This window comes from Aeromonas simiae (assembly GCF_000820125.1).
Taxonomy (GTDB): domain Bacteria; phylum Pseudomonadota; class Gammaproteobacteria; order Enterobacterales; family Aeromonadaceae; genus Aeromonas; species Aeromonas simiae.
The window spans coordinates 1-51529 of record NZ_CDBY01000038.1; the positions used below are offsets into that span (position 1 = coordinate 1).

General features: G+C 60.9%; 39 protein-coding genes, 1 other RNA gene and 1 pseudogene. 22 read left to right on the top strand and 19 right to left on the bottom strand.

Annotated elements, in window-relative coordinates; genetic code table 11:
* From BN1134_RS06495 to BN1134_RS06510, 4 genes and pseudogenes are all read left to right on the top strand, one after another.
* Positions 1-1476 (top strand): beta-N-acetylhexosaminidase (locus BN1134_RS06495; RefSeq protein WP_042046076.1); only part of this gene is annotated, 1476 nt, incomplete at its 5' end.
* Positions 1477-1631: 155 nt separating this feature from the next.
* Positions 1632-3179 carry a methyl-accepting chemotaxis protein gene (locus tag BN1134_RS06500; protein ID WP_042046077.1) on the top strand — a complete coding sequence of 516 codons (1548 nt, stop codon included), beginning with the start codon at positions 1632-1634 and terminating at the stop codon, positions 3177-3179.
* 121 nt (positions 3180-3300) lie between these two features.
* Positions 3301-4853 (top strand): annotated as a pseudogene (locus tag BN1134_RS06505) (methyl-accepting chemotaxis protein).
* A 55-nt stretch (positions 4854-4908) separates the two neighbouring features.
* On the top strand, positions 4909-5238 hold the full coding sequence (locus BN1134_RS06510) for an MGMT family protein (RefSeq protein WP_042046078.1): 330 nt from the start codon (positions 4909-4911) through the stop codon (positions 5236-5238).
* Here BN1134_RS06510 and BN1134_RS06515 read toward each other — a convergent pair.
* On the bottom strand, positions 5235-5681 hold the full coding sequence (locus tag BN1134_RS06515; protein WP_042046079.1) for a methyltransferase family protein: 447 nt from the start codon (positions 5679-5681) through the stop codon (positions 5235-5237). The genes BN1134_RS06510 and BN1134_RS06515 overlap by 4 nt on opposite strands.
* Before the next feature lie 141 nt (positions 5682-5822).
* Here BN1134_RS06515 and alr point away from each other — a divergent pair, with 141 nt between their 5' ends.
* Positions 5823-7049, top strand: coding sequence for an alanine racemase (gene alr / locus BN1134_RS06520; RefSeq protein WP_042046081.1), 1227 nt, complete (start codon positions 5823-5825; stop codon positions 7047-7049).
* Positions 7050-7082: 33 nt separating this feature from the next.
* Here the strand turns inward: alr and BN1134_RS06525 are convergent, their stop codons facing one another.
* The 7 genes from BN1134_RS06525 to BN1134_RS06555 all read right to left on the bottom strand — a co-directional run bounded on the left by BN1134_RS06525 (position 7083) and on the right by BN1134_RS06555 (position 14766).
* Positions 7083-8042 (bottom strand): TerC family protein, encoded by a 960-nt coding sequence (locus tag BN1134_RS06525; protein ID WP_042046083.1) that lies wholly within the window; start codon positions 8040-8042, stop codon positions 7083-7085.
* A 287-nt stretch (positions 8043-8329) separates the two neighbouring features.
* On the bottom strand, positions 8330-9325 hold the full coding sequence (gene oppF, locus BN1134_RS06530) for a murein tripeptide/oligopeptide ABC transporter ATP binding protein OppF (protein WP_042046084.1): 996 nt from the start codon (positions 9323-9325) through the stop codon (positions 8330-8332).
* Positions 9322-10302, bottom strand: coding sequence for an ABC transporter ATP-binding protein (oppD, locus tag BN1134_RS06535; protein WP_042046085.1), 981 nt, complete (start codon positions 10300-10302; stop codon positions 9322-9324). Before oppD ends, oppF begins: the two co-directional genes overlap by 4 nt.
* 9 nt (positions 10303-10311) lie before the next feature.
* Positions 10312-11220: an oligopeptide ABC transporter permease OppC gene (gene oppC, locus BN1134_RS06540; RefSeq protein ID WP_042046087.1), complete on the bottom strand. Its 909-nt coding sequence runs from the start codon at positions 11218-11220 to the stop codon at positions 10312-10314.
* Between the two features lie 11 nt (positions 11221-11231).
* On the bottom strand, positions 11232-12152 hold the full coding sequence (oppB, locus tag BN1134_RS06545) for an oligopeptide ABC transporter permease OppB (protein ID WP_042046088.1): 921 nt from the start codon (positions 12150-12152) through the stop codon (positions 11232-11234).
* Between the two features lie 86 nt (positions 12153-12238).
* Entirely contained in the window at positions 12239-13852 is a 1614-nt protein-coding gene (locus BN1134_RS06550) for an ABC transporter substrate-binding protein (RefSeq protein ID WP_042046090.1), read from the bottom strand.
* A 278-nt stretch (positions 13853-14130) separates the two neighbouring features.
* Positions 14131-14766: a YchE family NAAT transporter gene (locus BN1134_RS06555; RefSeq protein ID WP_042046091.1), complete on the bottom strand. Its 636-nt coding sequence runs from the start codon at positions 14764-14766 to the stop codon at positions 14131-14133.
* Between the two features lie 662 nt (positions 14767-15428).
* On the opposite strand from BN1134_RS06555, the gene adhE reads away from it, so the two are divergent.
* Together adhE and BN1134_RS06565 are read left to right on the top strand one after the other, a co-directional pair.
* Positions 15429-18104, top strand: coding sequence for a bifunctional acetaldehyde-CoA/alcohol dehydrogenase (gene adhE, locus BN1134_RS06560; RefSeq protein ID WP_084214732.1), 2676 nt, complete (start codon positions 15429-15431; stop codon positions 18102-18104).
* Positions 18105-18215: 111 nt separating this feature from the next.
* On the top strand, positions 18216-19451 hold the full coding sequence (locus tag BN1134_RS06565) for a cyclic di-GMP phosphodiesterase (RefSeq protein ID WP_042046094.1): 1236 nt from the start codon (positions 18216-18218) through the stop codon (positions 19449-19451).
* Between the two features lie 193 nt (positions 19452-19644).
* Here BN1134_RS06565 and BN1134_RS06570 read toward each other — a convergent pair whose 3' ends face one another.
* The 3 genes from BN1134_RS06570 to BN1134_RS19170 form a co-directional block, all read right to left on the bottom strand.
* A complete protein-coding gene (locus tag BN1134_RS06570) occupies positions 19645-20385 on the bottom strand; it encodes a YebC/PmpR family DNA-binding transcriptional regulator (RefSeq protein ID WP_042046095.1) in 741 nt (246 codons plus the stop codon).
* A gap of 86 nt (positions 20386-20471) precedes the next feature.
* The gene (gene aspS / locus BN1134_RS06575) at positions 20472-22238 is read right to left on the bottom strand and encodes an aspartate--tRNA ligase (RefSeq protein WP_042046097.1); all 1767 of its coding nucleotides are present in this window, start codon (positions 22236-22238) and stop codon (positions 20472-20474) included.
* 32 nt (positions 22239-22270) lie between these two features.
* Entirely contained in the window at positions 22271-22522 is a 252-nt protein-coding gene (locus BN1134_RS19170; RefSeq protein WP_084214733.1) for an FmdB family zinc ribbon protein, read from the bottom strand.
* 98 nt (positions 22523-22620) lie between these two features.
* On the opposite strand from BN1134_RS19170, the gene BN1134_RS06580 reads away from it, so the two are divergent.
* The 7 genes from BN1134_RS06580 (at position 22621) to BN1134_RS06610 (ending at position 29760) form a co-directional block, all read left to right on the top strand.
* Complete coding sequence (locus BN1134_RS06580; protein ID WP_042046098.1) at positions 22621-23481, top strand: DUF72 domain-containing protein; 861 nt, start codon at positions 22621-22623, stop codon at positions 23479-23481.
* A 184-nt stretch (positions 23482-23665) separates the two neighbouring features.
* On the top strand, positions 23666-24397 hold the full coding sequence (cmoA, locus tag BN1134_RS06585) for a carboxy-S-adenosyl-L-methionine synthase CmoA (RefSeq protein WP_042046099.1): 732 nt from the start codon (positions 23666-23668) through the stop codon (positions 24395-24397).
* A complete protein-coding gene (cmoB, locus tag BN1134_RS06590; protein ID WP_042046100.1) occupies positions 24394-25371 on the top strand; it encodes a tRNA 5-methoxyuridine(34)/uridine 5-oxyacetic acid(34) synthase CmoB in 978 nt (325 codons plus the stop codon). Before cmoA ends, cmoB begins: the two co-directional genes overlap by 4 nt.
* A 52-nt stretch (positions 25372-25423) precedes the next feature.
* On the top strand, positions 25424-26215 hold the full coding sequence (locus tag BN1134_RS06595) for an ATP-dependent zinc protease family protein (protein WP_042046101.1): 792 nt from the start codon (positions 25424-25426) through the stop codon (positions 26213-26215).
* 3 nt (positions 26216-26218) lie between these two features.
* Positions 26219-27745: an inactive transglutaminase family protein gene (locus BN1134_RS06600; RefSeq protein WP_042046103.1), complete on the top strand. Its 1527-nt coding sequence runs from the start codon at positions 26219-26221 to the stop codon at positions 27743-27745.
* 1 nt (position 27746) lies between these two features.
* Complete coding sequence (locus BN1134_RS06605) at positions 27747-28715, top strand: alpha-L-glutamate ligase-like protein (RefSeq protein ID WP_042046104.1); 969 nt, start codon at positions 27747-27749, stop codon at positions 28713-28715.
* Positions 28716-28851: 136 nt separating this feature from the next.
* Positions 28852-29760, top strand: coding sequence for a hydrogen peroxide-inducible genes activator (locus BN1134_RS06610; RefSeq protein WP_042046118.1), 909 nt, complete (start codon positions 28852-28854; stop codon positions 29758-29760).
* A 53-nt stretch (positions 29761-29813) separates the two neighbouring features.
* Here the strand turns inward: BN1134_RS06610 and BN1134_RS06615 are convergent, their stop codons facing one another.
* From BN1134_RS06615 to BN1134_RS06635, 5 genes are all read right to left on the bottom strand, one after another.
* Positions 29814-31052 (bottom strand): uracil-xanthine permease family protein, encoded by a 1239-nt coding sequence (locus tag BN1134_RS06615; protein WP_042046105.1) that lies wholly within the window; start codon positions 31050-31052, stop codon positions 29814-29816.
* A gap of 314 nt (positions 31053-31366) precedes the next feature.
* Positions 31367-33082 (bottom strand): NAD-dependent malic enzyme, encoded by a 1716-nt coding sequence (locus tag BN1134_RS06620; protein ID WP_042046106.1) that lies wholly within the window; start codon positions 33080-33082, stop codon positions 31367-31369.
* Positions 33083-34937: 1855 nt separating this feature from the next.
* Positions 34938-37346, bottom strand: coding sequence for a YgiQ family radical SAM protein (locus tag BN1134_RS06625; RefSeq protein ID WP_042046119.1), 2409 nt, complete (start codon positions 37344-37346; stop codon positions 34938-34940).
* Between the two features lie 134 nt (positions 37347-37480).
* Complete coding sequence (locus BN1134_RS06630) at positions 37481-40579, bottom strand: efflux RND transporter permease subunit (RefSeq protein ID WP_042046107.1); 3099 nt, start codon at positions 40577-40579, stop codon at positions 37481-37483.
* Positions 40579-41634 (bottom strand): efflux RND transporter periplasmic adaptor subunit, encoded by a 1056-nt coding sequence (locus BN1134_RS06635; protein WP_042046108.1) that lies wholly within the window; start codon positions 41632-41634, stop codon positions 40579-40581. Before BN1134_RS06635 ends, BN1134_RS06630 begins: the two co-directional genes overlap by 1 nt.
* 242 nt (positions 41635-41876) lie before the next feature.
* Between BN1134_RS06635 and BN1134_RS06640 the strand changes: the two genes are divergently transcribed.
* The gene (locus BN1134_RS06640; RefSeq protein WP_052449436.1) at positions 41877-43370 is read left to right on the top strand and encodes a sensor domain-containing diguanylate cyclase; all 1494 of its coding nucleotides are present in this window, start codon (positions 41877-41879) and stop codon (positions 43368-43370) included.
* A gap of 53 nt (positions 43371-43423) precedes the next feature.
* Positions 43424-44290: a patatin-like phospholipase RssA gene (gene rssA, locus BN1134_RS06645; protein ID WP_042046120.1), complete on the top strand. Its 867-nt coding sequence runs from the start codon at positions 43424-43426 to the stop codon at positions 44288-44290.
* Between the two features lie 114 nt (positions 44291-44404).
* Here the strand turns inward: rssA and BN1134_RS06650 are convergent, their stop codons facing one another.
* The gene (locus BN1134_RS06650; RefSeq protein ID WP_042046110.1) at positions 44405-44674 is read right to left on the bottom strand and encodes a helix-turn-helix domain-containing protein; all 270 of its coding nucleotides are present in this window, start codon (positions 44672-44674) and stop codon (positions 44405-44407) included.
* A gap of 255 nt (positions 44675-44929) precedes the next feature.
* Between BN1134_RS06650 and BN1134_RS19630 the strand changes: the two genes are divergently transcribed.
* From BN1134_RS19630 to BN1134_RS06670, 4 genes are all read left to right on the top strand, one after another.
* The gene (locus BN1134_RS19630) at positions 44930-45484 is read left to right on the top strand and encodes a hypothetical protein (protein WP_042046111.1); all 555 of its coding nucleotides are present in this window, start codon (positions 44930-44932) and stop codon (positions 45482-45484) included.
* 258 nt (positions 45485-45742) lie between these two features.
* On the top strand, positions 45743-46765 hold the full coding sequence (gene ompA, locus BN1134_RS06660; protein WP_042046112.1) for a porin OmpA: 1023 nt from the start codon (positions 45743-45745) through the stop codon (positions 46763-46765).
* A 325-nt stretch (positions 46766-47090) separates the two neighbouring features.
* Positions 47091-48089, top strand: a complete 999-nt coding sequence (locus BN1134_RS06665) for a porin OmpA (RefSeq protein ID WP_042046114.1) — start codon at positions 47091-47093, stop codon at positions 48087-48089.
* A 148-nt stretch (positions 48090-48237) separates the two neighbouring features.
* Positions 48238-49269 carry an OmpA family protein gene (locus BN1134_RS06670; protein ID WP_042046115.1) on the top strand — a complete coding sequence of 344 codons (1032 nt, stop codon included), beginning with the start codon at positions 48238-48240 and terminating at the stop codon, positions 49267-49269.
* A gap of 175 nt (positions 49270-49444) precedes the next feature.
* Here BN1134_RS06670 and BN1134_RS06675 read toward each other — a convergent pair whose 3' ends face one another.
* Both BN1134_RS06675 and BN1134_RS06680 read right to left on the bottom strand, forming a co-directional pair.
* Complete coding sequence (locus tag BN1134_RS06675; RefSeq protein WP_084214734.1) at positions 49445-49786, bottom strand: RnfH family protein; 342 nt, start codon at positions 49784-49786, stop codon at positions 49445-49447.
* Positions 49779-50213, bottom strand: a complete 435-nt coding sequence (locus BN1134_RS06680; protein WP_042046117.1) for an SRPBCC family protein — start codon at positions 50211-50213, stop codon at positions 49779-49781. Before BN1134_RS06680 ends, BN1134_RS06675 begins: the two co-directional genes overlap by 8 nt.
* 160 nt (positions 50214-50373) lie before the next feature.
* On the opposite strand from BN1134_RS06680, the gene smpB reads away from it, so the two are divergent.
* Both smpB and ssrA read left to right on the top strand, forming a co-directional pair.
* Positions 50374-50862: an SsrA-binding protein SmpB gene (gene smpB / locus BN1134_RS06685; protein WP_042046121.1), complete on the top strand. Its 489-nt coding sequence runs from the start codon at positions 50374-50376 to the stop codon at positions 50860-50862.
* Positions 50863-50966: 104 nt separating this feature from the next.
* Positions 50967-51326: a transfer-messenger RNA gene (gene ssrA / locus BN1134_RS19180) on the top strand.
* Positions 51327-51529: the final 203 nt, after the last annotated feature.

The following is a 51529-nucleotide window of genomic DNA, read 5'->3' on the forward strand; positions in this document are numbered from 1 at the left end:
GAGGCGGGGCTGGTGCCACAACCGGCGCGGTTACACCGGTTGGACGGCGAGTTTCGCCTGCCGGAGCAGGCCCATGTCTGTGCCCCCGCGCTGATCGAGGATCTGCTGGCCCACTTCAACCGGTTGACCGGCCTCTCCTTGCAGCAAGATCACGATGCCCTGCTGCGCCTGGAGCTGGCCCCCCTGCCGCAGGGGGCGTACCGCCTCACCATCGCCCCGAGCGGAATTCGCATCGAAGCCGGCGGCCGTCCTGGCTGGCGTCATGGCCTGATGAGCCTGGCCCAGTGGGTGCTGCAACACGGCGAGTCGCTGCCCTGTATCGCAGTGGAAGATGCCCCGCGCTTTGGCTTTCGTGGCGTCTTTCTCGACTGCGCCCGCCACTTCCACCCGGTCACCACCATCAAACGCCTGCTGGAGCAGATGGCGCTTTACAAGTTCAACCACTTCCACTGGCACCTGACCGATGACGAGGGGTGGCGCCTTGAGATCAAGGCCTTCCCCGCCCTCACCGAGACCGGGGCGTGGCGCGGGCATGGCCTGCCTGTCACGCCGCAACTGAGCGGCGGCGCCGCCCCCTATGGCGGCAACTACAGCCAGAGCGAGGTGCGCGATATCGTGGCCCACGCGGCGGCGCTCGGCATCACGGTGATCCCGGAGATCGACATCCCCGGCCACTGCCATGCGGCGATCCAGGCCCTGCCCGAGCTGCTGGTCGAGCCAGCTGATACCTCCCGCTACCGCTCGGTGCAGTTCTTCGAGGACAACGTACTCAACCCCGCCCTGCCCGGCACCTACACCTTTTTGGAGCGCGTGCTGGACGAGGTGTGTGCGCTGTTTCCCGGCCCGCTCATCCACTTAGGTGGCGACGAGGTGCCGCAAGGCGTGTGGCAGGAGAGCCCCGCCTGCCAGGCGCTGATGCGCCAGCACGGCTATCGGGACGCCAAAGAGCTGCAAGGCCATCTGCTGCGCCACTGCCAGCGCTACCTGGCCGGCAAGGGAAAGCAGATGATCGGCTGGGAGGAGATCCGGCATGGGGACAAGGTGAGCCAGGAGGCCGTCGTGTGCGCATGGACCCGACTGGAGGCCGGGCTTGAAGCGGCGGCAGCGGGGCATCCCGTGGTGATGGCGCCGGCCCAGCACCTCTACCTCGATCTGGCCTGGAGCCGCGACCCCGATGAACCCGGTCTCTACTGGGCCGGCACGCTGGATCTCGCCCAGGTCTATCGCTGCGAACCTGCGCCCGCCGATTTCCCGGCCAAAGAGCAGATTCTCGGCGTGCTGAGCCCGCTCTGGGGCGAGCAGATCACCTCCCGCGAGCGGCTCGACTACATGCTCTTTCCGCGGCTGCTGGCGACGGCAGAGGTGGCCTGGAGCCACCCCGAACACAAGTCATGGGAAGGGTTTTGCGCCCGGTTGCCGGGCCAGTTGCAGATCCTCGGCAAGCTGGGGGTTCGATATCGCCCTCCCAGGCAGTGAATCAAGCAGTGAATGCTGTCATTACAGTTCGGCGACCAGACGGTCGCCTTTTTTATACACAAAAAACCAAATGACAACATTGTGATTACAGTCGAGGTTAATATTTTTAGTTACTGACACAATCTACCTCGTTCGTATTAATTTACAGCGTAGCCATGACAACTTCTAACGAGTCTCCCATTGATGAAGAAGTGATATTTCCTGCCAGCCAACAGCTGGTCTCGACGACCGATCTCGTGGGAACCATCACTTATGCCAATGAGGCGTCCTGCCATATCGCCGGTTATCACCGCGACGAGCTGGTGGGCCGCCCCCACAATCTGGTGCGCCACCCGGACATGCCCAAGGCCGCCTTCGCCGATCTCTGGCTGCACCTCAAGGCGGGACAGGCGTGGCGCGGGGTGGTGAAAAACCGCTGCAAAGATGGCCGTTACTACTGGGTCGATGCCTACGTCACCCCCATTTATGAGCAAGGCAAGATCTGTGGTTACCAGTCGGTGCGCTGCAAGCCGGACGATGCCCTCAAGGCGCGGGCGGCGGCCATCTATCGTCAGCTGCGGGCCGCCGAGCGGGGCAAAGCCCCTCCCTCACTGGCCCGGCTGCGCCGCCCACTGGTGCTGCCCGCCATACTGATCGCGTTGCTCTCTGGCATCGCCATCCATGGGCTTGCCATACTGCCGGCGCTGCTGCTCCCCTTGCTGCTGCTCGGTGGGCTCTGTTACCCCGAGCTCATCACCACCCCACGCTTCCTGCAGCGACTGACCCGTCGCTACGACAGCCTCTCACGCGTGGTCTATGCCGGCACGGCCCCCCACGCCATCGCCGAATTCCACCAGCAACTGCTACAGGCACGGATCAATACCATTCTTGGCCGGGTCGATGACACGACGCTGGGACTGCACCAGATGGCCAATCAGCTGGATCAGGCCAGCGCCGATGCCAATCACGCCATGCAACGTCAAGATGAGCAGACCCACCAGATTGCCGATGCCATGCAGCGCTTTGGCGAGGCGACCGGCTCAGCCAGCGAGCATATCCGTGGCTGTGTACAGCAGATTGATGAGGTGCGCGGTCGCAGCGAACAGGCCGATCACCACCTTGAGCAGACCCGGGATGCGGTCAACAGCCTCGGTGAGCAGGCGCAGCAGGCCTTTGCCACCGCCAAGGCCCTGAGCGAAGAGTCCCGCCGCATCGATGACATCATGGTGGAGATCCGCGGGATCGCCGATCAGACCAACCTGCTGGCCCTCAACGCCGCCATCGAGTCGGCCAGGGCCGGCGAGCACGGACGCGGTTTTGCCGTCGTCGCCGGCGAGGTGCGCAACCTGTCGAGCCGCACCCAGGAGGCCACCGGCCAGATCCAGCAACGCATCGCCGGCATCCAGCAGACGCTCCAGCAATGGCAGGGCATGATGCAGCAGAACCTGCAGCAGACCCGCCACTGTAGCGAGCTGACCGAGCGAGGCAGTGCCGAGGTGCAGCAGATCTTGGGCGCCATGAACCACTTGCAGCGCAATGCCGCAGAGATAGCCGGCACCATGAATGAACAGGAAGTGGTTATCGAGCAGATCTGCCAGTCACTGCAACAGGTGGCCCGCCACGCCGAGGACAACAGCGAAAGGCTCCTACAGGTCAGCAATACCAGCCACGAGTTGCAACAGAAGGCCGCGCAGCTGGCCGGTCTTGGCCACACCTTCGGTTAATAAGATTGTTTTATCTATCAGTAGGAGTGCATCTACACTGGTGTATGTGCCGCATGGGTCGGTTGTCGCGTGTGCGCACCACAACAATATCACGGACGGGATAACAATCAGGGAGCGCCTCATGGTTCAGAATACCTCTGCACTGCTCGATCAGGAGATCGATTTTGCTGACGACGAGCAACTGGTCTCCACCACAGATATGCGCGGTATCATCACCTACGCCAACGATCACTTCTGCCGGGTTGCCGGCTACAGTCGGGAAGAGCTCATCGGTCGCCCTCATAACATGGTGCGCCATCCCGACATGCCCAAGGCCGCCTTTGCCGATCTCTGGCAACACCTCAAGGCCGGTCAGGCTTGGCGGGGCTGGTGAAAAACCGCTGCAAGGATGGCCGCTATTACTGGGTCGATGCCTACGTCACCCCCATCTATGAACAGGGCAAGATGTGTGGCTACCAGTCGGTGCGCTGCCGCACCGACAGTCGTACCAAGGAGATTGCCAGCCGCCTCTATGCCGATCTGCGCAAGCATGAACGCCACTCCACCAAGAGCCGGCGGCTGTTGCCGCTGCTGCGGCCGTGGGCCATCACTGGTCTGCTGCTGCTAGCCCTCGCTGTGCTGCTCTGGCAGGCCGGGCCACTGGGCGCGCTATGGGTGATGTTGCCGCTGCTGGCGGTAGCGGCCCTCACCTACCGCCAACTCTTTCAGACCTCGCGTTTTCTGGGTCAATTGCAGGGCGAGTATGACAGCGTCAGCCGGCTCATCTATTCGGGGGATGCCCCGCACAGCATTGCCGACTTCCACATCAAGCTGTGGCAGGCTCGGATCCGCACCGTGCTTGGTCGGGTCGATGATGCCACCCTTTCCCTCAAGACATTGGCCAACGATCTGAGCCACTCATCGACCATGGCCAGCCGGGATATCGCCACTCAGGACATGCAGATCCAGCAAGTCGCCACGGCCGTGACCCAGATGGCATCGGCTGCCACCGAGATCACCCGCAATATCGAAGAGACCAGCCAGCAGATCAGCGAGGCGCGCCACCACTGCCTGCAAACCGACTCCCAACTGACCGAGGCTGGCAGCGAGATGGATAACTTGGCCAAACAGGCCCAGCAGGCATTCCAGTCAGCGGTCGAGCTGGCCAACGAGTCTGAACGCATTGGCAACATCATGAGTGAAATCCAAGGGATTGCCGATCAGACCAACCTGCTGGCCCTCAACGCCGCGATTGAGGCCGCTCGCGCCGGCGAACAGGGGCGTGGTTTTGCCGTGGTGGCCGACGAGGTGCGCAGCCTATCGACCCGCACCCACAAGGCCACCGAGCAGATCCAGGGGAGTATCGGCCACATCCAGCACACCCTCGGCCAGTGGAAGGAGATGATGCATCACAATCTGGATCAGACCCGCTCCTGCCTGGAGACCACCCGGGCCGGCTCGGAGAACCTGCATCAGGTGCTCGAAGAGATCGACAAGATCACCGAGTTCTCCACCCAGATCTCGTCGGCCACTCACGAGCAGCAGGCGGTGATCGAGGAGATCAGCCGCAACGTGAACCAGATCTCGGCCCTCTCCCACGACAACAGCATCAAGATCGACGGCGTCAGCGCCAGCAGTGAGAGCCTGCTGGTCAAGGCCAATCAGCTCAAGGAGCTCAGCCGCACCTTCGGCTGACCCTTGCGAGCCCACCTTGCCACACGCACAATGGGGCCTCACACAGTGAGGCCCCATGACTTCTCAGGAACGCATCGAAACCCTGCTTGCCCTCGTCCCGCCTGGCCGGGTGGTCACCTATGGTCAGGTGGCCGATCTTGCCGGCCTGCCGGGCCGTGCCCGACTGGTCGGCCGGGTGCTAAAGACTACCAGCAAGAGCCTGCCCTGGCACAGGGTGCTCGGCGCTAACGGCAAGATCTCGCTGCCCGCTGGCTCCAGAGGCCATACAGAGCAGGTAGGGCGATTACAAGAGGAGGGGGTGCCGGTCATCGGCGGGCGGGTGCGGCTGCGTGAATGGCAGTGGCAACCCAATCTAGCCGAGCTGCTGTTTCTGCTGCCCTTCTAGCACCAGCGCCGCACCTGCTGGCAATAGCGCTCATAATCAGCCCCGAAACGCCGCCCGAGCGCCTGCTCCTCACGCGGGATCTGCAATCTATCCATCCAGAGCCAGAACAGCATCGCCCCCCACCAGCCACCGCCCAGCCATAGCGCCCACAGCAGCAGAAGCAACAAGACCCCCAGATACATAGGATTGCGGCTGTAGCGATAGACACCACTGATGACCAGTGCGCTGGAGCGATCGGGGCGGCGCGGGTTCACCGTGGTCCCGGCGTGACGAAATCCCAGCAGGGCACCGACCCCCAAGAGGGCAGCCAGCCCCCACAGCAGCGCCGCGAGCAGCCAGCTCCCCCTCCCCCACTCCCCCCCTTCGAGAGGGAGCCCCCACTGCATCAACCAGGCGCACAGCAGGGCCACCAAGGGAGGAGGAAGCAGTGACATTTTCATCATTATCCCGCCATCCATTCAACATGCATGTTAATCGTTTTCCTGTTTTGTTTTAAGCAGTTAGACTGACCGAGGCCTCGCTTGCGACTCAGCATTATGTCCGGCGCTGGCCACAGACTCAACGACACCATGACAGGGAATATCATGAGCAAGAAGACGTTACTCGCCACCCTCATCATCGGCCTGCTGTCAGGCCAGGCTTATGCCGCCCCCTACCTGCCGCAGGCCAACGATCATCGCAACGGCCAGGAGTTCGCTGCCGCCAACGCCTGGCTCGAAGTGAATGTGACCACCTTCGAGCGCAACATCCAGACCCTCAAGGAGCGCCTCGGCGAAAAAGGCCCGCAGATCTGCGCCATCATGAAGGCCGACGCCTACGGCCATGGCATCGATCTGCTGATCCCCTCCGTGGTCAAAGCCGGCATCCCCTGCATCGGCATCGCCAGCAATGAAGAGGCCCGCGTCGCCCGTGAGAAGGGGTTCGAGGGGCGTCTGATGCGGGTTCGCGCCGCCAGCCCGCAAGAGGTGGAAGCGGCCCTGCCCTACAAGATGGAGGAGCTGGTCGGCAGCCTGGAGAGCGCCCGGCTGATGGCGGAAATTGCGCAGCGCCACCATACCACCATTGCCTATCATCTGGGCCTCAACTCCGCCGGCATGAGCCGCAATGGCCTGGATTTGCGCCAGGATAATGCCAAGCAGGACGCCCTCGACCTGCTCAAACTCAAAGGGCTGCAAGTGGTCGGTATCATGACCCACTTCCCGGTCGAGGAGAAAGAGGACGTCAAACAAGGCTTTGCCCAGTTCCAGCTCGACACCCAGTGGCTCATCGCCGCCGGCAAGCTCGATCGCAGCAAGCTGACCCTGCACTGCGCCAACTCCTTCACCACCCTGGAGGTGCCGCAGGCGCATCTGGACATGGTGCGGCCGGGCGGCATCCTCTATGGCGACACCATCCCCTCCTACACCGAGTACCAGAAGGTGATGACCTTCAAGACCCGGGTCGCCTCGGTCAACCACTATCCGCAAGGAAACACGGTGGGCTATGACCGCACCTACACCCTCAAGCGCGACTCCCTGCTCGCCAACCTACCGCTCGGCTACTCCGACGGCTACCGCCGAGCGCTCAGCAACAAGGCTTATGTGCTGGTGGGGGGGCAGAAGGCGCCTGTGGTCGGCAAGACCTCGATGAACACCATCATGGTGGACGTGACCGACATCAAGGGGGTCAAGCCGGGGGACGAAGTGGTGCTGTTTGGCCGCCAGGGTAACGCCGAGGTGAAGCAGGCGGATCTGGAGGAGTACAACGGCGCCCTGCTGGCCGACATGTACACCATCTGGGGCTACACCAATCCGCGTATCATCACGCGCTGATACAACAAGGGCTCCCGCGGGAGCCCTTCTCGTTTATTCGCTGGCCTTGGCCGGCTTACCGCCACGGGTCAGCCACAGGCTCAGCCCCATGGAGGCCACCAGGATGAGAGCCACCACGCCAAGCGCAATCCCGGTCGGGATCTTGAACAGATCCAACAGCAGCATCTTGACCCCGATAAACATCAGGATCAGCGCCAGCCCGTATTTGAGCAGGGCAAAGCGCTCCGCCACCCCGGCCAGCAGGAAGTACATGGCACGCAGCCCCATGATGGCGAAGATGTTGGAGGTGAGCACGATGAAGGGATCGGTGGTCACCGCGAAGATGGCCGGTATGCTGTCCACCGCGAAGATGAGATCGCTCACCTCCACCAGCACCAGAATGAGCAGCAGCGGCGTGGCATAGCGCACCCCGTCGCGCCAGACGAAGAAGCGCTCCCCCTCCAGGGTCTCGGTCACCTTGAAGCGGCGGCGCATCCAGCCGAGCAGGGCGTTGTTCTCAAGATCCGGCTCCTTGTCGGCCGCCCACAGCATCTTGGCGCCGGTCAGCAGCAGGAAGGCGCCGAAGAAATAGAGGATCCAGTGGAACTGCTCGATGAGCCAGCTGCCGGCGAACACCATGCCGGCGCGCATCACGATGGCGCCCAGCACACCGTAGAGCAGCACCCGGCGCTGTAACTCGGCCGGAATGGCGAAGTAGCCAAACAGCATCAACCAGACGAAGACGTTATCGACCGCCAGCGCCTTCTCGATGAGGTAGCCGGTGAGAAACTCCAACCCCTTCTGATTGGCCAGCTCACGCCCGGCACTGTGATCGAGCCAGAGCCAGATGGCCAGGTTGAACAAGAGCGCCACGCTCACCCAGACCAGCGACCAGATGCCCGCCTCTTTGAGCGATACCTTGTGCGCCTTGCCACCACCGACAAAGCGCAAGTCAATCCATAACAGGGCCAGCACTATGCTGAAAAACCCGGCCCACATCCACCATTCACCCATTTTTCACTTCTCCAAAAACGACAAAACCCACGACCGAGAGGCGTGGGTTTGCGTTTGGAGCAGAGTCACCTTGCCTCTCGGCAAGGTCTCACTTACAGCTGACGGTTAATCAACTGCCCGGCTGCCGGGTGCACTGTAGGACATGGATGCACCGTAATGACGACAAACCGGCGAGAAGTTACTCCCCTTGTGTGGCGCACAATAGCAGGGAGCTGGGTGGCCGCCAAGCGCGAAATGCAGCAGAAATGAAAAAGGGAGGCCAGGCCTCCCTTGGTGACAACACAGATTCAAAGCGGATCGACCTTGAGGCAGGAGACCGCGTGCGTAAAGTCCCCCTCCAGCATGGGGCGGGTCTTAGCGCACTCTGGCCCCGCCTCGGGGCAACGGGTGCGAAACACGCAGCCCGAGGGCGGGTTCATCGGCGAGGGGAGATCCCCCTCCAGGATCTGGATGACCTTGCTGCGCTCCCGCGCCGGATCAGGCACCGGCACCGCCGACATCAGCGCCTTGGTGTAAGGGTGCAGCGGGTTGGCGTAGATCTCCTTGCCCTCCCCCAGCTCCACCGCGTTGCCCAGGTACATCACCAGCACCCGATCCGAGATGTGTTTGACCACCGACAGATCGTGGGCGATGAAGATGAGCGACAGCCCCATCTCCCTTTGCAAGGACTTGAGCAGGTTCACCACCTGGGCCTGGATTGAAACATCAAGCGCCGACACCGGCTCGTCGCAGATGATCATCTTGGGCTCGAGGATCAGCGCCCGGGCGATGCCGATGCGCTGGCACTGGCCGCCGGAAAACTCGTGGGGATAGCGGTTCACCAAGTTCGGCAGCAGCCCCACCTTGCTCATCATGGCGCGCACCTTCTCCTTCACCTCCTCCCTGGAGAGCTTGGGATAGAAGGTGATGAGGGGCTCGGCGATGATGTCGCCTATGGTCATGCGCGGGTTGAGCGAGGCCAGCGGGTCCTGGAAGATCATCTGGATCTCTTTACGCTTCTCGCGCAGCGCCTTCTGCTCGAGCTGGGTCAGATCCTGCCCCAGCCACACCACCTTGCCGTCGGTGGCCGGCACCAGACCGATGATGGCGCGGGCGAAGGTGGACTTGCCGCAACCGGATTCGCCCACCACACCGAGGGTCTCCCCCTCATAGAGGCGCAGGCTCACCCCATCCACCGCCTTGAGGGTGCCGGGCTTGGCCCACGGCCACCCCTTCTCCTGCTTGATGGCGAAATGCACCTTGAGATCGCTCACCTCAAGCAGCAACTTCTTCTCGACCGTCATACCGCCTCCTTGCCGATGACCTCAGACACCCAGTGGCAGGCGCGCTGGCGCCCATCGCCAAACGGCGTCAGCCGTGGGGACTCGCTGCGACAGATGTCGCTCACCCGGTGGCAGCGCTCCTGGAAGGGGCAGCCGGCGGGCAGGCGCAGCAGGTTGGGCGGGTTGCCCGGTATGGTCGGCAGCTCAGCGCCCTGGCTGTCGAGGCGGGGAATGGCCTTGAGCAGCCCCTCGGTGTAGGGGTGGCTCGGGCGATAGAAGATGTCATCCACTCGGCCGTACTCCATGGTTCGGCCGGCATACATCACCAGCACCTTGTCGCAGAGGCCGGCCACCACCCCGAGATCGTGGGTGATCATGATGATGGCGGTGTTGAACTCGTGCTTGAGCTCCCCCATCAGCGCCATGATCTGGGCCTGCACCGTCACATCGAGTGCCGTGGTCGGCTCATCGGCGATGAGCAGCTGCGGTCGGCACAGGAGGGCCATGGCGATCATCACCCGCTGGCGCATACCGCCGGAAAACTCGTGCGGATACATGCCCATGCGCCGGCGCGCCTCGGGGATCTTGACCGCGTCGAGCATGCGTACCGACTCCTCGAACGCCGCCGCCTTGGTCATCCCCTTGTGCAGCATCAGCACCTCCATCAGCTGATCCTTAACCTTCATGTAGGGGTTGAGCGAGGTCATGGGGTCCTGGAAGATCATGGCAATCTTCTCGGCGCGGATACGGTTGAGCTTGGATTCGGGCAGGTTGAGGATCTCTTCGCCCTGAAACTTGGCCGAGCCGGTGATGACGCCGTTCTTGGCCAGCAGCCCCATGATGGCAAAGGCGGTCTGTGACTTGCCGGAGCCGGATTCACCGACGATGCCGAGGGTCTCCCCCGCCGCCAGCGAGAAGTTAAGGTCGTTCACGGCCACCACGTTGCCGTCCGGGGTCTTGAACTCCACCCGCAGATCGTTCACATCAAGCAGTTTCATCGTCTCTCCTTAACGATCCTTCGGGTCGAGGGCGTCGCGCAGACCGTCCCCGAGGAAGTTGAAGCAAAACAGGGTCACCACCATGAAGCCGGCGGGGAACAGCAGCTGCCACGGGGCCACCTCCATCGCCTTGGAGCCCTCATCGAGCAGGGCTCCCCAGCTGGTCATCGGCTCCTGCACCCCGAGGCCGAGAAAGCTCAGGAAGGACTCGAACATGATCATGCCCGGCACCAGCAAGGTGGCGTAGACCGCCACGATGCCGAGCACGTTCGGCACGATATGGCGGGTGATGATCTTCCACTTGGAGACGCCGCAGACATGGGCCGCCTCGATGAACTCCTTGCTCTTGAGGCTCAAGGTCTGGCCGCGGACAATTCGCGCCATGTCGAGCCAGCTCACCGCCCCGATGGCGAGGAAGATGAGCGCCAGATTACGGCCGAAGAAGGTCACCAGCATGATGACGAAGAACATGAAGGGGAAGGCGTTGAGGATCTCCAGCACGCGCATCATCAGGCTGTCGACCCGTCCGCCGATGAAGCCCGAGGCGGCGCCGTAGAGGGTGCCGATAAGCACCGCCACCAGGGCTCCCAGTATGCCGACCATCAGCGAGATGCGCCCGCCAAGCAGGGTGCGCACGAACAGATCGCGCCCCAGGCTGTCGGTGCCGAACCAGTGGCCACTCTCCCGGTCGGGGCCGCTTTGCATGGCGCCCCAGTCCGGATCATCGAAGGTGTACTGGGACAGGTGCGGCCCCACTATCACCGCTAGGGTGATGAGGGTCAGGATAATGAGGCTGGTCAGGGCTGCCTTGTTACGCAAGAAGCGGCGCCGGGCATCCTGCCACAGTGAGCGCCCCTCCACCTCCAGCTGCTGTGCGAAGGCCGTCACCTCCGCCCGCTTTTGTGTGTTGACTACCATGTTGCGCCCCCTCAGTAACGGATCTTCGGGTCGATGAAGGCATAGAGGATATCGACCACGGCGTTGAAGGTGATGGTCAGGGCCCCGACCAGGATGGTCAGGCCGAGCACCATGGAGTAGTCACGGTTGAGCGCCCCGTTGACAAACAGCTGGCCGATCCCCGGTAGGCCGAAGATGGTCTCGATCACCACAGAGCCCGTGATGATGCCGACAAACGCCGGGCCAAGATAGGAGACCACCGGCAGCATGGCCGGACGCAGGGCGTGCCTTAAGATGATGTGGCGCAGCGGCAACCCCTTGGCGCGGGCGGTGCGGATGAAGTTGGCGTTCATGGTCTCGATCATGCTGCCGCGCATGATGCGGGAGATGGCTGAGATGTAATACATCATCATGCCAAGCACCGGCAGCACCATGAACTGGATGCCGCCGCCCTGCCAGCCACCGGCCGGCAGCCAGCCGAGGTGAATACTGAAAAAGAGCACCAGCAGGGGCGCCAGCACGAAGCCGGGGATCACCACCCCGGCCATGGCCGACGACATCAGCAGATAGTCGATGAGGGTGTTCTGCTTGAGCGCCGCTATGGTGCCGAAGGTCACCCCGAGCAGCACGGCCAGCACAAACGCCGTCGAGCCAATCTTGGCCGACACCGGCAACGCCTGGCTCACCAGATCGTTGACGGAGAAGTCCTTGTACTTGAACGAGGGGCCGAGATCCCCCTGCACCAGGTTGCCCAGGTAGGTGAGGTACTGCATCCCGATCGGCTTGTCGAGACCGTACTTGGCCTCGATGTTGGCCATCACCTCGGGGGGCAGGGAGCGCTCGCTGCTAAAAGGGTTGCCGGGGGCAAAGCGCATCATGAAAAACGAAACGGTGATCAGCACCAATAGGGTTGGAATGGCTTCCAACAGGCGCCGCAGAATAAATTTCAACATAGACAATACCAGTCCTGATTTGCTTCCAGAGGGTCGCGTTGTAATGGGGGCTCGCTGGCCCCCGGTTTGTTATGCGACGCGTGACATCAATGGGCGATGATGTACATGTCCTTGCTGTAGAGGTTATCCAGCGGGTTGGCCGGATAACCGCCCACATAGGGCTTGACCATGCGCGGGGTGACGTACTGGTAGATGGGGATGATCGGCATGTCCTTGGCGAGGATCGCCTCGGCCTGAACATAGAGCTGGTTGCGCGCCTCGGCATCCACCTGGTTGCGCGACTCGTTCATCAGCTTGTCGTAGTCGGCGTTGGAGTACTTGCCGTCGTTGTTGCCGTGGGTGGTCTGCATCAGATCCAGCATGGAGGAGGCCTCGTTATAGTCGGCGTTCCAGCCGGCACGGGCCACGTCAAACTGCCCCTGCTTCTTGGTCTCGAGGTAGGTCTTCCACTCCTGGTTCACCAGGCTCACCTGCACGCCGAGCTTCTTCCACATGGAGGCCACCGCCACCGCCACCTTCTTGTGGTTGTCATCGGTGTTGTAGAGCAGCTCGAACTTAAGCGGCTTGCCCGGGCCGAAACCGGCCTCGGTCAGCAGCGCTTTCGCCTTGGCGTCGCGCTCGGCCTGAGTCAGCTTGGACCAGGGCTGGGCCACCGGCTTGAACCCATCCACATAGTCGGGGGTCAGGCCATAGGCGGGCGTCTGCCCCTGCCCCATCACCTTGTCGGCGATGACGTCGCGATCGATGGCATAGGAGAGCGCGGTGCGCACCCGCACGTCATCGAACGGCTTGTGCTTGAAGTTGTAGTTGTAGTAGTAGGTGGAGACCAGACCGGTCACCTGCAGCTCGCTCGGGTAATCCTTCTTGAGCTGCTTGAAACGCTCGATCGGCGTGGTGTAGGTCAGGTCCACCTCACCGGCCAGATAGCGGCTCAGCTCGGCGTTGGTGGACTGGATCGGCAGGTAGGTCACCTGGTTGATGACGGTCTTGCCATCGTTCCAGTACTGCTTGTTGCGCTCGAGGGCGATCCGCTCGTTGACCACCCACGTCTTCAACACATAGGCGCCGTTGGAAACCATGTTACCGGGCTGGGTCCACTTGTCACCGAACTGCTCGATCGCCTTCTTCGGCACCGGATAGGTGGTGGTGTGAGAGAGCATGCTGACAAAATAGGGGATCGCCTTCTCCAGCTGCACCTCAAAGGTGTGATCGTCGCTCGCCTTCACCCCGAGGGTATCCACCGGCTGCTTGCCCGCGATGATGGCGGTGGCATTGACGATGGTGGGCATCTCCAGATACCAGGAGTAGGGAGACGCGGTCTTGGGATCGACGGCGCGCTGGAACGCATAGACAAAGTCGTGAGCGGTGACCGGCTCACCGTTGGACCACTTGGCGTCCTTGCGCAGGTGGAAGACGTAGTGCTTGTTATCCTTGGTCTCCCAGGACTCGGCCACCCCAGGCAACACCTCTCCCTTGGGGCCCGAGTTGACCAACCCCTCGAACAGATCGCGCAGGATATTAGATTCAGGCACGCCCTCCACCTTCTGTGGATCTAATGTGGCAGGCTCGGAGCCGTTGCCTTTGACCAGCACTTGCTCCGGCGCCAGCGTGGTGCCGGCAGGAACATCGGCGGCCTGAACCGAACCACCGAACAGGGCTGCAACCAACAGGGTATTTATCATCGTTTTATGGTGAGTCATTTCCATACTCCAACAAGAACATTCCATGCTTGTATCCATTTGCGAGCAGAGCGCCCCGCCCTCGCATAATTCACTGCACTATGGGCTAATGCAATACGCGGCACTGAGTTCAACGCTGGATCCCTGGCAAGATATTCAGCGAAAAACACAAAAGACGGGATTTTCTCAGGCAAAGGAGTTTGTTTTCTGAACAAACCGACCAATTCTAGAAAATCCGTCTGCGAAAGGAAACCAATAAAAAAGCCGGCTCAATGCCGGCTTTTCACACTCACGTGTGGTCACTGCAACACGGGGAACATCGCTTTAATACCGGCCACCATGATCTCGATACCGAGCGCCATCATGATAAGGCCCATGATACGGGTCACCACGTTGATACCGGTATTGCCCATCAGCTTGAACAGCAGGGGGGCGGCACGAAAGATGAGCCAGGAGCAGAACGAGAAGATCACCACCACGATGGACATGCCGATGAACTGCTGCCAGTGACTCTGGCTGGCATAGACGATCACCGAGGAGATAGCCCCCGGTCCCGCCATCAGTGGCAGCGCCAACGGCACCACGGCGATCGATTCACGGGCCGCCAGCTCGCCCTTTTCCTGCTTGTTGTGACGCACCTCGCCGAGCTTACCTTGCAACATCGACCAAGCGATCAGGGTGATGAGCGAGCCACCGGCAATGCGAAACGAGGCGAGCGAGATCCCGAAAGCATCCAGGATATGCTGGCCAAGAAACATGGAGACCAGCAGGATCACCATCACCGCCAGGTTGGCCGTCGTATTGGTCTTCATCCGCTCCACCGGCGTCTGATGGTTCGTCAGACTGACGAAGACCGGCAGCAACCCCAGCGGATTGATGATGGCGATGAGGCCGATGAAAAATTTCAAATAGAGAGAAAAATCGATTGCTGCCATAGCGTCCCGTTCACAGTCAGTCGGTAATGATCCATAAATCGCGCGTCAATCTACATCAAGCAGGCAGGCGGCACCAATGAGATAAACTGTGTATTCAGCCACCCGTCAGATAAGCCTGGCTAATGACATACAATTCATTAACCATCCACTGAGCCCCTCACTCCGATCAAATCGCTCACCTCGTAAGCAAATGCAACCGTGTATTTACAATCTTGGTGACCGCATCCAGTTGAGTATCACGAACGCTGGCCATCCAGGCCTCTCCATCATGGGTGACACGAGAGAACGTTATTAAATGACCAGTTCTCCTGCATTAGCCCCCGGATCACTGGATCGATTCAAGCTGGGTTCAGCCCGGACATGCTTATGTTACAACCCTATAATTCATTGTTTTAAATTAATTTTTTTTGCATCCACCAAAACCCTATCCCAGGTGGCTCGGTTGCTGAAAAGAAATTTCTTTTGTACTTTTGTTACACTTGACCAGGATCAAATTCTTCTCCCCCGCCCCCCCCTACAATCGATGTCGAAAGCGGTTTAATAAGCTATGCAATACCCCTGCGGGGGAGAATTTGGGTTGACACGGCATCTATACTTGCCGAACCTCGGATGCAGCGTCGTAGCAACGTCTTATTAAACAGTTTTCAAAAAATCATCAGGAGATGACATCTATGGCAGTAACCAATCTGGCAGAACTGGATGCACTGGTCGCCCGTGTGAAGGCAGCTCAACGCGAGTTCGCTACCTTCTCTCAAGAGCAAGTTGACCAGATCTTCCGTGCCGCCGCCCTGGCCGCCAACAACGCCCGTATCCCGCTGGCCCAAATGGCCGTTGAAGAGTCCGGTATGGGTATCATCGAAGACAAGGTGATCAAGAACCACTTCGCCTCCGAGTACATCTACAACAAGTACAAGGACGAGAAGACCTGCGGCATCCTCAGCGAGGATGACGAGTTCGGCACCATCACCATCGCCGAGCCGGTAGGTATCATCTGCGGTATCGTTCCGACCACCAACCCGACCTCCACCGCCATCTTCAAGTCTTTGATCTCTCTGAAGACTCGTAACGCCATCATCTTCTCCCCGCACCCCCGCGCCAAGAACTCCACCAACGCCGCTGCCAAGCTGGTGCTGGATGCAGCCGTTGCCGCCGGTGCCCCGAAAGACATCATCGGCTGGATTGATCAACCCTCTGTTGAGCTCTCCAACGCCCTGATGAAGCACGAAGACATCAACCTGATCCTGGCCACCGGTGGCCCGGGCATGGTGAAGGCTGCTTACTCCTCCGGTAAGCCGGCCATCGGTGTAGGTGCCGGTAACGTACCTGTTGTCATCGACGAAACCGCCGATGTGAAGCGTGCCGTGGCCTCCATCCTGATGTCCAAGACCTTTGACAACGGTGTGGTCTGTGCCTCCGAGCAAGCCGCCATCGTGGTTGACGCCGTCTATGACCAAGTGAAAGAGCGTTTCGCCACTCACAACGGTTATGTGCTGAGCAAGGAAGAAGCGGACAAGGTTCGTAAGGTCATCCTGATCAACGGCGCCATGAACGCCAATATTGTCGGCCAGCCGGCGACCAAGATCGCCGAGATGTCCGGCGTGACCGTGCCCCCCACCACCAAGATCCTCATCGGTGAAGGTCTGGAAGTGTGTGAAGCCGAAGAGTTTGCGCACGAGAAGCTCTCTCCGACCCTGGGTCTGTTCCGTGCCAAGGACTTCGAAGAAGCCGTCGAGATGGCCTGCAAGATGGTCAACCTGGGTGGTATCGGCCACACCTCCGGTCTGTACACCGACCAAGATCGCAACGCCGACCGCATCAAGTACTTCGGCGACAAGATGAAGACCGCCCGTATCCTCATCAACACCCCGACCACTCAGGGTGGTATCGGTGACCTGTATAACTTCGCCATTGCACCGTCCTTGACGCTGGGTTGCGGTTCCTGGGGTGGTAACTCCATCTCCGAAAACGTGGGTCCCAAGCACCTGATCAACAAGAAGACAGTCGCAAAACGGGCAGAAAATATGCTGTGGCACAAACTTCCGAAATCCATCTACTTCCGTCGTGGTTCCCTGCCGATCGCCCTGGGCGACCTGGAAGGTAAGAAGCGCGCCATGGTCGTGACCGACCGCTTCCTGTTCAACAACGGCTATGCCGATGAAGTAGTTCGTCTGCTCAAGGGCCTTTCGATGGAAGTGGAAGTCTTCTACGAAGTGGAAGCCGACCCGACCCTGACCGTCGTCCGTAAGGGCGCCGAGATGGCGAACTCCTTCAAGCCGGATGTGATCGTCGCCCTGGGCGGTGGTTCGCCGATGGATGCCGCCAAGATCATGTGGGTGATGTACGAGCATCCGGATACCGCCTTCGAAGATCTGGCCATGCGCTTCATGGACATCCGTAAGCGTATCTACAAGTTCCCGAAGATGGGCGTGAAGGCCGAACTGGTCTGCATCACCACCACTTCCGGTACCGGCTCCGAAGTCACTCCGTTCGCCGTTGTGACCGACGATGCTACCGGCGTGAAGTACCCGCTGGCTGACTACGAGCTGACCCCGAACATGGCCATCGTTGACGCCAACCTGGTCATGGGTATGCCGAAGTCCCTGTGCGCCTTCGGTGGTATCGACGCCGTGACCCACGCGATGGAAGCGTACGTCTCTGTACTGGCTAACGAATACTCCGACGGTCAAGCCCTGCAAGCCCTGAAGCTGCTGAAGGAGTACCTGCCCTCCAGCTACCTGAACGGCGCCAACGACCCGGTTGCCCGCGAGAAGGTGCACAACGCGGCCACCATCGCCGGTATCGCGTTCGCCAACGCCTTCCTGGGTGTCTGCCACTCCATGGCTCACAAGCTAGGTGCTGAGTTCCACATCCCGCACGGTCTGGCCAACGCCCTGCTGATCAGTAACGTCATCCGCTACAACGCGAACGACAACCCGACCAAGCAGACGGCGTTCTCCCAGTACGACCGTCCGCAGGCTCGCCGTCGTTACGCCGAAGTGGCCGACCACCTGGGTCTGACCGCCGCTGGTGACCGTACCGCCGCTAAGATCGAGAAGCTGCTGGTATGGCTGGACGAGCTGAAAGCCACTCTGGGCATCCCGGCCTCCATCCGCGAAGCCGGTGTGAACGAAGCTGACTTCCTGGCTGCCGTTGACCAGCTCGCCGTAGAAGCCTTCGATGACCAGTGCACTGGCGCCAACCCGCGCTACCCGCTGATCAGCGAGCTCAAGGCCATCCTGCTGGATACCTACTACGGCCGCCCTTTCACCGAAGGTACCGTAGCCGCAGAAGCGCCGAAGGCCGAGAAAGCGGAAGGTAAGAAGAAGAGCAAGGCCTGATAACCTCGCCTGAATAGATGAAAGCCCGCGCACTGCGCGGGCTTTTCTTTTGTGCCATCTCATTAACCTTGCTAGGTTTTATCTAACACGGCACAACAGAAAGGGGGGCGCATGGCGCTCATCCAGGCATCGATAGAGCAACTCAGGGTTGGGCACTACGTTCACCTGCCGGGGGGCTGGCATAACCACCCCTTTCTGTTCAACGCCTTCAAGATCAAGGACGAAGAGCAGCTCAACATCATCCGCCATTTAGACACCACCCTGCTGGTCATGGTGGATGTCGACAAGAGCGACCTTCCCTTGGCTGCGCTCATTGAAACTGAGCGCGAACCCACCCACTCACCCCAGCACGACGACAACCCGTTTACCTCTCCCCTGCCCCTGTTCGATGAGAAGGCATTTCGCCGCTCGATGCGGGTGGCCGAGAAAGCCTTCAGCCAGTCGGTTTCCGATCTGCGCAATGCGCTGGGAGCGCTCAACCTCAAGCCGGATGAGGGGCTCGCCAACACCGCCCAGATAGTGCGCAGCACCGCGGCTCAAATTGCCAACCATGAGGGGCCGCTTGGGTTGCACCTTATCCGTATCCATCAGGGCGATCCCCTGCTGCACCACAGCCTCAACGTCGCCTACCTGGCCATGTTGATGGGGCGTGAGCTAGGAATGGCTCCGATGGACATCGAAGCGGTTGGGCTGGCGGGGCTGATCCATGACATCGGCGAGCTGCGCATCCCCACGCAAATCACTCAAAAGCGAGGTGAACTCAGCAAGGCCGAGATTAACTTCCTGCGCATGCACCCCCAATACGGTTTCGACATGCTCAACCAACTTGATGCCTTTGAGCCCAAGATCCGGCTGGTGGCACTACAGCATCATGAGCGGCTCGATGGCAGCGGTTACCCCAAGGGGCTCAAAGGGGACGAGATTTCACCGCTGGCACGCATCATCGGGCTGACCGACCACTACGACGAGCTGCTGCACCCCAGAGCCAGCGGCCTGCCGGCCCCGCCCAATCTGGTGGTGGCCCAGCTCTACAAGCTCTCGGCAGGGCGCTTCGATCCCCATCACGTCAAGCTGCTCATCAAGCTGCTGGGGATCTACCCTCCCGGTAGCCTGGTGCAGCTCTCCGATGAGAGCCTGGCACTGGTGCTCTCCACCGAGCCGAGCAACACCCTCAAGCCGAAGATCCTCCCCTTTATCAAGGGGCAGAAACCGGAGGGGGTCAGCATGGTGGATCTCAAGGAGGACGAGCGCAGCATACTGCGCGCACTCTCTCCCGATGATCTGGATGACGCCCAGCGCCAGTTCTTCAACCTGACTCGCCGCTTTAGTTATTATTTCGCCTTCTGAGTTATCCCCAAAAGCTGGGGATAACTCATTGGACAAATCTGAATAATCCCCCTCAACCACCCATACCATGCCCTTGCCGGCCATGGGCAAAAAAACATCAGCAGATGAAGGGGTTATCCTCTTCAGAACCGAAACCGTCCGCCGACAATAAAAAAGGCAGCCAGATGGCTGCCTTTTTTGCGTCGCGTGGCCCTTACAGGGTGGCGGCGATCTCGTCGGAGATGGAGCCGTTGTGGTACACCTCCTGCACATCGTCCAGATCTTCGAGCATGTCGATGAGGCGCATCAGCTTGGGCGCGCTGTCGGCATCCAGCTCGGCTTCGGTGGAGGGGATCATGGTCACTTCGGCGTTCTCAGCCTTAAAGCCGGCCGCTTCCAGGGCATCGAGTACCACACCGAAGTCGTTCGGGGTGGTGTACACCTCGATGGTGTCATCCCCTTCACTCAGCACGTCGTCGGCACCGGCTTCCAGCGCCGCTTCCATCAGGGCATCCTCATCGGCACCGACATAGGTCAGCACACCCTTCTTGCTAAACAGGTAAGAGACAGACCCATCGGTACCCAGGTTGCCGCCGCTCTTGCTAAAAGCGTGGCGCACTTCGGATACGGTACGGTTGCGGTTGTCGGTCAAGCACTCGACCATGACGGCGGTACCGGCCGGGCCGTAGCCTTCGTAGATGATGGTTTCGAGCTGATCACCGTCGCCATCGCCGGCGCCACGAGCAATGGCGCGGTTGATGGTGTCGCGGGTCATGTTGTTGGACAGGGCGGCTGCCACCGCGGCACGCAGGCGCGGGTTGTTGGCAGGGTCGACGTCACCGATACGCGCCGAAGTGGTGATTTCACGGATCAGCTTGGTGAAAATTTTGCCGCGCTTGGCGTCCTGAGCCGCCTTACGGTGTTTGATGTTGGCCCATTTACTGTGACCTGCCATAAAAACTCTCCGTTATACTCTTTGAATTTCAATGATTTAACTATTCAGTAAAACTGAACGGGCCGCACTCAGTGCGGCCTCGTGCCTTACTCGTCTGCCGGAACCGTGCTGGCAATCGCCAACTCACCCAGTTGGGCCGGATTGGCAAAACTCGGGGCGTCGGTCATCAGACAGGCCGCCGCCGTGGTTTTCGGGAAGGCAATGACGTCGCGGATGTTCTCGGTGCCGGTCAGCAGCATGCTGAGACGGTCGAGGCCAAACGCCAGCCCCGCGTGAGGCGGAGTACCATACTTGAGCGCATCGAGCAGGAAGCCAAACTTCAGACGCTGCTCTTCCGGGGTGATGCCCAGAATGTCAAACACGGTGGCCTGCATCTCACCGCTGTGGATCCGCACCGAGCCGCCGCCCACTTCGTAGCCGTTGATGACCATATCATACGCGTTGGCATAAGCCGCCAACGGGTTGGCCTTGAGCTCGCTCGGGCTCAGGTTGCTCGGCGCGGTGAAGGGGTGGTGCATCGCAGCCAGACCGCCTTCGCCATCTTCCTCGAACATGGGGAAGTCGATGACCCACAGCGGCTTCCAGCTCTGCTCGAGCAGACCCAGATCGCGGCCCACCTTGAGGCGCAGGGCGCCCATGGCATCGCACACAACCTTCTTGCTGTCGGCGCCAAAGAAGATGATGTCGCCATCCGCGGCGCCGGTGCGGGCCAGGATCTCGCGCACGATGGCGTCGGTGAGGAACTTGGCCACCGGGGACTGTACCCCTTCGATGCCGTTGGCAGCTTCGTTGACCTTCATCCAAGCCAAGCCCTTGGCACCATAGATGCCGACAAACTTGGTGTACTCGTCGATCTGCTTGCGAGACAGCTCGGCGCCGCCCGGTACCTTCAGCGCCGCCACGCGGCCCTTCGCATCATTAGCCGGGCCGGCGAACACGGCAAACTCGACCGCGGTCAGCAGATCTGCCACATCGACCAGCTCCATCGGCAGGCGCAGATCCGGCTTGTCGGAGCCAAAGCGGCGCATCGCCTCGTCAAAGGTCATGATCGGGAAGTCGCCGAGATCCACGTTCAGCACGTGCAGCCACAGCTTGCGGATCATCTCTTCCATGATTTCACGCACCTGAGGCGCGGTCATGAAGGAGGTCTCCACATCGATCTGGGTGAATTCCGGCTGGCGGTCGGCACGCAGGTCTTCGTCACGGAAGCACTTGACGATCTGGTAGTAACGATCGAAGCCAGACATCATCAGCAACTGCTTGAACAGCTGCGGAGACTGCGGCAGGGCGTAGAACTTGCCCTTGTGCACCCGGCTCGGCACCAGGTAGTCGCGCGCCCCTTCCGGCGTGGCCTTGGTCAGCATGGGGGTCTCGATGTCGAGGAAACCGTGCTCGTCCATGAAGCGACGCACGAAGGCGCTGGCCTTGGCACGGGTCTTCAGATACTTGGCCATCTCGGGGCGACGCAAGTCCAAGTAGCGATACTTGAGGCGGGCCTCTTCGCTGTTGACCTGATTGAAGTCGATGGGCAGCGGCTCGGCGCGGTTGATGATGGTCAGGGTGTGGCCAAACACCTCGATGGCACCGGTCGCCATCTCGCCGTTGCGCTGGGACTCCGGACGCAGACGCACCACGCCCTCCACCTGGATGCAGAACTCGCCGCGCAGCTCGGACGCCTGGGCAAATGCCTCCGGCTTGTCCGGATCGAAGAACACCTGGACGATACCCTCGCGGTCGCGCATATCGATGAAGATGAGGCCACCCAGATCGCGGCGACGGTGCACCCAGCCACAAAGAGTAATGGTCTGCCCTTCATGGGCCTCGTTGACCTGTCCGCAATAATGTGTGCGCATGGACTTCTTCCTTCGAAAATGATGAGAGACGGTTAACCCAGAGTCGCCGGGCACGACTGGCAAGCACCGTCTGCATCGCAGCTGGCCAGATTCTTTTTCCTGCCCGGTTTGAAATTGGTCTCGTACCGCCCCGCGCCCTTGGGCCAACAACCGGCCGCAGAGACAATGTTGACCAGGGCGCTCTGATGGCAAGAGGGGCGGCTGGTCAGCGGGACGTCAGATAGCTTTTGCAGTTTCGCAAATTCCCGACCACTGTCATCGCAACGATATGGGTAGATAGGCATGGGTCACAAGAATTTGGTCACAAAAGGGGGCACATTATAGAGGAAAAGCCCACTCCGGGTAAAATGGCCCGATGCACCTCCCAGCGGGAATTCTGTCCATGCCTCTTTATATTGGCCTGCCTCAATGGAGCCACAGCGCCTGGCCCGGTCATCTGCTCGGCCGCGCCACCCGACCGAGCGACCATCTGGCTGACTACGCCAAGGTGTTCAACGCCATCGAAGGCAACACCACCTTCTATGCCAATCCGAGCCCCGATACCGTGCAGCGCTGGCGTGACGCCACCACCGACGCCTTTCGCTTCACCTTTAAATTCCCCAAGACCATCAGCCACCAGAGCGAGCTGCTCGGCATGGAGCGGGAGGTGAGCGCCTTCATCCAACTGCTCGCCCCGTTGCACGAGCGCCTCGGTTTGCTCAAGCTGCAACTGCCAGCCAGCTTCGGCCCGGCCGGCCTGCCCCGTCTCGAGGCGTTCCTCCGGCAGCTGCCAGCAGACTTTGCCTATGCCGTCGAGGTGCGCCACCCCGATTTTTTCGCCAAGGGGGAAGCCGAGCGAGCCCTCAACCGCCTGCTGATCGAGCGTGGCATCAACCGCATCATGCTCGACAGCCGGCCGCTGTTCTCGGTGCCGGCCACTCTCGCGGCAAAGAGTGCAGCCATGATCGAGGCCCAGGGCAAGAAGCCGCAGCTGCCGGTCCATGTGCTGGCGACCGCCGAGGCGCCGGTGGTGCGCTTTATCGGCCTGCCCCAGCCAGAGCAGAACCACCGCTTCCTGCAACCCTGGCTGCCACGCTGGCGAAGCTGGCTTGATGAGGGCAAGACGCTCTACCTCTTCATTCACACCGCCGACAATGCCCACGCCCCCGAACTGGCCCGCCAGGTGGCCACGGCACTCGACCAGCCCCTGCCCCCTTTTGTGGGAGAAACCGATTGCGCCCAACAAGGGATTCTCAACTTTTGACGCAACCGGACGCGCCAGCACTTTTTTTACTGTGAGCCGGGTCACCTCCCAAGACAAACGGGGGACGATCCTCTACACTAGCGCCCCGTTGCCCATTGTGAATCCGGTTCCCACCGGCGATGGGCAGGACCGCGCACATTACCCGAATATCGGTTGCCCGACAGCGGCAATCAGGTTGCACGACATGCACTCCAAAGATCAGATTTTTGCCGCCCCGATCGACCGACTGGGGGACTTCTGCTTCGACGAACAGGTCGCGGAAGTGTTCCCGGACATGATCCAGCGCTCCATTCCGGGCTACAGCAACATCATCTCCGCCATCGGCATGATGGCCGCTCGCTACGCCCGCCCCCATACCCGGCTCTACGATCTCGGCTGCTCCATCGGCGCCGCGACCCAGTCCATGCGCCGCCATGTCACCGCCGAGGGCTGTGCCATCACCGCCGTGGATCTCTCAGCCCCCATGATAGAGCGGGCCCGCAAGCACCTGGCCTCCTTCAAGGGGTTGCCGGTCGAGCTGCGGCAAGGAGACATCTGCGAGACCCCCATCGAGAATGCCTCTGTGGTGGTGCTCAATTTCACCTTGCAATTTCTCGAGCCGGCCGCCCGGCTGGCCCTGCTGCGCCGCATTCATGAAGGGCTGGTGCCGGGGGGCATCCTGGTGCTGAGCGAGAAGTTTCGCTTCGAAGATGAGCCGGTCAACGAGCTGCTCATCGACCTGCATCTCGACTTCAAACGCGCCAATGGCTACAGCGAGCTTGAGATCAGCCAAAAGCGCAACGCCCTCGAAAACGTGATGCGCACCGACTCCATCCCGGTCCACAAGGCCCGCCTCCATGAGGCCGGTTTTGCCCATGTGGATCTCTGGTTCCAATGTTTCAACTTCGGCTCACTGGTGGCCATCAAGCACGCATGATCGACTTTGCCAACTTCTATCAACTGATCGCCAAGACCCGGCTCAGCCACTGGCTGCATACCCTGCCAGCCCAACTGCACGCCTGGCGCCATGACAACCAGCACGGGGACCTGCCGCGCTGGGAGCGCGCCCTGGCCAAGCTGCCGCAGGCAGCGGCTACCCCTCTGGATTTGCAGCACGCGGTCTCCGTTGGCAGTGAGCAGAGCCTGAGCGAAGGGGAGCGCAAGAAGGTCGAGAGCCTGCTGCGCCACCTGATGCCCTGGCGTAAGGGCCCTTTCCATGTGCACGGCATTCATATCGATACCGAGTGGCGCTCTGACTGGAAGTGGGATCGCGTGCTACCGCACCTGTCGCCGCTGGCCGGCCGCTATGTGCTGGACGTGGGCTGCGGCAGCGGCTATCACCTGTGGCGCATGGTGGGAGAAGGCGCCAAAATGGCGGTTGGCATCGACCCGAGCCCGCTGTTTTTGTGCCAGTTCGAGGCGATTCGCCACTTCCTTGGTCACGACCCGCGCGCCCACCTGCTGCCCCTCGGCATTCAGGAGCTGCCCGCCTTACGCGCCTTTGACACCGTCTTCTCCATGGGGGTGCTCTATCACCGCAAGTCCCCCATCGAGCACATCGAGCAGTTGCGCAACCAACTGGTGGATGGCGGCGAGCTGGTGCTCGAGACCCTGGTCATAGACGGCGACGAGAACCAGGTGCTGATGCCCGAAGATCGTTACGGCAAGATGCGCAATGTCTGGTTCATCCCCTCCAGTCGCGCCCTCAAGCGCTGGGTGGAGCGTTGTGGTTTCGAAGATGTCAGGATTGTCGACGAGAATGTGACCAGCACCGACGAACAGCGTCGGACCAGCTGGATGATTAATGAATCCCTGAGCGACTATCTGGATCCTGCCGATCCGTCGCTCACGGTGGAAGGATACCCGGCGCCCAAGCGCGCCGTACTGATTGCCCGCAAGGCCAAGGACTAGCCGTCGTCAGCAAGGATAGTTACACTGACCCCATTCCAGGAAGCCCATCTAAATGAAGCACATGAACAGCACACTGAAAGGTATGACCCTGCTCTCGATGTTCACCCTGGGCGGGTGCGTCGCCATGAACAAACCAGCCACGCCGCCCCCGGCCACCCTGGCCGAGATCAAGAGTGAACTCTCCCTGAGCGAGCAGCGGGTGCACTCCTCGCTGGCGCTGCAACAAAAGCAGCTGATCCAGCAACAGTCTGATCTGATTGCGCGGCTGACCAACGATCTCAAGCAGATGAAAGAGAGTGTGAACAAGGTGGATGACAAACTTGCAAAGCTGCCGGACGCCTCGCCCAAACCGGTCGTGGTCACACCGGCCAAGTGCCCTGCCCCGGCGCAGGGACATACTCTGGATGGCAAGCTGCTGGTGGGCGAAGCCGAATGGATTTGGGTTGATGCCGCCAACGACGCCTTCCAGGCCCGGGTCGACACCGGCGCCACCACCTCCTCCATCAGCGCCCAGGACATCACCATCTTCGAGCGCAACGGCAAAAACTGGGTGCGCTTCTTCCTGAGCCATCAGGATGCCGAGGATCGCATCCAGATCGAGGCCCCGCTGGTGCGCCACGTGCGCGTGCGCCAGGCTTCTGCCGACGATCTCGATCGTCGTCCCGTGGTGCGCCTGGCCGTGCGCCTCGGCGACATGACCGAGAAGGCCGAGTTTACCCTGAAAGATCGCAGCGACATGGCCTTCCCCGTGCTGCTCGGTCGTGAGTTCCTCAAAGACATCGCCGTGGTCGACGTGGCCCGCGAATACATCCAACCCAAACCGCAGCTCAAGGATGTGAAGTAATCCATGGTTTCGCGCAAGCCCTTCTACCTGCTGGTCGCCCTGCTCTATCTGGTCGGCCTTGGCATGACTATCTATCACCACGTCGCTCTGGACGTCCCGCTCACTCCGGGTGAGAAGCGCCAGATCTGGTCTATCGAAGCCAAACTGGAGTTTGACGCCACCGGCGAGCCGGTCATCGCCTCGTTGGCCATTCCCGGTACCCAGGAGGGCTTCACCCTGATGAACGAGAATGCCGCCAGCCCCGGCTACGGTCTTTCGTTTGTCGAGAAGGGGGGCGATGCCCGCGCCGAGTGGTCCATCCGGACCGCCGCCGGCCGCCAGGAGCTCTACTATCGCGTCGACATGATGGCGGACGCCTACGCCAAGCCCGCCTTGTTGCCGCAGCCGCCGGCGATTGAGAAAGAGATCGAGAGCGAGCCGTATGCCACCGCCATGGCCCAGATTCTCGAGCGCGCCCAAGAGCGCTCGGCTGACCCTTATACCCTGACCCGCGAAATCATCAAGGAGATGGACAATCAGAACCAGAACGCCGAGCTGCTGAAAAACCACAAGCGCCGCGCCAACCTGATTGCCCAGCTGCTCAATAACGCCGATGTGCCCGCCCGTGTGGTGCATGCGCTGCAACTCGAGGATGGCCGCCGCCGCCAGGAGCTGGTCGACTACCTGCAAGTGTTCAGGGGCAAGGAGTACCAGCTGTTTAATCCCAAGAGCGGTGAGCAGGGCCAACCGGCCAACCTGCTGCTGTGGGAGTACAACTCGGGCTCGCTGCTGGACGTGACCGGCGGTCACAACTCCCGCGTCACCTTCTCGATGATCGAGCAGGAGCAACCGGTTGGGGTCGCGCTGGCCAAGAAGTACGAATCCTCCGAGTGGCTCAACTTCTCCATCCACAGCCTGCCCCTTGAAGAGCAGACCCTGTTCAAGGGGCTGCTGCTGATCCCCATCGGCGTGCTGATGGTGGTGTTCCTGCGCGTCATCGTGGGGATCAAGACCTCCGGCACCTTCATGCCGGTGCTGATCGCGGTGGCCTTCATCCAGACCCAGCTGATCACCGGTCTGGTGGGCTTCCTGCTCATCGTCGGCACCGGTCTTATCATCCGCTCCTACCTATCGCGGCTCAACTTGCTGCTGGTGGCGCGAATATCGGCGGTCATCATCATGGTGATCTCGATGATCGGTATCTTCTCGGCGCTGGCCTTCAAGCTCGGCCTGACCAACGGCATGAAGATCACCTTCTTCCCGATGATCATCCTCTCTTGGACCATTGAGCGGATGTCGATCCTGTGGGAAGAAGAGGGTCCGAAGGAAGTGGTCAAGCAGGGGGGCGGCTCGCTGCTGGTGGCGGTCATCGCCTATCTGGCCATGGATAACGAGCTGATCCGTCACCTGACCTTCAACTTCCTCGGCCTGCAACTGGTGCTGATGGCGACCGTGCTGCTGCTGGGTAACTACACCGGCTACAAGCTGAGCGAACTCAAACGCTTCAAGCCGCTGGTGGACGAGATGAACGCCGACAAGGACAAGCGCTAACATGTGGCCCTGGGAAAAGTACACCTGGCCGTGGAAGCTGTCAGAATGCGGCATTCTCGGCATGAACAAGCGCAACCACTCCTACATCAGCCGCTACAACCCGCGCAGTCTCTACCCCTTGGTGGATGACAAGCTCAAGACCAAGCGGATCTCCCTCGATGCGGGGGTGACGGTGCCGGATCTCATCGGCACCATCACCGAGCAGCACGCGGTGAGCCAGATTGCCCAGATGGTCGAGGCGTGGCCGGGCTTTTGTATCAAGCCGGCGCGCGGCTCGGGCGGCAAGGGGATCTTGGTGATCCTGCGCCACGAGGACGGGCTCTACTACAAGCCCAACGGCAGCGCCGCCACCGCTCAGGATCTGGAGCGCCACGTCTCCAACATCCTGGCCGGCCTCTATTCGCTCGGCGGCAAGCCCGACAAGGTGCTGGTTGAGAACCTCATCAACTTCGATGACGTGTTCGATGGCTACTCCTTCGAGGGGGTGCCCGACACCCGGGTCATCATCTTCAAGGGCTTCCCTGTGATGGCCATGATGCGGCTGTCGACCGCCGCCTCGGATGGCAAGGCCAACCTGCACCAGGGGGCGGTCGGCGTCGGCCTGTGCCTGCGCACGGGTCGGGCGCTGCGCGCAGTGCAGTTCAACCAGCCGATCCGCCACCACCCGGATACCGGACTCGACCTGTTCGAGCTCAAGGTACCCCACTGGGATACCCTGCTGACGCTGGCAGCCTCCTGCTACGAGATGTCGGGGCTCGGCTACATCGGCACCGACATGGTGCTCGACAAGCAGCGTGGCCCCATGCTGCTCGAGCTCAACGCCCGGCCGGGGCTGGCGATCCAGATCGCCAACGGTCGCGGCCTGGTGCCCAACCTCAAGGCGGTCGAAAAGCTCGGCAACACCAAGATGACGGTGCCCCAACGCATCGCCTTCGCCAAAGAGCACTTCGGTGTCTTTGACGACGAGTAACGTCGTGATACGAGGGCGCCACTAGGCGCCCTCGCTGCATTTGTTCCCCCCTCCCCCCCACCGGTCGGGACAATCCCCCAATCCCGGTGATAGAGTAAGCCGCAAGACATTCGCCATGGACTCTATCGGTTTCTCTATGCAACGTTGGCCCAGCCTGAAGCAACTGCACTATCTCGTCGCTCTGGACGAACACAAGAATTTCAACCGCGCCGCCAAGGCGTGCCACGTCAGCCAGTCGACCTTGAGCACCGGGATCCAGAATCTCGAGGAGATGCTCAACCTGCAACTGGTCGAGCGCGATCACAAGAGCTTCATCATGACCCCCATCGGCATCGAGATGGTCGAGCGGGCGCGCAACCTGCTCTCCGATGCCCGCGACATGATGGAGCTGGGCCAGAACCAGGGCGGCGTGATGCAGGGCATCATCCGTCTCGGCTGCATCCCAACCATCGCCCCCTTCCTGCTGAGCCGGCTGGTCAAGGCGTGCAGCCAGAGCTACCCCGAGCTGGAGCTGCTGCTGCGCGAAGACACCACCGCCAACCTGCTCAAGCAGCTCGAGCAGGGGGAGCTGGATCTGCTGATCCTGGCGCTGCCCATCGACGTCGGCGGCTTTCACTGCAAGAAGGTCGGCAGCGATCCGTTCAAGATGGTGATGCGCAAAGAGATGGCGGCCACCCTGCACACCCCGTTTGAGTACAAGGAGCTGCCCGATCAGAGCATCTTCCTGCTCGAGCGGGAGCACTGCCTCACCGATCATGCGGTGAGCGCCTGCCAACTGCGTGAGAAGGACAAGATCAACCCGTTTGCCGCCACCAGCCTGCACACCCTGGTGGAGATGGTGGGGGCCGGCCTTGGCACCACCTTCCTGCCGCAGATGGCCATCGACGCCGGCATCCTCAGCAACACCGATCTGGTGGCGGTGCAGCCGCCGGGGGAGCAGGCCTCCCGCGAGATAGGCCTAGTGTGGCGCCCGAGCACCACCCGGGTGCAGACCTTCTACAAACTGGCCGAGCTCATCAGCCCGCTGGTCTGCAAGCGGGATTAAGATAAGACGCATAAAAAAAGCCACCCTAGGGTGGCTTTTTGCATTCAGGGCTTTCAGTCGCGGGCGGAGGCGATCTCGCCCTCTTCCGAGTGCTGCGGCAGGATCAGGTTGAGCACGATGGCCACGATGGAAGCAAAGCCCACGCCGGCCAGGGCGAAGTCACCGATTTTCAGCTCCAGCGCACCGATGCCGACGGTCAGGGTGATGGCGACGATAGCGATGTTGCGGGCCAGGCCGAGATCCACCTTGGCCTCGATCAGGGTCTTGAGGCCGATGGCGGCGATGGAGCCGAACAGCAGCAGCATGATGCCGCCCATCACCGGCATCGGGATCGAGGTGAGCAGGGCGTTGAACTTGCCGAAGAAGGCCAGGATGATGGCGAACACCGCCGCCCAGGTCATGGTGACCGGGTTGAAGTTGCGGGTGATCATCACGGCACCGGTCACTTCCGCATAGGTAGTGACAGGGGGGCCACCGATGAGGCCGGCAAAGCAGACGCCGAAGCCGTCACCGGCCAGGGTGCGGTGCAGGCCCGGCTCCTTGGTGTAGTCCTTGCCGGTCACGCCACCGATGGCCATCACGCCGCCGATGTGCTCGATGCAAGGGGCGATCGCCACCGGCAACATGAACAGAGCGGCAGCCCAGTTGATCTCGGGGGTCACGAAGTGGGGCATGGCGAGCCAAGGGGCATTGACCATGCCGTCAAAGCTCACCTCACCCATGAATACGGCCACCACATAGCCGACCACCACACCGCTCAAGATCGGGATGAGCTTGATCCAGCCGCGGCAGAAGACGGCGGCGATCAGGGTCACGGTGAGCGAGATGCCGGCCAGAGTCAGGGCGGTGGAGAGCGGAATCACCTGCTGCCCCCCGGCGCGGCCCATGGCCATGTTGCAGGCCACCTGGGCCACCGAGAGGCCGATCACCATGATGACAGGGCCGATGACCACCGGCGGCAGCAAGCGGTTGACCAGCCCCATGCCACGCACCCGGATGATGCCGGCCAGGATGAAGTACATGAAACCGGCGGCAAACAGACCGAACATGGTCGACGGCAGGCCCCAGGTCTGGGTGGCATAGATGATGGGCGCGATGAAGGCGAAGCTGGAGCCGAGGAAGATCGGTACCTGGCGACGGGTGCAGAGCTGGAACAGCAGGGTGCCGACACCGGCGCCGAGCAGAGCCATGGAGGGGTTGAGCCCGGTCAGCAGGGGTACCAGCACCATGGCGCCGAAGGCCACGAACAGGATCTGGAGCCCGGCGACGCTCTGTTTGATGGAGGAAAACATGGTTATCCTTAGCGTTTTCGTCGATAGGTCTGGAAATTTACCTTTTCTACCGACTCAGGATTCTTTCCTGACCAACTCGCCCCATACCTGGTGAAGAGTTGACCTTATCCTGCTTGTGAGGGGGCATGAAACCGCTATTTTGGAGGGTATTCGCTGCTGCAAGCATCGAGAACGCGATTTTACGCACTTAAATTCGGGCTGGCAATCGCTTTCCATCGTGTCTGAGTGCCGTCATGCTGACGAAACCACCCGCGGATTCCGCTCGGAACCTAACAAAAAGGCTGCCCGTGGGCAGCCTTTTTCATGATGTGAACCTAAACCCTGCGATAGGGCAGATAGACCGGCTCCCACATGTGGCTCAGCAGGTGCTGCTCGAGATCCTGGCCGATCAGCGGATGGGTCGGGTTGCGGCGCACTATCTCCTTGAGCACGGCGGTCGCCACCTGCACCGAGATGCGGCGCAGATCGCCAATGGGCGGGTAGACCGAGCCCTGCTCCATGTCCTTGATGCCGACACACTCGGCCAGCGCAAAGGCCGCCGTGGTGAACATGTCAGGGGTGATTTCGCGCACCTGACCGACGATGGCCGCCAGCCCCACACCGGGGAAGATGAAGACGTTGTTACCTTGGCCGATGCGAATGCGGCGCCCTTCATACTCCACCGGCGGGAACGGGCTGCCGGTGGCGACGATGGCCCGCCCCTGGCTCCAGCGATAGATATCCTCGGGCAGCGCCTCGCAGTTGGCGGTGGGGTTGGAGAGCGGGAACACCATGGGGCGATCGCTGTGCTCGAGCATCAACTGAATGTGCTGCTCCTGGAAGGCGCCGCCGGCGCCGCTGGTGCCGAGCAGCACGGTGATCGGCACGTGACGCAACACCTCGGTGAGGTTGGCCTTACCCGGCACCTCGGTCTGCCACTGCTCGAGCAGGGCGCACGGCTTGGCGTACCGGCGCTTGTACTCGTCGAGCCCCTCGCGGCAGTCGCACACCAGCCCCTGGGTGTCGAGGATATAGATGCGATCGCGCGCCGCCTGCGGCTCGAGCCCTTCATAGATAAGGCCGGCGCAGATCTGATCGGCCACCCCCACCCCACCGGCACCGGCGCCATAGACCAGATAATTTTGCTGACTCAGGGTCTCGCCCTTGGCCCTGACCGCACCGATGATGCCGGCCAGCACCACGGCGCCGGTGCCCTGGATGTCATCGTTAAACGACGGCAGCTCCTGCTGGTAACGGGCCAGGTTGTTGAAGGCGTTGGATTTACTGAAGTCTTCCCACTGCAACACGGCGTTGGGGAAGTGGCGCTTGACCCCCTGCACGAACTTCTCGATGAACAGCTCATACTCCTTGCCGCGCATCCGCTTGTGGGTGCGGCCCAAGTACATGGGATCATCGAGCAGCTTCTGGTTGTCGGTGCCCACATCGAGGGCAATCGGCAGGCAGCAGGCGGGGTGAATGCCGGCCGCCAGGGTGTAGAGGGCCAGCTTACCGATGGGAATACCCATGCCGCCCACCCCCTGGTCGCCGATGCCGAGGATCCCCTGGCTGTCGGTGACGACGATGATGCGAATGGACTTGGCATCGAAGTGGCGTGCCTGACTGCCCATGTCATCGACATTGTCGGGGGTGATGTAGAGGCCGCGCGGCTTTTGGAAGCGGTGGCTGAACTCCTGGCACGCCTTGCCCACGGTCGGGGTGTAGATATAGGGGGTCATCTCCTCCACATGGCGCGACAACAGGGCGTAGAAGAGGGTCTCGTTTCTGTCTTGCAAGGCGCGCAGGTTCTGGTACTTCTCGATGTCGCTACAGGCGCTTTTGAACCCCTCGTAGACCCGCTCGAGCTGGGCCTCGAAGGTCTGCTCCTGGGGCGGCAGCAGGCCTTCCAGCTCGAAGTCGGCCCGCTCCTGCTCGGTGAAGGCGGTGCCCTTGTTGAGATAGCGGTTGTTCAGAAGATCGGTTCCGGTCAGGGAGACGGGACGAAATTCATTGCCCTCTGCATCTTTCCAGAGCAGATATTGTCCAGTTGCCATAGTCGTTCTCTTATTGAGGGTGAAAGGCCTGCGGCCGAAAGCACAAGACTAATAATAAAATCAATCATATGACGTTTAACTGCCCGGTTCTGTGAGCCGGGGCATAAACTCCCCGCCCTGCTCCCCGACGCGCCGCCCCCTGTCGCCGCGCGGGGTCTCGCCGACCCGAGCCGGGAAAGCCGCCGCCCAAGTGGCCCCCCATGAGCCATCACCGCCACGCCCCTTTCGATGAAAAATGGCCGCCGGCCATGGCGCGGTATTGGTGATCCGGCTCAAAAAACGGTACTTTTTTGATGACTTGCTCATTGACGCCACTCGCCCAGCAGGGCTCATTTGTTTACCATCCTACCCCGAACTCCATTGGGCCGCGATGGGTTCCCCCCATGCCGTTTAATGGAGCGCGTTGGAAGCTAGATCCACGGGCGGTAGCGTGGGACTTCCCGGTGGCACCAAAGGATGTGGCCCCCCCAGCGTGGCCCCAACATGGGCGAGAACGGGATACCCAGCGGTTCGCCCAAGGACAAAGAGATCGATGCGCTATCGCCGCGCCCAAGCCAGCGGAGCTTGTTGGTTCTTCACCGTCAATCTGCCAACCGCCAGCAAGATCTCCTGATCCGCCATATCGCTCTGCGCCATGTTAAGCCGCGCCATCCGTTGGCGCCTTGATAAAAGCCAGTTTCTCCCGCGCCCTGTCCAAGACAGCGCGGATAAGAGAGAGCTGGCGCAAAAAGCGGGAACGCGGCATCTGGCAGCGCCGCTATTGGGAGCATCTGATCCGAGCTGAGAGGAATTGACAGGCCCACGTTAATTACATCCATTCCAACCCGGTCAAACACGGCTATTGCGCTGCGCCGGTCGATTGGCCTTACTCCTCCCCCCATCTTTATACCCGACGAGTATGGATAAGGAGCGATTGGGCCGTGGCTAGGGATCTGACGTGACAAATCGGCAAGGAGGCGCGTCAATATCACGGTGCGACGTGGCAACGATAAACGCATTTATTGGTACACGTTGGGCTTCACCTCGTTCAGCCACAACCTACAGTCCTAATTAACCATGTAGGTTGGCGATGCGCTTACGAAATCCAACATGCGAGATAATAAAAGTGCTGATTTTAGATGACGCCAACAGGGCTTTAGACTATGAACCCGAGGTGAATCTAATCGCTAGATTTACAGAGATAGCGAAAACTCACAGATTAAACTCACTCACTAGGTGAGATAGGGTGATTAACCATTCATAATGGACATGTATGATATCATATTACAATAGTACCTACGAAATTGAAATGTATCTTACCCTCGGCATTGTTACATTGTTATTTATATTCTTTATTAAAAAATCAAGAGCTAAGTATAGGGCAAGGTATTACAAGCCAGCAAAAATTTGTCACGGTGCGCTGCTGCTTATTATTAATGTTCTTTTTGAGTGTATTTATAGGTTGTTTTTTGTATCCCAGCATGAGATTGGTGCGTCAGTGTTTGTAGCTTATTGGCTACCTCAAATCATATACTATTTATGCCTCATTACCGTACTGCTGGCACTTTCATCTATATATGGACTCTTCATATGGCCTGATGTTAAAAACGCGATTAATGAAAAACGTTCATCTATGATTTCTCTCATTTTTTGGCTTTTCATTTTTTGTGTTTCCTATCCATCAATAGTCCGACTGGGGATAGAAGAAGCCTCATTATATATGCATGCCATTATTCTAATTGTTGATGTAATGGTCTCTATATGTCTGGTACGGATACTTGTCATTAAATTTAATAAATAGAAGGAATTGTACCAAGAAATAAAAAGGCGACCATCCGGGCGCCTTTTTATTGCTATCGCTTTCTAATCAGCAAACTCACCTTACTGGCCGCTTGGCTCCACCTTTGGCCGCCGGCTTGCCGCCTTGGGCGGTGGGTTTGCCGGTGCCGGCGCGGGTGGATGCCTTGCCCTTGTGGGCCGGTTTCCCCTTCCCTGCGGGCTTGCCCTGAGCTGCCCCTTGGGCGGCCGGTTTGCCGTTGCCCTTCCCTAATTTCAGCTCGCTGCCCACCGGCTTACCGTTACCTTTACCGGCTTTGCCCGCCGCCGGGCCCTTGCCGGTCTGGGCGTTACCGTGCCCCTTGCTCTGGCCGCCGGCACTCTTGTTGCCCGCGCCGTTACCGCGTTGATGGGCGATGTCGCTATGGCGGGTCAGGGCCGGTTTCAGGCCCTTGCTGCGGCTGCGTTCGGCTTTGGCTTCGCCACGGCCTTCCGGAGGCACCAGACACTCGGGGCCATTGCCGATGAGGTAGCCCTTGCCCATCTCCAGCAGGGCTTCGCGGATCATCGGCCAACCGGCCGGATCGTGGTAGCGCAGCAGCGCCTTGTGCAGGCGACGGCGACGCTCCCCTTTCACCACGAACACGTCCCCGCCCTGGCGGCTCACCTTGTTGAGCGGGTTTTTCTCGGTGTAATACATGGTGGTGGCGTTGGCGAGCGGCGACGGGTAGAAGTTCTGCACCTGATCGAGCTTGAAGCGGTTTGCTTTAATCCAGAGCGCCATGTTCACCATGTCTTCATCCGTGGTGCCCGGGTGGGCGGAGATGAAGTAGGGGATCAGGTACTGCTGCTTGCCCGCCTCTTTGGAGTACTTGTCGAACAGCTCCTTGAAGCTGTAGTAGCTGCCCATCCCCGGCTTCATCATCTTAGAGAGCGGCCCCTCTTCGGTGTGCTCCGGGGCGATCTTGAGGTAGCCGCCCACGTGGTACTTGGCCAGCTCCTTGACGTAGCGCGGATCTTCCACCGCCAGGTCATAGCGCACCCCGGAGGCGATCAGGATCTTCTTGATGCCCTTCAAGTCGCGCGCCTTGCGATAGAGATTGATGGTCGGGGTGTGGTCGGTGTCCATGTGCGGGCAGATGGTCGGCCAGACGCAGGAGGCGCGCCGGCAGGTCTGCTCGGCCTTGGGATTCTTACAGCGCAGCTGGTACATGTTGGCGGTGGGGCCGCCCAGATCCGAGATAACCCCGGTAAAGCCCGGCACCTTGTCGCGGATCTCTTCGATCTCTTTGAGGATCGACTCCTGCGAGCGGCTCTGGATGATGCGCCCCTCGTGCTCGGTGATGGAGCAGAAGGAGCAGCCGCCAAAGCAGCCGCGCATGATGTTGACCGAGGTCTTGATCATGTCGTAGGCCGGGATCTTCTCGTTGCCATAGGCCGGGTGCGGCACCCGCTGATAGGGCAGGCCGAACACCCCGTCCATCTCGTCGGTCTCGAGCGGGAAGGCGGGCGGGTTGACCCAGATGATGCGATCGCCGTGGGCCTGAGAGAGGGCGCGGGCGCAGCCGGGGTTGGTCTCGTGGTGCAGGATGCGCGACGCATGGGCATAGAGCACCTTGTCCTCTTTCACCCGCTCGAACGCCGGCAGCTTCACGTAGGTCTTCTCCCACGGCTTGGGCTTGGCCGGCTGCACCAGCACGGGCTGGGCCTCCTGGGCCGCTGGCGCGCTGCTCTCGTCGTCGCTGCACGGCGCCCCCTCCATGTAGGGGTTCATGATGGGGTCGATACGGCCAATCTGGTCGAGCTTGCTCGAGTCCACCCCGCGCCAGCCCGGCAGGGGCTCGCGGCGGATGACGGCGGTGCCGCGAATATCCTGCATGGCCTCGATGCTCTCGCCTGCGGCGATGCGGTGGGCCACCTCGATGAGCGGCCGCTCGGCGTTGCCATAGATGAGGATGTCGGCCTTGGCATCAAACAAGATGGAGCGGCGGATGGTCTCGGACCAGTAGTCGTAATGGGCGATGCGGCGCAAGGAGGCCTCGATGCCACCTATCACCACAGGCACCTCTTTGTAGGCCTCCTTGCAGCGCTGGGTATAGACCAGGGTGGCGCGATCGGGGCGCTTGCCGCCCACGTTGCCCGGGGTGTAGGCATCGTCGTGGCGCAGCTTCTTATCCGAGGTGTAGCGGTTGATCATCGAGTCCATGTTGCCCGCCGTCACCCCGTAGAAGAGGTTGGGCTTGCCCAGGCGCATGAAGTCCTCTTTCGATGACCAGTCGGGCTGGGCGATGATACCGACCCGAAACCCCTGGGATTCGAGCATACGGCCGATCACCGCCATGCCAAAACTCGGGTGATCCACGTAGGCATCCCCGGTCACCAGGATCACATCGCAGCTGTCCCAGCCAAGTGCGTCCATCTCCTTGCGGGACATGGGCAGGAAGGGCGCCGTGCCGTAGCACTCGGCCCAGTAGCGGGGATAGGAGAAGATGTTGGTAACCGGTTGCATGTTGACCACCTGGGACATTTCGGGTCGCGCATTATAGCGGCTGGGGGCGGCAGGAGCGATGGCTTTTTAGCCCCAGAGAGTGCAGGGGAACTGCGCCCGCGCCCGCCAGCGGGGGCCTTTCGGCCCCCTTTTGGTCAGGGCGTCTCGCGCTCGGCAACAAGCGCTGCCTCCACCGCCTTGGCCCGCTCGCCGGCCACCCCGGCATGGCGCGCCACCAGGGCGTAGATGGCCGGCACCAGCAGCAGGGTGACCAGGGTCGAGATGGTCAGGCCGAAGAACACCACAGTGCCCACCGCCATGCGGCTCTCGTAGCCGGCGCCCAGGGAGAGCATCAGGGGCACCGCCCCCATGATGGCGGTGAGCGAGGTCATCAGGATCGGCCGCAGGCGGCGCACCGAGGCGCGCACGATGGCCTCTTCAAACGGCACCCCGCGCTCGCGCAGCTGGTTGATGAACTCGACGATGAGGATGCCGTTTTTGGCCACGATGCCGATGAGCATGATCATGCCGATCTGGCCATAGATGCTCATCTCCTGGCCGGTGAGCCAGAGCCCGAGCAGGCCGCCGAAGATGCCAAGCGGCACCGTCACCATCACCACGCCGGGGGCGATGAAGCTCTCGAACTGGGCCACCAGCACCAGATAGACCACCAGCAGGGCCAAGCCGAACACCATGCCCATCTCCCCCTGGTTGTCGCGATACTCCTTCGACTCGCCGTTGTAATCGACCGTCATGCCGGCCGGCAGGTGCTCGGCGGCCCAGCGATCGAGAAAGTCGAGCGCCTCGCCGAGGGTGTGGTCGGCGGCCACGTCGGCGGTCAGGGTGACCGCCTTCTGGCGCTGGTAGTGATTGAGGCGTTGCGGGCTCGCCACCTGCTCCAGGGTCACCAGGGTCGACAGGCTCACCATGTCGCCGCTGGCCGCCTTGAGGTAGATGCGGCTGAGATCGCTGCTGCCATTGAAGTCGCGCTGATCGCCGCGCAGGTAGACGTCGTACTCCTCGCCCCGATCCACATAGGTGGTGCGCGAGCTGCCGCCGAGCAGGGTCTGCAAGCTGCTGGCCACCTGAGAGACCGGGATGCCGAGCTGGCCGGCGCGCACCCGATCGATCGACACCCGCAGCTCGGGGGTCTTTTCGGCATAGTCGAGATCGGGCGCCGTCATCAGGCCGCTCGCCACCGCCGCCTGTTGCAGCGCCTGGGCCTGGGCGAACAGCTCCTGATAGTCGCCGCCGAGCAGGGCAAACTGCACCGCCGCGTTAGAGCCGCGCCGAAAGCCCGGCTGGAAGGCGCGCACCATCACGTCGGGAATGTCGCCAAGGCGGGCGGTGAGGGTGCGGGTAAATTCGGTCGAGGTCTGCTCCCGCTCGGCCCAGTCGGTCAGCTGGATGATGGCAAGACCGGTCTGATCGCCGCCGCGCCCAAACGCTGGGGTGCTGAAGCTCACCGACTGCACCACCCCCTGCCCCAGCAGCGGCATCACCGCCTGCTCCACCTGCTGCATGTTGCGCTTCATCCGCTCTATGCTGGTGCCCTCGGCCCCCTTGACGAAGACATAGACCACGCCGCGATCCTCAGTCGGGGTCAGGCTGGTCGGCAAGCGAGCATAGAGCAGCGCCATGCCGGCTAAGCACAACACCAGCAGCAGCGGTGCCCAGCGCCGGCGCCGCAGGCTCGCACCGAGCAGGTGGCGATAGCCCTCCTCCAGACGAACCAGGGCGCGGTCAAGCAGGCCGGTGAGGCGGTTGGGCCTGTCCTTGGCGCGCATCAGCCAAGAGCCCATGGCCGGGGTCAGGGTGAGCGCGATCAGCGACGAGCAGAGCACCGCCAGCGAGAGCAGGATGGCAAACTCGGTGAACAGCCGGCCCACCATGCCATCCATAAAGGCGATAGGCACAAACACCATGATGAGCACGGCGGTGGTGGCGATCACCGCAAAGCCCACCTCGCGGGTGCCGTGCCAAGCCGCCAGCAGCGGCGGTTTTCCCTGCATCAGGTGGTGGTGGATGTTCTCGACCACCACGATGGCGTCATCGACCACCAGGCCGATGGCCAGGATCAGCGCCAGCAGGGTGATGAGGTTGATGGAAAAGCCGAGGTACCAGGCACCGATGAAGGCCGAGATGAGCGACACCGGCACCGTGATGGCGGGGATGAGGGTGGTGCGCCCCTGGCCGAGAAACAGATAGAGCACCGCCACCACCAGCACGGCGCAGATGGCGAGCGTCTCGTACACCTCGAGGATCGCCTGCTCAATAAAGACGGTGGAGTCGTAATCGACCTCGAGCTTGGCCCCCTCGGGCAAAAAGCGCTGCATCTGAGCGAGTTTTTGCTCGATCCCCTGCGCCACCGCCAGCGGGTTGGCGGTGGACTGGGCGATGATGCCAAGCCCCAGGCTCTCCTTGCCGTTGCGCTGGTAGGCGCTGTCTTCGTTCTTAGCCCCCTCGTTCACGTCGGCGATGTCGCCCAGATAGATGGGGCGACCATCCTTACCGAGGGTGATCTGCAAGGCCCGGAAATCTTCAGGGGTGTGGTAGAGGCGCTCAATTTGCACCGACACCGTCATGCTGTTGTTACGCACCTCGCCGCCCGGCAACTCGACGTTCTCGCGCGCCAGGGCCGCTTTGACGTCATCGACGGTGAGGCCGCGCGCCGCCATCTCGGCCGCCTTGAGGCGCACATACATCACCCGCTCCAGGTTGCCCGACAGCATCACCTCGCTCACCCCGTCGACCAGGCTCAAGGGGTCAATCAGTACCCGGTTGGCGTAATCGGTCAGGGCAGTTCTGTCCATGCGATCGCTGCTGAAGTTGAGCCAAATCGCGACGTCGCCATTGCCGTTGTCCTTGGTGATGAGCGGCTCGTCCACCCCGTCCGGCAGCCTAGCGCGGGCCCGCGAGAGGGCGTCGCGCACGTCCGACACCCCCTCGACCATATCCCAGCCGAGGCGAAACTCGACCGTCACCATCGAGCGCCCCTTGCGGGTCATGGAGTTGATGTTTTTGATGCCGCTGATCCCCGAGAGCTGATCCTCGATGGGCTTGGTCACCTGGCTCTCCATCACGGCGGGCGAGGCCCCCTCGTAGGTGGTGGTGATGGAGACCGACGGCGTCTGCACGTCCGGCATCTCGCGCACCGTGAGCTTGGAAAACGCCACCAGACCAAAGACGGTGAGCAGGGCACTGATCACCAGCGCCACCAGGGGGCGGCGCACCGATACGTCAGAGAGCCACATCAGCTTTTCTCCTGCGCCAGATCGCGCACGCTGACGCCGTCACGCAGGTTGACCAGCCCCTCGACAATGACCCGCTCACCGGCACTGAGGCCGGTCAGGATCCAGACCGTCTCACCGTGCAGCTCACCGAGCTGTACCAGGATGCGGCGCACCTTGCCGTCGGCCTCGAGGCGATAGACGAAGCGCTCGGCCCCGGCGTATTCGACCGCCTGAGAGGGGATGCGGGTCACCTCGCGAGCCGGCAGCGCCAGCGCCACCTCGAGCAGCATGCCCGGCTTGAGGCGGGCGTCGGGATTGCTTATCTGGATGCGCACCCGGATGTTTTGCGAGCCCTCGGAGACGCGTGAGTCGACGGCGCTCACCTCCCCCTTGAACTGCTCGTCGGGCCAGGCGCTGCTGCTGGCGTCGACCGCCATGCCGCGCTGCAACATGGCCAGATAGCGCTCGGGCACCGCCAGATCGAGGCGCAGGGTCTGAAGATCATCCAGATGCAGCAAGGTGGCGCCGCTGCTGACCAAGGCGCCGCGACTGAGATCGATGAGGCTCACCGTGCCGGAAAACGGCGCCGTGAGGGTGCGCAGCGACAGCTCGTAATCGGCCCCGTCGAGACGCGCCCGCGCCATGGCCACGCTGGCCTCCTGCCCCTCCAGCTCGGACTGGGTCACCGCCCCACGGCTCACCAGCCGGCGCATGTCGCGCAGCTTGCGCTCCTCATCGCGCAGGCTGGCGGCCAGCTCGGCCCGCTCGGCCTGCTGCTTTTGCGCATCCAGCCGCACCAGCACGGCGCCAGCGGCCACCTGCTGACCGGCCTGTACCGGGATAGCTAAGATCCGCCCGGTCACCTCGGGGGAGATCACCACCGAATGGTTGGCCTCCAGGGTACCGGAGAGGCGCAGCCGCGGCTCGGCACGGGTCGCTTCGACCAGGGTGGAGCGCACCGGCACCTGCCGGCCCGGCTGGCCGGCCGACTCGGTGGGACGAGAATAAAGGTGCCATACGAGCACAGATCCGGTGGCGAGCAGCGCCAGCAGGGGTAACCAGATTCGCAGTCTCATGATGAAAGAGGGGCCTCGTGGAGCGGGTCTGATGCGAGATGTCGCTATTGTAGAGAGAAACTATGCCGCGACTATGTAATGATGTAACAAAACGTAACAACCTGAATAGAAAAGGAGATTCAGACGAAATTCACCTCATTCATCGTAAAATCCATGATATAGATGCGGTTTTTATTCACGGGAGAGAGTTCATGCCCCCCTCGCCAAGCTGGCACCGATCATCCACCTTAATGGGGCTTTTAGTGATCGTGCTGGCGCTGTTCCTTATTATCACGCTTCATCACAATCTGCGGCAGTTCAAAGCACACCAATATCAGGTGGCCGATGCCAGCGCCGAGCGCCTCTCCACCCAGTTGCAACAGGTGACCGCCTTTCTCGAGGCCATGCGCGGCCAGGCAGAGGAGCGACTGCGCAGCAATCCTGAGTCCGGATTGACCAAACAGCTCTTCGATCAGATGGAGTGTGTCGACGAAGAGCAGCTGCGCATCCCGCACCTGCCCAACGGGCTACCTCCATTGCTCGCAGGCACCCTGACCGGCCACGGCCCCTTGCCCAAACCGGGTAGTGAGCGGGCCTCCCAGTTTCATCTTGCCTTGAGCCTCTCTCCGCTGCTGGCCACCGCCAGCGACTACCTGGCCAACAACGTGGGGTGGGTCTACTACACCAGCAGCGATAACTTCATGTACCTCTACCCGCGCCGGGCATCGGAGCATGTGCGCTTCGACCCGGCCATCTATCAGCAGGATTACTGGCAGGCAGTGACCACTCACCCCAACGCCAATGAAGCCATTCTCTTGTCGCGCCCTTACGACGACTTCGGCGGCCTGGGCCGGATGGTGACCCTCTCCGCCCCCGTGATGAAAGAGGGGAAACTCCTTGGCATGCTCAGCATCGACCTGCTGCTCCCGCGCCTGACGGAACTGCTGCAACAACCCAACCTGACCGGGGAGCTGGCCCTGCTCAATCAGGACAACGTTCCCCTCGCCATCGTCAATCCATCGCCCTCGCCCTATCTGCCATCAGAGGCGATGACCTATGTATGGCAGCGGGGGGCGCTGCAACTGACCCACCCCCTCCCTCACAACTCGCTCACGCTGATCTATCGCATCGGCCCCTGGGCGCTGACCAAGGCGCTGTTGCAGCAATCCCAGACCATGCTGCTTACCCTGCTCTTTTTTGCCTGGGCTGCCATCTCGAGCCTGCGGGCCCGCTCCCTGAACCATCGGCTGGAGTACATCTCCCACCATGATCAGCTGACCGGCGCACTCAACCGCTATTCACTGCAACGGGAGTTGAGCCGCCAGCTCCCCCCCACGGCGGTGATCATGTTCGATTGCGATCACTTCAAGCAGGTGAACGATCGCTGCGGCCATCTCATCGGCGATGAAGTACTCAAGAAGTTGGTGGAGCTGTGCATGCAGACCCTGCGCCCCCACGATCGCCTGATCCGCTGGGGAGGAGAGGAGTTTCTGGTGCTGCTGGCCGGGACGCGCCATGCGGCAGGCAGAGCGGCGGATCCCGCCGAGCTGCACATCATCTGCGAGCGTCTGCGCCTGATGATTGCCAACTACCCCTGGCGGGAGTTGCACGCCGATCTGGTGGTCACCGTCAGCCTCGGCTATTGCCCCATGGCCCATCCCAACGAGCTGGATCATGCCATCAGCCAGGCCGATAGCGCGCTCTACCAGGCCAAGGCGCAGGGACGTAACCGCAGCGTGGCGGCCATCAGCGGATGACGCCGCCCGGCGGGCACGTTAAGCTGGCGCTTTCACTCGCAGGAGAGACCATGGTGTCAAGAAAACCTCGCCTCGGCCTGGCCCTGGGTAGCGGCGCGGCACGTGGTTGGGCCCACATCGGAATCATCAGGGGATTGGAGCGGATGGGGATCACGCCGGATCTGGTGGCCGGCTGCTCCATCGGCAGCTTTGTCGGCGCCGCCTATGCGGCCGGCGAACTCGACAAGCTCGAGGAGTGGGTACGCGGTTTTACCCGCTTGCAGGTGGTCGGGCTACTCGATCCTGCCTTCTCCGGCGGCCTGTTTCGCGGTGACAAGGTGTTTGGCATCGCCGCCAGCCAATTGGCCCAGTCGCAGCTCGAAGATCTCCCCATCCCGTTTGCCTGCATTGCCTCCGAGCTCGACACAGGCCGCGAGATCTGGCTCAAACGCGGTGCCCTGCGTCAGGCGGTGCGCGCCTCATGCGGTATGCCAGGCCTGCTCACCCCCACCCAACTGGATGGGCGCTGGCTGGTAGATGGCGCCGTGGTCAATCCGGTCCCCATCTCGCTGGCCCGCGCCATGGGCGCCGAGGTGGTGATCGCGGTCAACCTCAACGCCGACACCCATCAGCCGTGGGCCGACGAGCCGGACGAAGGGCGTTCACTCAATCCGCTGACCCAGTGGTTCAACCGTGGCGAGCAGGCGCCCACTCCCGGCATGTGGAGCGTGATGAGCGGCAGCATCAACATCATGCAGGAGCGGATCACCCGTGCCCGGATGGCGGGTGACCCTCCCGAGATCCAGCTTGCACCCAGGCTCGGCGCCTTCTCCATTCTCGATTTCCACCGCGCCGCCGACGCCATCGAAGAAGGAGAGGCCTGCATCGAGCGGCAGCGCCCGCAACTCGAAGAGGAGCTGTCCCGTCTCGGGATTCTCTAGGTTGTCTTGTCGGCATGAGGCGCAGGCGCGCCATCCGAAGTGAGAGGCACGGCGAGAAAGCGCCCAAATAAAAGATGCCGCCCTAAGGCGGCATCTTTGAGTGGCAGCGAGGCATTAAGCCTTGGCCAGATACTCTTCCGGATCAATCTGGCCAATCTCGGGGGCCTTCTTATCGGAGAGCAACCACAGGGTGAACTGGTGCAGTTCAGCGTGGTGGGCCAGCGCAACCAGGAAGGCTCCGCCCACCTCTCGGTAACCCAGTTCATAGTTTTTCAAGGTAGTTGGCGGGACACCCAGCAGTTCGGCAAACTTAGGGCGGCTAAGACCAACCGCTTCGCGGATTTGGCGGATTTTTTTCCCTACGGGAACAACGTTAGGACTCATGATGGTTCCATACTCCATGTGCGGTAAACCGCTTGTTTTTCGCGACGACTCATAGTCAGTGTATCAGTTCTTACGGACTCGTTATGGTCGAGTCTCTTTCTCTTAAAACGCTTAAATAAGCGACAACCCTTCGAAGCAGACGCATGTTAATGCCTCACTCGACTCAGGTAAACAGCCTCGCACGGGAATCATGCGTTTCTGACAATTCACCAAGAAGAGACAACCACTCAACAATCCTTGGTAATGGAGTATTAAATGCGATCCACATCTGTATTATCACGTTTACATACTGTAAATGACCTGAATGAGTTCGATATTCAACTGAAACAGTGTCTCGAAACCCGCGCCGAAGCCCTGTTGCTCGATCACGCACTGGATGCGCCTCAGCAACATCTTCTGCTAGAGATGCCCTCCGATCTGCCTATCTATGTCACACAGGAGGGGATATATCCCGATAGCCAACGGGTGAATATCTGTTCGACTCCGCCATCCGACGACGCCATGGAGGGGTGGGCCCCGGAAAGCGCCCTGCTCGAACTGGAGTCCTGGCTGGAACGTGGCTGCCGCCGCTTTATTGCCCCAGCGGCCATCGCCCCCGTGCTTCGCGCCATCCTCAATATCTGGTCTCTGGACCCCTATCTGGCGCGTCACTATCAGGCCATGCTCACCCCCTTGCTTGCCTCAGCCTGTGAGGCGGATCTGCAAGCCATCTTCACTGCCCGTCATCGCGCCGATGCCCCTCGCAGCCCCTGGGTTGAGTCCTATATGAAGCTGGAAAGAAAGCTCTATCGCGCTTATTTGGATCACTGACCCCAGCATGAACGGGGTCACATGGATGCGACATTCTTTGGCTGACCGGATGCGAATGTGAACTTGATCATGTTCTCGGATAGGACTAAAGTGCGCAGCGTCATCCAAATGACATGGAATGCTCAGGATTTGGTTTTTGTGCATTCCCTATAACAAAAGGATGCCGGCCAGTGTCTCCCGCCCTTTCGGCAGAGCCTGCAGCTTGCATGAATCAATATGTGAGATTCGCATCCGTGCTATCTCCAAGAGGATTGAACAATGATGAAAATGGCTCCTTCCCTGATCGCCATCGCCCTGGCCGCTGTGTCCGCCACCGCTGCCAACGCTGCTGACAACGACTGGTACTTCGGTGCCGGTGCCGGTGCTGCTCACTTCAACGGTCTGAACAATGTCCGTGGCGTGACTCACGGTACCGAAGACGCCGCTGCTGCTAACGCCTTCGCTGGTTACAACTTCAACGACTACCTGGGTGCCGAACTGGGCTACCAGTATGCCGGTCGTGGTAACTCCAACGGTGACCGTTACGAAAACCAAGGTGGTACCCTCTCCGGTATCGCTCGCCTGCCGGTTGGTGGTGACTTCTCCCTGTTCGCTGAAGCTGGCGCCTACTGGGCTCACACCGACGGTCTGGCTACCAAGGACACCAAGGTTTCCCCGCTGGCTGGTGCCGGTGTGACCTACCGTGTCAACGACGCCCTGGACCTGCAAGCTCGCTACCGCTACATGTGGGACGTGGCTGACCTGCACGCCGACAACGGTGCTCGTTACAAGTCCAACCAGAGCATCGGTACCCTGGAAGCCGTATACCATCCGTTCCGTACCTCTTACGTAGCTCCGGTTGCTGCTCCGGTTGCTGAAGAGCCGGCTCCGGCTCCGCAGGTTGTTGAGAAGACCTTCGACCTGAGCTCCGACGTACTGTTCGCCTTCGGCAAGGCTTCCTTGAAGCCGGAAGGTCAGCAGGCTCTGGACGCCCTGTACCAGGATCTGGTTGCTGCCAGCCCGAAAGATGGCAAGGCTGTTGTGATCGGTTACACCGACCGCATCGGTTCTGACGCTGCTAACCAGCGCCTGTCCGAAGCCCGTGCTCGCACCGTTGCTGACTTCCTGGTTGGTAAGGGTCTGCCGGCTTCCAAGGTTGCCATCGAAGGCCGTGGTGCCTCCAACCCGGTTACCGGCACCCAGTGCGACGGTATCAAGGCTAAGGCTCAGCTGGTTTCCTGCCTGGCTCCGGATCGTCGCGTAGAAATCCGCGTCACCGGCGTACAAGAAGTTCAGCAGTAATTTTCTTCACTACGGTGAATGAAAAAAACGGGGCGCTCTGCGCCCCGTTTTTTTTTTGTGTCACACCCCGTCATATCCGACCAAGCCACTCATTGATCATTTTTCACTCTCCACCTTATAGTACAGTGCTCCAATCAGAGCCGGAGCGCACCATCCCCCCAAATTGGGGGACGGCCAGCCCGACCGGCACTGGCAGACTTACCCCCTGAGGTATGATGCAAAACTGGCCGAGTCTTTATGGCCTCCAGCAGGCAGCTCCCAGGCCTGCACACCAAGAGTGCGGCACTTGTCCATTCGGCAGGTGCGACAACGAGGAGAAATAACGATGAAAATGAAAGTGGCCCCTTCCCTTATCGCCATCGCCCTGGCGGCGATCGGCGCAACCTCTGCTCAGGCCAATGACTGGTACACCGGTGTCGGTGCTGGTTGGGCCGATTTCCGTGAACTGTCCGAATTTGGCCAAGATGCCGATGAGGATGCCACCGCCATCAGTCTGTTCGGTGGTTACAACTTCAATGAGAACTTCGGTGCCGAGCTTGGCTACCAGTATGCCGGTAAGGGTGGGGTTGACGGCGTCGACTTCAAGACCCAGGGTGCAACCCTCTCCGGTATCGGCCGCCTGCCGCTCAACAGCATCTTCTCGGTGTTTGCTGAAGGGGGTGCCTATTTCTACCACGCCAAAGGCAACGATGACAGCAAGAACGGCACCGCACCGCTGGCTGGCCTGGGTCTGACCGCCAAGGTCTCCGATCTGGTCGATCTGCAAGCCCGCTATCGCTATCTGTGGAACGTGGGCGACGACAACCGCACTTGGGAAACAGACACCGGCATCGCCTCACTCGAACTGGTGCTGCACCCGAACCGCACCAGCTACGTGGCCCCCGCCCCGGCCCCTGCTCCGGAGCCGACCCCCGAGCCGGTCGTCGTTGAGAAGAACTTCTCGCTGAGCTCCGACGTACTGTTTGCCTTTGGCAAATCCACCCTGAAACCGGAAGGCACCAGCGCCCTCAACACCCTGTACCAGCAAATCTCGGATGCCCGTCCGACGGATGGCCAGGCCGTGGTGATCGGTTATACCGACTTCATCGGCTCCGACGCCGCCAACCAGCGTCTGTCCGAGGCTCGTGCCCGCACCGTGGCCGACTTCCTGGTGAGCAAGGGCTTGCCTGCCTCCAAGGTTTCGATTGAAGGCCGGGGTGAAGCTAACCCTGTGACCGGCGACAGCTGTGTCAAGGTGACCCCGCGCGCCAAGCAAATTGCCTGCTTGGCTCCGGATCGCCGCGTTGAGGTACAGGTTACCGGGACGCAACAAGTCACCAAATGACGCCATGTTTTGACATTAAAACGCCGCCGCAAGGCGGCGTTTTTGTTTCCTAGCTCACGCCTTCCCCATCCCATCCCGTATTCCTGGGGATAACAGCTATAACTAAAGTGATGCTTATCAACAGGATCTGGCAAAAGAGGGAAGCGTAATGAGAGCAACAACCATTGGTGCATTGATTGCTTTGGCCCTGGCGGCGCCGTCGCAGGCCGGCGACTGGTATGTCGGCGCAGGTGGCGGGGCGTCCATCGCCCATGACCTGAAGGATCTGGGCTCTGACGTCGACAAACACGGGACCGCTTTTAACGTCTTCGTCGGCTACAACGTCAACGACTATTTTGGTGGTGAGTTGGGCTACCTCAACACCGGCAAGTGGCAGGTCGATGACGAGGACTTCAAAAGCCAGGGGGCCACCTTGAGCGGGATTGGCCGGCTCCCCCTCGGTGATGCCTTCTCCCTGTTCGCCGAGGGGGGGGCCTATCTCTACACGGTGGACACCATCAACGGCAGCGACACCGACTTGGCTCCCCTCGTCGGGCTGGGGGCCACCTGGCGGGTACATGACTGGGTCGATCTGCAAGCCCGTTACCGCTATATGGTGCGCGTCGGTGACGATGCCAGCAACGGGAACATCGGCAGCGGCACCGAGCGTTGGGTCACCGACGCCAGCACGGCAACCCTGGAGCTGGTGATCCACCCCAACCGCAGTCGTGCGGCCGATCCGGTACCGACTCCGGCCGTGATCCCCCCGCCTCCGGCTCCCGAGCCGGTCGACAAGACCTTCAACCTGAGCTCCGACGTGCTGTTTGACTTCAACAAGGCCACCCTCAAACCCGAGGGTGAAGCGGCGCTACAGTCGCTCTATCAGCAGATAGCTGCCGAACAGCCCAAGGATGGCAGTGCCGAAGTCTATGGCTATACCGACCGCATCGGCTCCGATGCCTACAACCAGCGCCTCTCCGAGGCCAGAGCCAAGACCGTCGCCGACTACCTCATCGGTCAGGGTCTTCCTGCCGACAAGGTAAGCGCCATCGGTCGCGGTGAGGGCAGCCCGGTCACTGGCAATCAATGCGATGGCATCAAGGCAAAGGTTGAGCTCATCCCCTGTCTGGCTCCGGATCGCCGGGTCGAGGTACGCATCAGCGGCGTCAAGAGCGAAGCGCCTGCCGAAGCGGCTATGTGACGATATGATGCAAAGCCATCTGCGTGGCAGATGGCTTTGATGGGGTAAGACTCACGACCATATGAACGCCCCGGGAGGCAGGGACAAAACGATACACGAAGTGTATGAGACGATGGCACGCGGTGGCGCCACGTTCAAGCCACGCGTTTAGGGCAGCCTCTCTGACTCCATCCCCTTACAGCGCACCGCCTTTACTAAGACGAGCCCCCGTCACCGGGTTGGCGCGCCCCTCCTCTTTTGCCTTGTCGGCACGCTTTTTACGCATCTCGCGTGGATCGGCGATGAGTGGACGATAGATCTCGACCCGATCGCCATCGTGCAGCTCGTCGGTCAGCTTCACCGGACGGCTGTAGATACCAATCTTGTTGACCGCCAGATCAATCTCGGGATGGCGTGCCAGGATGCCGGAGGAGTGGATCGCCTGCTCGGCCGTGGTGCCGGGACGCACCTTGAGCTTGAGCACCGTCTGGCGCTCAGGCAGGGCATAAGCCACCTCTACGTGTAAGGATTCAGACACCGTAGACCTCCTTGGCGCGATGGGTAAAGGCATTGACCATGGCGCCCACCAGCTCACGGAACACCTGACCGAACGCCAGCTCGACCAAGCGGTTGGTAAATTCGAAGTCGAGTTCAAACTCCACCTTACAAGCATCCACATCAAGGGGGGTGAAGGTCCACCAGCCCATCAGCTTGCTAAAGGGGCCATCGACCAACTGCATGCTAATGCGATGGTGGGGTTCGAGCTCGTTGCGAGTGGTAAAGGTCTTGGCGATACCCGCCTTGGCCACCTCAACCGAGGCGGTCATATAATCCTCCCCCTGCTCATGCACTCGGCTACCAACGCAGCCAGGCAGAAACTGGGGGTAAGCATGAACATCGTTAACCAGCTTGAACATCTGCTCGGCGCTGAACATCACCAGCGCACTACGGTTTATACGGGGCATGGCACTTCCTTCAATCCTGTCGCCGCGATTCTACCACCGTGCGCCGCAAAATCACCGTCATCCCTGTGTAACAATTGCTCACTCGGCCCATCGCACATTTTACAGCCGCCGACAGGGACGTATAATGGCGGCCTTTATTACTCTGCCGGAATCGCCCTTTATGACTAAAAAGAACAGTAAAAACAAAGCCGGCTCCAACACCATTGCGTTGAACAGGACGGCGCGCCACGAATACTTCATCGAAGAGAAGGTTGAAGCCGGCCTCTCCCTGCTCGGGTGGGAAGTCAAATCCCTGCGGGCGGGCAAGGCCAATATCGGTGAGGCCTACATCAGCTTCCAGCGCGGCGAGGCCTACCTGTTCGGCGCCACCTTCCTGCCATTGCAGATGGCCTCAAGCCATGTCGTCTGTGATCCGACCCGTCTGCGCAAGCTGCTGCTGAGCCGTCGCGAGCTGGATCGGCTGACCGGCCTCATCGAGCGTCAAGGTTATACCGTCGTGCCGCTCGCCCTCTACTGGAAGGGCCCCTGGGTCAAGGTCGAGATCGGCCTGGTGAAGGGCAAGAAGGATCACGACAAGCGCGAAGCCACCAAGGAGCGGGAGTGGGGCCGCGAGAAAGCGCGCATCATGAAGAACAAGCGCCTGGGCTAACCCCTTGTCTGCACAAACTTTCTTCGATTGACCGGCAAATGCCGGTCAATTCGTCTATGTACCTTGCCAGAGGCTCGTCGAAGCGCGTACAATCGCTGCTACTTGGGGCTGATTTTGGATTCGACAGGATTCTCGAAACCCAAGGTGCATGCCGAGGTGCGGTTGGCCTCGCTAAAAAGCCGCAAAAAAATAGTCGCAAACGACGAAACCTACGCACTCGCAGCTTAATAACCTGCGTTGAGCCCTTCTCCCCTAGCTTGCCTGTGTCCTAGGGAAATGGAAGGTCATCCTTCACAGGATCGCGTGGAAGTCCTGCTCGGGGCGGAAGCGTTAAAACCAATCGAGCTAGTCTATTCGTGGCGTGTCTCTCCGCAGCGGGTTGGCGAATGTAAAGAGTGACTAAGCATGTAGTGCCGAGGATGTAGGAATTTTGGACGCGGGTTCGAGTCCCGCCAGCTCCACCAAATAATGTTCCGAGTAGGAACGAGAAAGACCAGAAACCCGCATAGCATAAGGCTTTGCGGGTTTTTTGTTGTCCGAGATAGTCCAAGGAAGTCGCCTAGAGCCAGCTCAAAGAGTAACATGTGCGGTAACAAGGTTCTGGTAACACCGTTTTGGGTGTTACTGCTGGAGGGGGTAACACCATGAGTGTTGATCAGCGCGCAAA

Excerpts from the sequence above, each read along its gene's own strand:
- BN1134_RS06500 (WP_042046077.1), top strand. The coding sequence starts at position 1,632 with ATGACAACTTCTAACGAGTCTCCCATTGATGAAGAAGTGATATTTCCT.
- BN1134_RS06630 (WP_042046107.1), bottom strand. The coding sequence starts at position 40,579 with ATGTGGCTCTCTGACGTATCGGTGCGCCGCCCCCTGGTGGCGCTGGTG.
- BN1134_RS06510 (WP_042046078.1), top strand. The coding sequence starts at position 4,909 with ATGACTTCTCAGGAACGCATCGAAACCCTGCTTGCCCTCGTCCCGCCT.
- cmoB (WP_042046100.1), top strand. The coding sequence starts at position 24,394 with ATGATCGACTTTGCCAACTTCTATCAACTGATCGCCAAGACCCGGCTC.
- BN1134_RS06635 (WP_042046108.1), bottom strand. The coding sequence starts at position 41,634 with ATGAGACTGCGAATCTGGTTACCCCTGCTGGCGCTGCTCGCCACCGGA.
- BN1134_RS19630 (WP_042046111.1), top strand. The coding sequence starts at position 44,930 with ATGCGATCCACATCTGTATTATCACGTTTACATACTGTAAATGACCTG.
- oppC (WP_042046087.1), bottom strand. The coding sequence starts at position 11,220 with ATGGTAGTCAACACACAAAAGCGGGCGGAGGTGACGGCCTTCGCACAG.
- oppF (WP_042046084.1), bottom strand. The coding sequence starts at position 9,325 with ATGACGGTCGAGAAGAAGTTGCTGCTTGAGGTGAGCGATCTCAAGGTG.
- BN1134_RS06625 (WP_042046119.1), bottom strand. The coding sequence starts at position 37,346 with ATGCAACCGGTTACCAACATCTTCTCCTATCCCCGCTACTGGGCCGAG.
- BN1134_RS06515 (WP_042046079.1), bottom strand. The coding sequence starts at position 5,681 with ATGATGAAAATGTCACTGCTTCCTCCTCCCTTGGTGGCCCTGCTGTGC.
- BN1134_RS06595 (WP_042046101.1), top strand. The coding sequence starts at position 25,424 with ATGAAGCACATGAACAGCACACTGAAAGGTATGACCCTGCTCTCGATG.
- BN1134_RS06600 (WP_042046103.1), top strand. The coding sequence starts at position 26,219 with ATGGTTTCGCGCAAGCCCTTCTACCTGCTGGTCGCCCTGCTCTATCTG.
- BN1134_RS06665 (WP_042046114.1), top strand. The coding sequence starts at position 47,091 with ATGAAAATGAAAGTGGCCCCTTCCCTTATCGCCATCGCCCTGGCGGCG.
- ompA (WP_042046112.1), top strand. The coding sequence starts at position 45,743 with ATGATGAAAATGGCTCCTTCCCTGATCGCCATCGCCCTGGCCGCTGTG.
- BN1134_RS06680 (WP_042046117.1), bottom strand. The coding sequence starts at position 50,213 with ATGCCCCGTATAAACCGTAGTGCGCTGGTGATGTTCAGCGCCGAGCAG.
- BN1134_RS06670 (WP_042046115.1), top strand. The coding sequence starts at position 48,238 with ATGAGAGCAACAACCATTGGTGCATTGATTGCTTTGGCCCTGGCGGCG.
- BN1134_RS06570 (WP_042046095.1), bottom strand. The coding sequence starts at position 20,385 with ATGGCAGGTCACAGTAAATGGGCCAACATCAAACACCGTAAGGCGGCT.
- alr (WP_042046081.1), top strand. The coding sequence starts at position 5,823 with ATGAGCAAGAAGACGTTACTCGCCACCCTCATCATCGGCCTGCTGTCA.
- BN1134_RS06605 (WP_042046104.1), top strand. The coding sequence starts at position 27,747 with ATGTGGCCCTGGGAAAAGTACACCTGGCCGTGGAAGCTGTCAGAATGC.
- oppD (WP_042046085.1), bottom strand. The coding sequence starts at position 10,302 with ATGAAACTGCTTGATGTGAACGATCTGCGGGTGGAGTTCAAGACCCCG.
- BN1134_RS19170 (WP_084214733.1), bottom strand. The coding sequence starts at position 22,522 with ATGCCTATCTACCCATATCGTTGCGATGACAGTGGTCGGGAATTTGCG.
- BN1134_RS06610 (WP_042046118.1), top strand. The coding sequence starts at position 28,852 with ATGCAACGTTGGCCCAGCCTGAAGCAACTGCACTATCTCGTCGCTCTG.
- adhE (WP_084214732.1), top strand. The coding sequence starts at position 15,429 with ATGACATCTATGGCAGTAACCAATCTGGCAGAACTGGATGCACTGGTC.
- smpB (WP_042046121.1), top strand. The coding sequence starts at position 50,374 with ATGACTAAAAAGAACAGTAAAAACAAAGCCGGCTCCAACACCATTGCG.
- oppB (WP_042046088.1), bottom strand. The coding sequence starts at position 12,152 with ATGTTGAAATTTATTCTGCGGCGCCTGTTGGAAGCCATTCCAACCCTA.
- BN1134_RS06580 (WP_042046098.1), top strand. The coding sequence starts at position 22,621 with ATGCCTCTTTATATTGGCCTGCCTCAATGGAGCCACAGCGCCTGGCCC.
- BN1134_RS06555 (WP_042046091.1), bottom strand. The coding sequence starts at position 14,766 with ATGGCAGCAATCGATTTTTCTCTCTATTTGAAATTTTTCATCGGCCTC.
- BN1134_RS06565 (WP_042046094.1), top strand. The coding sequence starts at position 18,216 with ATGGCGCTCATCCAGGCATCGATAGAGCAACTCAGGGTTGGGCACTAC.
- aspS (WP_042046097.1), bottom strand. The coding sequence starts at position 22,238 with ATGCGCACACATTATTGCGGACAGGTCAACGAGGCCCATGAAGGGCAG.
- BN1134_RS06620 (WP_042046106.1), bottom strand. The coding sequence starts at position 33,082 with ATGGCAACTGGACAATATCTGCTCTGGAAAGATGCAGAGGGCAATGAA.
- BN1134_RS06615 (WP_042046105.1), bottom strand. The coding sequence starts at position 31,052 with ATGTTTTCCTCCATCAAACAGAGCGTCGCCGGGCTCCAGATCCTGTTC.
- BN1134_RS06550 (WP_042046090.1), bottom strand. The coding sequence starts at position 13,852 with ATGACTCACCATAAAACGATGATAAATACCCTGTTGGTTGCAGCCCTG.
- BN1134_RS06525 (WP_042046083.1), bottom strand. The coding sequence starts at position 8,042 with ATGGGTGAATGGTGGATGTGGGCCGGGTTTTTCAGCATAGTGCTGGCC.
- BN1134_RS06650 (WP_042046110.1), bottom strand. The coding sequence starts at position 44,674 with ATGAGTCCTAACGTTGTTCCCGTAGGGAAAAAAATCCGCCAAATCCGC.
- cmoA (WP_042046099.1), top strand. The coding sequence starts at position 23,666 with ATGCACTCCAAAGATCAGATTTTTGCCGCCCCGATCGACCGACTGGGG.